The following is a 57293-nucleotide window of genomic DNA, read 5'->3' as shown; positions in this document are numbered from 1 at the left end:
ACTGCCAGTCACTACCTTTGTCGCGGCGGCGGTTCATGCACAGCAGGTACCCACTCCGGCTGATCGGGCGGCCGCCGCGCGCGCAAACGCGGAACAGGAGCGCCAGGCTCAACAGCAACGAGAGGCGCACCAGCGCGAGTCCGCGGTACAAGCGTTCCGTACGGTCGGAGGTTCTTCGCGCCGGCACTTACCCGACGCTACCCAGTGGAAAGCTCTGCTTTCGGATCGAGCGTTTCGCACTCGACATGCCCGACACGGTGCCCGCCTCCCGGTGATGAAGGACGCCGCCACGAACGGTGACCAGGCTGGCGTCGACGTGTGGAAGGAAGGCGGAGCGAACCGAGCGCTGATGCAAGGTGCGGGTGCGGCACTGGTGACGGGACTGGCGGGCGGCAATGCAGTAGGTGGCGCAACCGGTGCGGCGATTGCACCGATCGCGTCGGGTGAGTTGAACGAACTGCGAAGCACGATCGCGAGCAGTGATCCGACATTCATGAAAGAGAGGTGGGGCTTTGTTTGATGGTGGACCAAATCTACGAGATCCGATCAAAAGTCCGTTCCGTCAGACTTGGTTGCGCAGATCGGTGGAGCTTTTATGCGAGGGCATTGCAAAGGCTACGCTAGTGGTTGGGATACTTCTTGCGCTAGTGCTGGTCGTGCTCTCTGGTGGGGCGGACTGCGGCGTTGCTTGGCCAACCACAAGACGAGCACGATTTCGAGCATTCATGACTCTAATCGTAACTGCTGCAATATTGATCGGCGTCACTTATGTGATTCGTATGAAATTTAATTTAACAATGTAAGCCCATTGTCTCCATACACGGCACAGTTTTGATGAAGTGGGGCGATCCCAGACTCGGTCCGCTTTCGTCGGAGACGACGCCAGCGAGGATCGAGAACTGACGACCTTTCTGACCGCGCAGATCGCCGCGTTGTTGTCCGAGATTCACGAGCCGCGGTCCCGTTGTCGACCCTGTGGCGGCAGCCATATCGTGACGCGGGATTCAGAATACGCCCGATCGACCGATTGCCGTTGTTCGAATGCCAGTCGTGCCGGCGCTATTTCGGCCGCGCCGTCGACAGGCTGCTCGGCGAAAAACGCCTCAGCAGATCGACCTGTTCGTGTCTCTGCTGTCGCGACCGATCTATCGGAGTCCTCGAGTTGCCGTAGCTGAAGAGCAAGGAAAGGGTTCCCTGTCAGCCGCTCATCGCCTCCTTCGCACTGACCCAACCCTGCACCGCACCCGCGTGCGGATTGCGATACCGCACCTTCAGCCACTGAAAATCGTCGCTCGCGTCGATCACCTCCACCGTGTCGCCTGCGACGACATAGCGGCGCGTGGGCGCATCGGTCATCGCGTCGTGCAGCGGCAGGCGTGCCGGGCGCACCTTGAACGTGACGGCGCCGCCGCCATAGGCGTCGGGGCGGCGCGAGACGCGCTTGCCGTGCGCGTCGTAGGTCAGCAGCATCGACGACGGGCCGTTGTCGGCGTCGAGCAGGTCGCGCAGGTCGTCCGGTATCGCTTCGCTGGACTGGTACAGGTACATCTTGCCGCCGGCATCGAAGCGATATGCATCGGTGTACCAGATCGGCCCGCCGCGGCACGAACTGTACAGCGTGCGCTCCTTTGGCTTCGCTTCGACGTTGATCAGGTCGTCGCAACTGCCGTGCGGCATGTTCGTCGCAGGCATTTGCAAAGGCTCGAACTGCTGGCGCGCGGCGTCGTACAGGTAGATGCCGTAGCTTTCGTTGACCATGCCGAGCAACGCATGCGCCGCGAGATCGCGGTGGCCGTCGAAGTTGTAGTCGTCGGTCGCGAGGTGATAGTGGCCTTCCTCGTCGGTGGCCGTGACGTCGAGCGTCTGCGTTTTTCCGCTCGGCAGGAAGCGGACCGTGATGTGCGCACTGTCCGCGCGTTCGACGCGGGCCGTGACGGTGTCGTCGACCTTGAAGGTGAGCAGCGGTTTGGCCGCATGCGCGGCGGGGGCCAGCGTTGCGCACGCGGAGAGTAGCAGTGCAGCAACGCGCGGAAACGGTCGGAGTGGCGAGGTGCGCGTCATGAGCGGTTGTCGGCGTGAACGGGGGGAGTGCGTGGTCAATCGGTCAGCCGCGCGTGCTGTCGTCCTGAAAGCCGTCCTTGCCGACGAAGATCTCCTTCAGCGCGGCGCGCAGCGTGACCGGATCGTACTGGCCGGGCGCGAGATGGATCACGTAACGAGTCTGACCGTCGAGACGCGCGGCGATGCCCGGTTCGATCTCGACGTCGATCGTGTCGTCCGTCAGCCTCACCGACAGATCCTTGACGCGCCAGTTGATCTGGTCGCGCACCATCACTTCGATCAGCGCGTCGTCCGGAAAGCGCGACAGCGCGAAGCAATAGTCCTGCTCCCCATCGTGACAGTAGATGTTGGCGAAGCTTTCGTCGTCGTCGAGGTCGGACGTGGCCGCGCCGACGGTGGCGTGAAGTTCCATGAACGTAGGTTCCTGCGTATGGGTTATCTGGGGTTATCTCGGGTTACCGGAGCAAGCCGGTTGCGTTTCGATCGCCGCCTCGGGCGTCGCGCCGGTATCGCACGTCGCATCGACATCGCGTGCCTTCAGCCACAGCCCGAATTCGCGCATCACGTCGACCACGGGCCGCAGCCGGTCGCCATCCGCGGTCAGATCGTACTCGACCCGCACCGGCACTTCCGGATAGACGGTCCGTCGCACGAGCCCCGCATCCTCCAGCGCGCGCAGGTCGAGCGTCAGCATGCGCTGCGAGATGCCCGGCATGTCGCGGCGCAGGTCGCTGAAGCGTCGCGGCCCGTCGAGCAGATACGACACCAGCAGCAGCCGCCAGCGGCCGCCGAGCAGGCGCATCGCTTCTTCAACGGAACATCCTGTCGCACTCGTTTTCATCGTGCTGAACCCTGGTCGGTAAATTTTTTGTGACTACGGCACAAACGACTGCCGTCTTCTCAGTCCTGCGCCGATGCGAGATATTAGCGCCCGCGTCGCGGCGAATCGATACCTGGACAACCCACGAAGGAAACGCATGAAGCTCTATCACGCTCCCGGCAGCTGTTCGCAGGCAATCTGCATCGTGCTGCGCGAAGGCGACATCGACGCTGAAGTCATCAAGGTCGACGCGCGCAAACACGTCATTGAAGACGGGCGCAATTACTACGATGTGACCGAACTCGGCTACGTGCCGCTGCTCGAACTCGACGACGGCACGGTGCTGCGCGAAGGGCCGGTGATCGCGCAGTATCTCGCGGACCAGCGCCCGGAAGCAGCGCTCGCACCCGCTTACGGCACGCTCGCGCGCTACCGGCTGATGGAATGGCTCAACTTCCTCGGCACCGAGATCCACAAGGGGTTCATCCCGCTGCTTTACGCGGTACAGGCCGGAAAATACGTCGATCCGGCGAGAGCGAAACTCGACAGCCGCTTCGCCTGGATCGACCGCCAGCTCGAAGGCCGGACGTTCGTGACGGGCGATACGTTCACGGTCGCCGATGCGTACCTGTTCGCGCTTACCGGCTGGGGCAAGGCCGACTGGATGCGCTCGGTGTATCACGCGGATATCGACCTGAGCCGGCATGCGCATCTGCGCGCGTGGTACGAACGCGTGCGCGCGCGGCCGCCCGTGCAGGCCGTGCTGGCGGCGGACAACCTGCTGTGCTGATACGCGGCGGCGGTGCGTCATTCCGTCGTGTCGACGTGCCGCCACGCAGCAATCGGCCGCGCTATAATCGCGCCCATGAAATGGCTTCGGACCTTCATCCTGCTGCTGCTCTGCGCGGTGCTGCCCATCAGTGGGCTGGCAGCCAGTGGCCTGACCGGTGAATGTCCGATGCAGCACACGATGCCGATGGATTCGGACACCGGCATGAACATGGCCATGTCCGCCGACATGAGCGGCTGCGATTCGATGCAGCCGTCATCGGCCGGTCACGCGAAGGCCAAAGCCAAGGGCATGGCCTGCAAGGTGACGGCCCAATGCCAGTTCGGCAGTCTCTATCACCCGGCCGCCCGCGCCGACGTCAGCCGTCCCGCTGCATACGCCAGCACGATCGTCTTCCACTACACGCAGTCCGTCCCGGTCCGCGACCCGAGCGGGTTGTGGCGCCCTCCACGCATCAGCTGATCCCGATCTGACCGGTTCACCGCCCACGCGGTGAGGTTCGTCCTGTGCGCAGGACGTGGAATCCCTTTGGATTCCGACTTGGGGTTACACCATGTCATTCGATTTCAGCACGCCGCGCACGCGGCGTGCGTGTCGGCGCGCGCCCGTGCTGTGGGCCGCGCTGCTGGTGGCGGGCGCCGTTCACGCGCAGCAGTCGCCATTCACGCTGGACGCCGCGCTGCAGTCCGCCACCGATCATTCCGCTTCGATGCAGGCCGCGCAGGCGTCCGTGCTCGCGCGTTCCGAAGCGGCCGTGAGGGCCGGCCAGTTGCCGGACCCGATGCTCAAGGCCGGCATCGACAACCTGCCGGTCAACGGCGGTCAGCGCTTCACCGTCGGCCAGGACTTCATGACGATGCGCCGGATCGGCATCGAGCAGGAGTGGGTGTCCGGCGACAAGCGGCGGCTACGCACGGCACTCGCCAACGAGCAGGTTGGCCGCGAGCGCGCGGGTTATCTCGCGCAGCTCGCCACCGTGCGCCAGCAGACCGCGACGGCGTGGCTCGATGCCGTCTACGCGAAGCAGGCGCTTGCCCTCCAGCAGGCACTGCTCGCCCACATGCATCACGAACTCGAGGCGACGCAGGCGTCGTATCGCGGCGCGAAGGCGAGCGCGGGCGACGTCGTGCAAGCACGCGCGATGCTCGCGCAAACGCAGGATCAGGTGCTCAAGGCGCAGCAGGCGTATCGCACCGCGCTCGTCGCGCTCGCCCGCTGGACGGCCGTTCCGGTGGCCGACGTGACGGGGGCGCCGCCCGCGCCCGAATCCTTCGTGTCGTCGTTGCCGCCGGACGAACTGCGCCTGTCGCAGCCCGCGCTCGTCGCCGCGGCGGACGACATTGCCGTGGCCGAGGCCGACACGGCGGTCGCGAACAGCGAGCGCAGCCCGAACTGGACGTGGGAGATCGCGTACCAGCAGCGCGGCGGCGCGTATTCGAACATGGTGTCGGTCGGCGTCTCGATCCCGCTGCCGCTCAATCGCAAGAGCCGCCAGAACCGCGACGTCGCCGAGAAGGCCGCGCTCGAGACGAAGGCGCGCCTGATGTACGAGGACACGCTGCGTCAGGTACAGGCCGATATCCGCACGCAATCCGACACGCTGGCAAGCGGCCGCGAACGCATCGCGAACCTGAGCGCTGCGCTGCTGCCTGCCGCCGATCAGCGCGTGCAACTCGCGACGGCCGCGTACCGGGCCGGCACGGGGGCGCTCGCCGACACGTTCGCCGCGCGGCGCGCGCAACTCGACGCGCAGTTGCAGGTGCTCGATCTTAGGCGCGATGTGTCGCAGACCTGGGCGCAGCTCGAATATCAGGTCGTGCCGTCGACGATGGCCGCCGCGCAGTGAAGGAGATCACCATGACCAGGCAATCACTGGCGCGTGCGGCGCTGATAACGTTCGCCGGCGCGGCGCTCGTCGGCGCCGGCTATTTCGCGGGCGTCCGCCATGCGGCGGGCGGCGCGGTGGCGGGCACGCAGGATCAACAAGCGGCACGCAAGGTGCTGTACTGGCACGACCCGATGGTACCGAACCAGCACTTCGACCAACCGGGGAAATCGCCGTTCATGGACATGCAGCTGCAGCCCGTCTTTGCGGACGAAGGCGGCGACGCACCCGGCATCCGGATCGATCCGGGCCTGCAGCAAAACCTCGGCATACGCTATGCGACCGTGCGCCGGCAGCAGACGGCGGCTGGCTTCGACGCGGTGGGCACCACGCAGTTCGACGAATCGCGCGCGGACGTCGTGCAGTCGCGCGCCACCGGCTACATCGACCGGCTTTACGCACGCGCGCCGCTGCAGCGCATCGAGAAGGGCGCTCCGATCGCATCGCTGTTCGTGCCGGAGTGGCTCGCGCCGCAGGAGGAATATCTCGCGCTCAAGCGCGGCGGGATGGATGGCAGCCTGCTCGATGCGTCGCGCGCGCGGATGCGCGCGCTGTCGATTCCCGACGGGATGATCGCAACCCTCGATCGCACCGGCCGCGCCCAGGCGCACGTCGTGCTGAGCGCGCCGGAAAGCGGCGTGGTCAGCGAGCTGAACGTGCGCGACGGCGCGATGGTCGCACCCGGCCAGACGCTGGCGAAGATCGCCGGGCTGGCGACGCTCTGGCTCATCGTCGAGGTGCCGGAAGCGCTCGCGCTGAACGTGCAGCCGGGGATGTCGGTCGATGCGACGTTCGCGGGCGATCCGGCGCGGCACTTCACCGGGCGCATCCGCGAAGTACTGCCCGGCATCAGCACGGGCAGCCGCACGTTGCAGGCACGCGTGGAGATCGACAATGCGGCGCTCAAGCTCACGCCCGGCATGCTGATGCGCGTGCACGTCGCCGCGCAGAAAACCGTGTCGCGCCTGCTGGTGCCGGCCGAAGCGGTGATCGCGACCGGCAAGCGCTCGATCGTCGTCGTGAAGACCGGCGACGGCCGGCTCCAGCCGGTGTCGGTGACGGTGGGCAACGACGTCGGCAGCGATACGGAAGTGCTCGACGGGTTGAACGAAGGCGATACGGTCGTCGCATCGGGGCAGTTCCTGATCGATTCGGAAGCGAGCCTGAAAAGCGTGCTGCCGCGGCTGGAACGCGCGGCCGGCGCAAGCGCGGCGCAAGCGCCAGCCGCCGCGGCCGCGGCCGCGGCCGCGCCGGTGTATGAAACCACCGGCAAGGTCGAGAAGGTGACCGACGACGACATCACGTTCTCGCATCAACCGGTGCCGGCGCTCGGCTGGGGCGCGATGACGATGGCGTTCGGCAAGCCGTCGGCGCATGCGTTCCCGGACGTGAAGGCCGGCCAGACCGTGCGTTTCGCATTCGTGCAGGGCGACGACGGCTACCGGCTGACGAAGGTCGAGCCGCAGGGAGGCGCACGATGATCGCGCACGTGATTCGCTGGTCCGTCCGCAACCGCTTCCTGGTGCTGCTCGCCACCGTGCTGATCGCGGCGTGGGGCGTCCATTCGCTGCGACAGACGCCGCTCGACGCGTTGCCCGATCTGTCGGACACGCAGGTGATCGTGAAGGCGTCGTATCCGGGCAAGGCGCCGCAGGTCGTCGAGGATCAGGTGACCTATCCGCTGACGACCACGCTGCTCGGCGTGCCGGGCGCGAAAACCGTCCGCGCGTACTCGTCGTTCGGCGACGCGTTCGTCTACGTGCTGTTCGACGACCACACCGATCCGTACTGGGCGCGTTCGCGGGTGCTCGAATACCTGAGTCAGGTGCAGAGCAGGCTGCCGGCCGGCGCGGCCGTGTCGCTCGGGCCCGATGCGACCGGCGTCGGCTGGGTGTACGAGTATGCGCTCGTCGATCGCACCGGCCGCCACGACCTCGGGCAACTGCGCGCGCTCAACGACTGGTTCCTGAAGTTCGAGCTGAAGGCCGTGCCGGACGTGTCGGAAGTCGCGAGCATCGGCGGGATGGTGCGCCAGTACCAGGTCGTGCTCGATCCGGACAAGCTGCGCGCGTACGGCATCACGCAGGCGGCGGTCGCGGACGCGCTCGGCAAGGCCAACCAGGCATCCGGCGGCTCGGTCGTCGAGCTGGCCGAGTCGGAGTACATGGTGCGTTCGTCCGGCTACCTGCGCACGCTCGACGACTTCCGGCATGTCGTGCTGCGCACCGATGACGCAGGCACGCCGGTGCTGCTCGGCGACGTCGCGCGCATCCAGGTCGGCCCGGCGATGCGGCGCGGGATCGCGGAGCTGAACGGGCAGGGTGAAGTGACGGGTGGTGTCGTCGTGATGCGATCGGGCAAGAACGCGCTGACGACGATCGACGCGGTGAAGGCGAAGCTCGCCGACCTGAAGCGTTCGCTGCCACCCGGCGTCGACATCGTCACGACCTACGACCGCTCGCAATTGATCGAGCGCGCGGTGGACAACCTCCGGGACAAGCTGATCGAGGAATTCGTCATCGTCGGGATCGTCTGCGCGGTGTTCCTGTTCCATCTCCGCAGCGCGTTCGTCGCGATCCTGTCGCTGCCGCTCGGCGTGCTGGCCGCGTTCATCGTGATGCGCTACCAGGGCGTGAACGCGAACCTGATGTCGCTGGGCGGCATCGCGATCGCGATCGGCGCGATGATCGACGCGGCGATCGTGATGATCGAGAACGCACACAAGCATCTGGAAGCGTACGACCACGCGCATCCCGGCGAGCCGCTCACGGCCGCGCGCCGCTGGGAGCTCGTCGCGGCGTCGGCGGCGGAAGTCGGGCCCGCGCTGTTCTTCTCGCTGCTGATCATCACGCTGTCGTTCATCCCGGTGTTTTCGCTGGAAGGGCAGGAGGGCAAGCTGTTCGCGCCACTGGCGTTCACGAAGACCTACACGATCGCCGCGGCAGCCGGGTTGTCGGTGACGCTGGTGCCGGTGCTGATGGGCTATCTCGTGCGAGGGCGCATTCCGCACGAGCACGCGAACCCGATCAACCGCGTGCTGATCCGCGTGTACCGACCGCTGCTCGAAGCGACGCTGCGGCGCCCGTGGGTCGCGATCGGCGTTGCCGTCGCCGCGCTCGTGCTGACCGCCGTGCCGGTGTCGCGCCTCGGCGGCGAATTCATGCCGCCACTCGACGAAGGCGATCTGTTGTACATGCCGACTGCGCTGCCGGGTATTTCGGCCGACAAGGCGAGCGAGCTGCTGCAGCAGACCGACCGGCTGATCAAGTCCGTGCCCGAGGTCGACACGGTGTTCGGCAAGTCGGGGCGCGCGGATACGGCGACCGATCCCGCGCCGCTCGAGATGTTCGAAACGACGATCCGCTTCAAGCCGCGCAGCGCATGGCGGCCGGGGATGACGCCGGAGAAGCTCGTCGACGAACTCGATCGCACGGTGCGGGTGCCGGGCCTGTCGAACGTGTGGGTGCCGCCGATCCGCAACCGGCTCGACATGCTGTCCACCGGCATCAAGACGCCGGTCGGCGTGAAGATTTCCGGGCCGGACCTGGCAGGCATCGATGCGATCGCAACGCAGGTCGAGGCAGCCGTGAAGCATGTGCCGGGCGTGACGTCCGCGCTCGCGGAACGGCTGAACGGCGGACGCTATATCGACGTCGACATCGACCGGCTCGCGGCCGCGCGCTACGGCCTGTCGGTGGCCGATATCCAGTCGGTCGTATCGTCGGCGGTCGGCGGCGAGGACGTCGGCGAGGTGATCGCGGGGCGCGAGCGGTTCCCGATCAACATCCGCTATCCGCGCGAGATCCGCGATTCGCTCGAGAACCTGCGGCAACTGCCGGTCGTTACCGCGCGCGGCGCGCAGATCCGCCTCGGTGACGTCGCGCGCATCGCGATCGCCGACGGGCCGCCGATGATCCGTAGCGAGAACGCACGGCTGTCCGGCTATGTGTACGTCGACCTGCGCGGCACCGATCTGCGCACGGCGGTCCGTGCAATGCAGCAGGCCGTCGCGCAGCAGGTCGCGTTGCCGCCCGGCTATTCGATCGCGTGGTCGGGGCAGTTCGAGTATCTCGAACGCGCGGCGGCGCAGTTGCGCACCGTCGTGCCGGTGACGCTCGTCGTGATCTTCGTGCTGCTGTTCCTCACGTTCGGCTCGGCGGCCGATGCGCTGCTGCTGATGTCGACGGTGCCGTTCGCGCTGGTCGGCGGCTTCTGGCTCGTCTGGGCGCTCGGCCACGCGGTGTCGGTCGCGACGTCGGTGGGCTTCATCGCGCTGGCGGGCGTGGCGGCCGAGTTCGGCGTCGTGATGCTCCTGTACCTGAAGGGCGCGCTGCAGCGCCGCCTCGACGCCGGCGAACCGCTGACCGATGCGGTGCTGCTCGACGCGATCCGCGAAGGCGCGGTGCTGCGCGTGCGGCCAAAGGCGATGACGGTCGCCGTCGTGCTGGCCGGCCTCGTGCCGATCATGGTCGGACACGGCGCCGGCTCCGAAGTGATGCAGCGCATCGCCGCGCCGATGGTCGGCGGCATGGTCACCGCGCCGCTGCTGTCGATGTTCGTCATTCCCGCCGCATGGCTTCTGCTTCAGCGCCGTCGTGCGCGCAGCGCGAGCGGTCAGCGGCATTCCGATGCAGTTCCTCACGGCATCAACGTGCCGTCCACCCCAACTGGAGAATCCCAATGAAGATGAATCAACTGATTGCCACCGCCGCCGCCGTTTTCGCGACCGGCGCGTTTGCCGTGCCCGCGCTTGCCGCGGGCGAGATGTCGGGCATGGACATGTCCGGCATGAAGATGTCGTCAGGCGGCGCGGCCGAGTCGAACACGGCGCTGACCGATGCCGAAGTGAAGAAGGTCGATGCCGCGAGCGGCAAGATCACGATCAAGCACGGCGCGCTCGGGAACGTCGGGATGCCGCCGATGACGATGGCGTTCAAGGCGAAGGACGCGGCCATGCTCGCCGAGGTTCACGCAGGCGACAAGGTGAAGGTCCGGGTCGAGAACGTCAACGGCACGCTGACGATCGTCAAGCTCGTGAAGGCGTCGTAAGTGCGGGGATGCGGGCGGCGTGGCCGCCCGCGTCGAGCGCAGCGAAGCGCGCCGCGGCTGCCGCAGCCGCAGCCGCGTCCGGGCGCGTGCGTCTGTCAGACGACGCGCCCGATTGGCACACTCAGCGTGTCAGCGTCACGAACAGATAGCCGACGTAACAGGCTCCGTTTGCCAGCAACGCCCAGATCGCGAGCCCGTGCGCGCGGGCATTGACGCGCAGCCAGGCCGCCGCCGCGAGCGTGATGATCACGCCGGTCAGCACCTCGGGGCGCGGCTCCCACGGCGTCAGCATGATGCCGATCGCCGGCAGCAGCGTGCCCTGGAACACCATCGCGCCGGTGATGTTACCGAACGCGAGCGTGTCCTTCTGGCGGCGGATCCACAGCACGCTGTTGACCTTCTCCGGCAATTCGGTCGCGATCGGCACGATGATCAGCGACAGCAGCAGCGCGGAGATGCCGAGCAGGTGCGACACGCCTTCGACGCCATGAATGAAGCCCTTCGCCCCGCCGACGAGCAGCGCGACGCCGAGCGCGAGCTGCAGCGCGATGGTCGCCAGGTTGGTCGGCAGCCCGACGCGCGACAGGAACATCGCATGCGGCGCCTCGGTGCCGTGCCCGGCATCGACGAGCTGCGTCGACGCGCGGAACGTCATCACGACATACATCACGTAGATGCCGACCAGCATCGCGGCAAGCAGCGCACGGACCGCCCACACATGATGCGGAACGAACATCGCGATGGTGGCGAGCGCGAATGCGGCGAGGAAGTAGTTCAGGTCGCGCACGAAGCCGGTCCGCTCGGGCGTGATCGTGCCGCCCAGTCCGCGCGAGCGGATCACGGCGAGCGTCATCAGGAAGGTGGTCAGCGTCGCGAGCATCAGCGGCGCGCCGAGAATCGCGCCGACGCCGATTTCCTCGTTCACGGCCGCATTCGACGTGCCGCCCGCGAGTGCGAGCAGCGGCACCATCGTCTCGGGCAGTGCGGTGCCGACGGCCGCGAACAGCGAGCCCGTGACGCCTTCGGAAATCTTCAGACGTTCGCCGAGATGTTCGAGCGCGTTGGTGAAGAGTTCGGCGGCGACCAGGATGACGATCAGCATGAACGCCAGTTCGACGAGCATCAACGTCATGCGGCACCTCCGCAGGCAGGCATGCGGACAGTGGCGAAACGCGAGGGGGAAGCTGGGAGGAACATGGGGACTCCGTGGTCGGACGTTGACGAACCATGACGCATCTGCCGACGTCCGACCAGGAACGACGCGATGCGTCGATGGTCTCGCCAGACCGATTCGGCCGAACGCGCCACGGCCGCAGGCCGAGTGTGTTGACGCGTTCGCTTTCCGGGGATGGAAAGCAGGCTACTCCCCAAAGACGAAGGGCAGTCTAGCCGAGCCGGCAGCTTTCGGCAAGCTTGTGCGGTGATACCCGTTCATTCGGGAAAGTAAGCCGCCGTACCACGGATGCACGTGCAGCACCGGGAAGCAATCGGTGTGCACGAGCGTGTCATGCGCGTGTCACGAAGCGCGGACGGGGAAGTACAGCGCGAACGTCGTGCGTTCGTCGCGGCTCACGACCTCGACCTTGCCGCGGTGCAGTTCGACGATCGACTTGACGATCGCGAGCCCGAGCCCCGCGTTGCGCGCCGCGCCGTGCCGCGACGAATCGATCCGGTAGAAGCGCTCGAAGATCCGGTCGATCTGTTCGGGCGGAATCGCAACGCCGCGATTCGTGACCTCGACGACCGCGTAGCCTGCCTGGATCGATACGGCCAGCTCGATCGTCGATCCGGCTTCGGCGTGTTCGAGCGCGTTCGACGCGAGGTTGCTGACGGCGCGCCGGAACAGCGTCGCGTCCGCGACGACCGGGGCTTCGCCGTGCACGTCGAGGCGCACGCCGGCCTCGTCGGCCAGCGCCTGGAAATACGACGCGAGCCGGCGCAATTCGTTGCCGGCGTCGAGTTCGGCCGTCTTCAGGTGCTGCCGCGCATTGTCCGTGCGCGCGAGAAACAGCATGTTCTCGATCATCCGCTGCAGCCGTTCGCATTCCTCGATGTTCGAATCGATCAGCGCTTCGTATTCTTCGGTGGTGCGGGCGCGCGACAGCGTGACCTGCGACGAGCTGATCACGTTCGCGAGCGGCGTGCGCATGTCGTGCGCCAGATCGGACGAGAACTGCGACAGCCGCACGAACGCGCGCTCGAGCCGGTCGAGCATCCGGTTGACCGACGTGACGAGCTCGCGCAGCTCGACCGGACCGCCGCGCGCGTCGAGCCGCGCGTTCAGGTTGTGCGCCTCGATGCGCGACGTCTGCCGGCCGAGGCTTTCGACCGGACGCAGGCCGCGCGACGCGACCGCGTAGCCGAGCGCGCCGACCAACAGTGCGCCGAGCGCGGCCGCGAGCCAGATGTCGACGCGATAGCTCTCCAGCAGCGACTCGCGATCGGTCGCCGTGCGGGCCAGTGCGACCTGGATGCGTTCCCCCGACGGCAGCGTGGCGCGCGCACGGACGCAGCGCGACGTGCCGATACCCGGCGGCGCGCAGGTGAACGGGCTGGCGGCCGCACCCGATGCGCCGGCCGGCTGCGGCCGCGCGATCACCGACGCGAGCGTGTTGCCGGCTTCGTCGGTGTGTTCGACGAGCGGGCGGTTCGCGCCGTCGTAGATGCCGAGATAGACGCCGGGATGCGACAGCAGCACTTTATGGAACACGGCCGGATCGGCGCGCAATGCAGCCGTCGAGCCGCTCGCCTGCGCGAGCTGCAGGAACTGGTTGAGCTTGCCGGCGATCTCGATGTCGTCGCGCCGGGTCAGCTCGGCGGACAGCGAGCGATACAGGTACGCGCCGGTCAGCGCGAACACCAGCGCGGCGACGACGGCGAACGCGAGCGTCAGGCGCCGGAGCAGCGAATACGGCGCGGGGCCGCCGCTCACGAGCGATCCTCGAGCACGTAGCCCATCCCGCGAATCGTGTGGATCAGCTTCTTCTCATAGGCGTTGTCGATCTTCGCGCGCAGGCGCTTGATCGCCGCATCGACGACGTTCGTGTCGCTGTCGAAATTCATGTCCCAGATCTGCGACGTGATGAAGGTGCGCGTCAGCACCTCGCCCTCGCGTTCCGCGAGCAGTTGCAGCAGCGCGAACTCCTGCGCGGTCAGGTCGATGCGGTTGTCGGCACGCCGCACGCGACGCTTGATCAGGTCGACTTCGAGATCGGCGACCTGCAGGATCTCGCGCGCATTGCGCGGCGCGCGCCGCAACAGCGAGCGGATGCGGGCGAGGAATTCCGCATACGCGAACGGCTTGAGCAGGTAGTCGTCGGCGCCCAGTTCGAGCCCCGTGACCTTGTCTTCGATCGCCTCGCGGGCCGTGAGCAGCAGCACCGGCGTCTGCTTCTGCGCGCGCAGCCGCCGCAGCACCTCGAAGCCGTCCAGTTCCGGCAGCATCACGTCGAGCACGACGAGATCGAAATCCTCGTGCAGTGCGAGGAACAGCCCGTCCCGGCCGTTCTCGGCCACGTCGACCGTGTAGCTCGCCTCCGTCAGCCCCTTGCGGAGGTACGACGCCATCTTGGGTTCGTCTTCGACTATCAGTATCCGCATGGTGGAGCAGGCCGTTCGTGATTCCAGCCGGTCAGTGTAACGCGTGAGCTTACGGCGTCGCGCGTGCGCGAAAGATGACCCGCGGATGACGGAATTGTCATGAAGCCGGCTTGCGATGCAGCGCCCGCGTTTGATGAAAATCCGGTCATGTTTCGGCCATCTCGTCGTCACGGCGGCGGCGATAAGCTGCAGCCGTCTTGTGTCCGGAGCGCGCCGTCGCGGTGATGCTCCCGTTCATCCGCTCGTTGCCTGCCTGATTCCGCATCCATGTCGTACTGGCGCAAATTCATCCTCGTCGTGCTGCTGGCGCTGTGCCTGCCGATCCAGTCGTTCGCGACCGTGTCGATGCAGTGTGCGGGCGCGGTTGCTGCCGTGCCGCATGCGGCGGATGGGGCGAGCGCCGATGACTCGGCTGCATCGCATGCGAAGCAGCGCGCGCACGGCGAACAGCATGAGCACGACAACCACGCACGGCATGCGACGTCTTGTTCCGCCTGCGGCTCCTGCTGTTTCGGCACGGGCATGGCGGAGGTGCCCGCGGTGTCCGTTGCTTCGGACATCGGCATCGCGATCGTCTCTTTCGCGCCGTCGTCCGTCGTCGTGTCGTTCCTGACCGGCGGCATCGACCGGCCGCCGCGCCGGATTCCCGTCTAGTCCCTGCCCGCGGCCGACCGGCCGCGCTCCGCAAACCGTGCTGGCGACGCTCGATGTCCGCCGCACGACTCACGACGAGAAACATCCATGCGATTGATTACTGCGGCGCTGCTTGGCGCGGCGGCCCTCATGCCGTCGCTCGCGCCCGCGCAAACCGACTTTCCCGATCCGGCCGACGCGGCCGCGCCGGTGCCGGACGTCACCGTGACGTCCGCGTTCGACGGCTACGCGCCGTATCGCGACGACGCAGGACCGGGCTGGAAACAACTGAACCGGGACGTGATGGAGCGACCCGCGAAGGGGCACACGACCGGGCACCCGAAGCCGGTGAACCCGGCGGGCGGCGCAGCCCATTCGATGCACGGAGGGGCTGCGCAATGACGAGCCTGGCGATATCACCGCGCTTCGGCGCGACCGTACTCGTGCTGGCATTCCTCGCCGGCTGCACGACGTTCTCGAAGGACGGCGGTTTCGATGCCGTGTCGTCCGTCGCATCGGAACGGATCGGGAAAGACGCCGTCATCGTCAGGACCGGTGCCGATCGCGAAGCCGTCGACAAGCGGACGAAGGAATTGCTCGCGAAGCCGCTGTCGATGGACGACGCGGTGCAGCTCGCGCTGCTGAACAACCGCGGGCTGCAGGCGTCGTACGCAGAACTCGGGCTGTCGGAGGCCGACCTCGTGCAGGCCGGCCGGCTGCCGAATCCGCGCTTCTCGTTCAGCCGCACGCGGGCCGGCGACGGCGAACTGAGCCTCGGCCGCACGTTTTCGGCCAACGTGTTCGCGCTGCTGACGCTGCCGCTCGCGACGAACATCGAACGGCGTCGCTTCGAGCAGACCAGGCTCGAGACGGCCGACGCGATGCTGAAGGTCGCGGCCGACACGCGCCGTGCGTATGTCGAAGCCGTCGCCGCCGAGCAGGCCGCGAATTATGCGCAACAGGTGCGTGACGCCGCGAGCGCGGCGGCCGAACTCGCGCAGCGCATGCGGCAGGCCGGCAACTTCAGCCGGCTCGATTACGCCCGCGAACAGGCGTTTCATGCGGACGCGGTCGCGCAGCAGGCGAAGGCGCAGCAGCAGGCCGTGGCGGCGCGCGAGAAGCTCACGCGGGCGATGGGACTGTGGGGCGCACGCGCGCAGTACGCGCTGCCCGAGCGCTTGCCCGACCTGCCGAAGGCACGCCCCGATCTGCCCGATCTCGAACGCTATGGGATGAGCAACCGCCTCGACATCCAGGCCGCGAAGCTGCAGACGCAGGGCGTCGCAGCGTCGCTCGGGCTCAGCAAGGCCACGCGCTTCGTCAACGCGGTCGATCTCGGCTACGTGAACAACTACGAGACCGACAAGGGTCACGAGCACGGCTACGAGATCAGCGTCGAGATTCCGCTGTTCGACTGGGGCGGCGCGAAGGTCGCGCGGGCCGAGGCCGTCTACATGCAGTCGGCGAACCGGCTCGCGCAGACGGCCATCGACGCGCGCTCGGAAGTGCGCGAATCGTACGCGGCATACACGACGAGCTACGACGTCGCGAAGCACTATCGCGACGAAGTCGTGCCGCTGCGCAAGACGATCTCGGACGAGCTGCTGTTGCGCTACAACGGGATGCTCGCGAGCGTGTTCGAGCTGCTGGCCGATGCGCGCGAACAGGTCGGCGCGGTCAACGGCTACATCGATGCGCTGAAGGATTACTGGCTCGCGGAAACCGACTTGCAGATGGCGGTCGGCGGCCGGCTGCCGAGCTCGCAGCCGACGCAGCCGACGCAGCCGACGCAGCCGACGCAGCCGACGCAGCCGACGCCGCGTGCGGCCGCTCCCGCCGCCTCCACGCCCGCCGCTGCGCCGCAGCCGGCTTCCTCTCCCGTGGCGCAAGCGGCGCCCGCAACGCATCCTGAAGGTCATTGACATGGTGTCCCGTCGACAATTTCTCAGCGGCTCGGGCGCCGCGCTGCTCGGTGCGGCGATGGTCAGCAAGGCCGGCGCCGCGTCGCTGCCCGAAGCGCCCACGATGGCGAAAGCCGGCACGCAGCCGCCGCTCGTGCCGCCCAACGGCCGCCCGTACACGCCCGTCGCGACACTGAACGGCTGGACGCTGCCGTGGCGGATGAAGAACGGCTGGAAGGAGTTCCACCTGACGGCCGAGCCCGTCGTGCGCGAGATGGCGCCAGGCATGAACGCGAACCTGTGGGGCTACAACGGCCAGTCGCCGGGCCCGACGATCGAGGCCGTCGAAGGCGACAAGGTTCGCATCTTCGTGACCAACCGGCTGCCCGAGCACACGACGATCCACTGGCACGGGTTGCGGCTGCCCAACGGGATGGACGGCGTCGGCGGCCTCACCCAGCCGCATATCCCGCCCGGCAAGACCTTCGTCTACGAGTTCCAGCTGGAGGCACACGGCACGTTCATGTATCACCCGCACGGCGACGAGATGGTGCAGATGGCGATGGGGATGATGGGCATGTTCATCGTGCACCCGAAGGATCGCGCGACGATGCCGGTCGATCGCGACTTCGTGTTCCTGCTCGCCGCTTACGACATCGATCCGGGCAGCTACACGCCGCGCGTGAACGAGATGACGGACTTCAACATGTGGACGTTCAACTCGCGCGTGTTCCCGGGCATCGATCCGCTGCCGGTGCGCGCGGGCGATCGCGTGCGGATTCGTTTCGGCAACCTGACGATGACGAACCATCCGCTCCACCTGCACGGCTACAGCTTCGAGGTCGCCGGCACCGACGGCGGCTGGATTCCGCCGGCAGCGCGCTGGCCCGAGGTGACGGCCGACGTGGCGGTCGGCCAGATGCGCGCGATCGAGTTCACTGCCGATCGCCCCGGCGACTGGGCGTTCCATTGCCACAAGTCGCATCACACGATGAATGCGATGGGCCACCAGGTGCCGAACCTGATCGGTGTGCCGCAGCAGGATCTCGCGAAGCGCATCGGCAAGCTCGTGCCCGACTACATGGCGATGGGCAGCACCGGCGGTGCGATGGGCGGCATGGAGATGCCGCTGCCCGACAACACGCTGCCGATGATGACGGGCACCGGCCCGTTCGGGCCGCTGGAAATGGGCGGCATGTTCACGGTGCTGAAGGTCCGGCAGGGGCTCGGCCGCAACGACTATCGCGATCCGGGCTGGTTCCGGCATCCGAAGGGCACCGTCGCTTACGAATACACCGGCGAATTGCCGGACGGCTGAGCAGCAGCACGCGGCGGCCGTGCCGATGCGGCCGCCGGTTTCATTTCACTCACTCTGGATGGAGCAGGCACGATGAAGAAGGGACTGGTTTCGATTGCAACGGGTTGCGCGCTGGTGTTTTCCGGCGCGTCGTACGCGGCCGGCGACATGGCCGGCATGGACATGGGCGGCAACGCGAAGCAGGGCGCCGGCGCAACGCGCGGGATGTCGCACGGCGAGATCCGCAAGGTCGACACGGCCGCCGGCAAGCTGACGATCAAGCATGGCCCGCTGGACAACCTCGGGATGGATGCGATGACGATGGTGTTCAAGGTGAAGGATCCGGCGATGCTGTCGCAGGTCAAGGCGGGCGACAAGATCGATTTCGTCGCCGAGGACGTCGGCGGCGCGTTGACCGTCGTCGCGCTGCGCAAGCCGTGATGCGGGACATGAACATGCACACGACGATCGCGAAGATCACGCGGCTCGCCAGATTCGTCGCGGCCGGAGCGCTGATCGCCGCCGTGCCGGTGGCGGCATCGGCGCACGGCAAGCTGGAAAGCGCGACGCCCGCGACCGGCAGCACGGTCGACACCGCGCCCGACACGTTGCGGCTCGCCTTCAACGAAGCTCTCGAACCGACGTTCAGTTCGGTGAAGGTGTCGGACGCGAGCGGCAAGCCCGTCGCGCACGACAAGGCGAAGGTCGATCCTTCCGCGCCGCGCGTGATGACCGTCGCGCTGCCGAAGCTCGCGCCGGGCGCGTACACCGTGCAGTGGGCGGCGATGACGGCCGACGCGCATCGCACCAAGGGCACCTACACGTTCAAGGTGAAAGAGTGAACGAAGGCATCGTCGGCCTGCTGCGGCTGGTGGCGGTGGCGATCCAGAACGCCGGGTTCGCGGTGATCGTCGGCACGCTGCTCGGCAGCCACTGGCTCGCGTGCGGCGCATGCGGCGCGTCGGCGTGGCAGCGCGACACCGCACGGCGGCTCGTCGCGACGCTGCGCGCTGCGTCCGTCGTGTCGCTGCTCGCGAGCATCACGGCGTTCTGGGCGCACTGCGCGCTGATGAGTGACGTATCGCCGCTCGAAGCGGGGCCGGCCGTCCGCGCGATGCTCGCGGGCACCGGGTTCGGTCATGCGTGGCTGGCCGGCGCGGTGTTCACGGTCGTCATCGTGCTGCTGTCGTTCCTGCGGCGCGCGAGCGATGCGCGTGTTCCGTTTGCGATGTGGGGCGCGCTCGCGTGCGTCGCGCTGGCACGCAGCAACGGCGGACATCCGGTCGATGCGGGGCTGTTCAGCATGCCGGTGTGGGTCGACTGGCTGCATCTGCTCGCGATCAGCGCGTGGGTCGGCCTCGTATTCGTGACGGCGTTCGGCGTGATGCCGCGCCTCGCCGGCCTGCCCGCGAGCGAACGCACGACCGGCGCGTCGTTCGTGCAGTCGCTTTCCGATGCGTCGACGGTTGCGCTGGTCGTGCTGTTCGCAACCGGCACCTACAACGGGTGGCGCGGCGTCGCGACACCGGCCAACCTGCTCGCGTCGACCTACGGGCAGCTTCTGCTGCTCAAGCTCGCGCTCGTGCTGATCGCGGCGGCACTCGGCGGACACAACCGCTTCTTCGGGATGCCGACGCTGCTGGCCGCGCTGAAGGATCCGGGCGCCGCGATGCCGGTGAGCGCGTTGCGCGGGTTCGGCGCGGTGCTGCGAATCGAGGCGGTCGTGCTGGCCGGCGTGCTGATGGTGGCGGCGGTGCTCGTGTCGAGCGCGTTGCCGGGGACGGTTTAGCGTCACCGGTTGCCGGCCACGGCCGTAGCGGGAAATCGTCGCGAACAGCGTGGGTGTTTGTCAGACGATTTCCCGGTTTCGGACGCCGCAGCGAGATAACGAAAATTACAACACGCTGTCCGATCATTACCAAAAACTGTCACCAAGCGCCGCTAAGCTTTCGCCACCCTCACAACCGGGATTCCCCGTCATGCGCTCGACAATCCGCCTGTTTGCCCCGCTATTGCTGCTGCCCACGCTTGCTGCACCGGTCTTCGCCGCCACCGCCGCCCCCGTCAGCCCGAACTGCGGCGGCAGCACGACGCCGATCGCCGACATCCAGGGGCCGGGCGCGCCGTCGCCGCTGGCCGGCCAGAACGTGTCGATCGAAGCGGTCGTCACCGCTGATTTCGGCGGCACGGACGGCTTCGGCGGCTTCTTCGTCCAGCAGGCCGACGCGCAGCGCCGCAACCAGCCGGGTGTGTCGGAAGGGCTGTTCGTCTATGCACCGAAAGCGCGTGCGAAGGCCGGCGATCTCGTGCACGTGACGGGCAAGGTCGAGGAGAAATACGGCCAGACCCAGCTCACGCTGTCGGGCGCGATCGCGGTGTGCGCGAACGGCCAGACGGTCACGCCGGCGACGCTCACGCTGCCGGTCGACAACCCGGGCACGTTCGCCGCGTATGAAGGGATGCTGGTGCGCCTGCCGCAGACGCTGAACGTCACCGACAACTACGAGCTCGGCCGCTACGGCAGCGTGATGCTCAGCAACGGCCGCCTGCGCACGCCGACGAGCGTGGTGCCGCCGTCGCAGGCGCAGACGCAGATCGATGCGAACGCACGTAACCGGCTGGTCCTCGACGACGGCTCGAACAAGCAGAACCCGGCGACGGTGCCGTATCCGGCACCGCAACTCTCCGCCGCGAACACGCTGCGCGCGGGCTACACCGTGCGCGACGTCGAAGGCGTGCTCGAGGTGCGTTACGGCGCATGGCGCGTGCAGCCGCTGCCCGGCGCGGCCGCGCCGGCGTTCGACACGCGTTCGAACCCGCGCACCAACGCACCGGCACGCGATCCGAAATCGAACCTGCGCGTCGCGTCGTTCAACGTCCTCAACTACTTCAACGGCAATGGTCTCGGCGGCGGCTTCGACGACCCGAACAACCGCGGCGCGAAGACCTATCCGGAATTCCAGCGGCAGGAAGCGAAGATCGTCAGCGCGCTGAAGGCGCTGAACGCCGACGTGATCGGCCTGATGGAAATCCAGAACAACGGTTACGGCGAACTGAGCGCAGTGCGCCAGCTCGCGGCGAAGCTCGGCAGCAACTGGCGCGTCGTCGATCCGGGCACGTCGCGCCTGGGCGGCGACGCGATCACGGTCGCGATGATCTACGACAGCCGCGCGGTCGAACCCGTCGGCCGCGCGTCGACGCTCGCGATCGACGACAAGAACCGCCAGCCGCTCGCGCAATCGTTCCGTCGGATCGGCGGCAACCAGGCGCTGACGATCGCGGTCAACCATCTGAAGTCGAAGAACTGCCCTGATGCGGCGAACGACGATCTCGACCAGGGTGACGGCCAGGGCTGCTGGAACCCGACGCGCACGCGCGCGGCGGCGAAGCTGGCCGACTGGCTGGCCGGCACGCCGACGGGCGTCGCGGGGCAGGGCGTGCTGCTGATCGGCGACTTCAACAGCTACACGTATGAAGATCCGATCCGCCTGCTCGAATCGCGCGGCTACCGCAACCTCGTGTCGCGCTGGATCGGCGCCAACGCGTACAGCTACGTGTACAACGGCGAAGCCGGCTATCTCGATCACGCGCTCGCGTCGCTGCCGCTCGCGTCGCACGTGAAGGCCGTGCACGAATGGCACATCAACGCGGACGAGCCGCTCGCGCTGCAGTATACGCTCGCGTACAAGTCGGCCGAGCAGCAGAAGACCTTCTACGCGCCGGATGCGTATCGTTCGTCGGACCACGATCCGGTGCTGATCGATATCGCGCTGCCGGGCGGCGGGCACTGAGCGCCGGTCGACCGTCTGAAGCAACGCGTGCGGCGCTGCCGCACGTCGTCGCGTGAGCGGTGGCGCTGCCGCTCGCTCACGCGGCGTCTCTCCCCTCTGCATCACGTGCCCGATCCGCGATCGATTGCAGCGATGCGATCCGGAATGCGCGGCGCGAATGATCGCTTCTTCATTGCGAATACCCGCGTATTGCACATCAATGCCGCCGGAATGTCGGGCGGATTCATTTCGATGTCGGGTAAATAATTCCGTCGCCCGCTCGATGAATTAATGAAATCGGTATTTTGTGGGTGGCGCCGGCGTTTATTCAATAATTCGCGCCAATCGATTCGGCATAATTAAAATGAAAGAAAAATCATGTCGATTGGAAGGGCTTCCGTGCGCGGATCCAATACCCGGCGAGCGTTGCGGGGCATGCGCAAAAGGCGCGGCATTCCAGGAAAAGGTGATTCGTGCAGCGCGCTCAATTCGAACAATCGTTTTTCTTTCAAATTCCAGACACTGACCCCCGTTCGCATCATAAGAGATTTTTTAATATCAGAATGATCTTTGACAACGCGCCGCAGCACCGCCTATTTTTGTGATGTCGTAAATTTTGGTCATACAAAAGTCGTCACAACTGCAAGGGGGCGGCGTTCGCGCATCATTCTCCGCCAGCAGTTTGCTGTGTCTGTATCAAGTTCAGTCTCTCGAAGAAGTCCAATCCCGAAGCGCCGTCTGCCAACCGTGCAATGCGAGTGGCGGGTCCGCCTGCGCGTTTTTCGCCGGTGGTGGCGGCCTGTGTGAAGCGGTATCCGACCCAACACAAAGGACCGAGATGAAACCAGACAGGAGCAGTACCGGCAGCCGCCGCGACCGTCGCGGCCGGCTGGCCGGGCTTGGCGTATTGACCGTCGTGACGCTGGCGCTTGCCGGCTGCGGCGGCGACGATTCGTCGTCGGTCGGCGCGTCGAGCCTCGCGCAGGCCACCGCCAGCCAGCAGGCCAGCGCGCAACAGGCGGCCGGCAATCAGACGCCGGCGGCGAACCAGCCTTACGTCGACTCCGTTGCCTATTCGATGAACGCAACCGACGGCCTCGCGGCCACGCAGGTCTCGGAGAAGGCGGCGGTGATGCATTACCAGTGGAAGTCCGGCGGCACGACGGTCAACTACACGACGACCACCGGCCACCTGACCGCGCAGGACGCGAACGGCAACGCGGAAGCGTCGATGTCGTATGTCGCGTATACCGCGCCGAGCACGAACGGCAAGCCGCGCCCCGTCACGTTCGTCTATAACGGCGGCCCCGGCTCGTCGTCGATCTGGCTGCGGCTCGGCTCGTTCGCGCCGACGCGCGTCGCTACTCCCGACCCGCTGTTCGGCACCAACTGGCCGAACTATCCGCTCGTCGACAATGCCGAAAGCCTGATCGACACGACCGACCTCGTGTTCATCGACCCGCCGGGCACCGGGCTGTCGGAAGCCGTCCTGCCGAACACCAACCAGAAGTACTGGGGTTCCGATGCGGACGTGAACATCATGCGCGACTTCATCCAGCGCTACCTGAACGTGAACAGCCGCGGCACGTCGCCGATCTACCTGTACGGCGAATCGTACGGCACGCCGCGTACCGACATGCTCGCGCTGGCGCTCGAATCGGCCGGCGTGCACCTGACGGGGATCGTGCTGCAGTCGGCGATCCTGAACTACTTCGCGGATGCAGTGGAAGCGGTGGCGATCACGCAGTCGACCGAAGGGCTGCTGCTCGAAACCGATACCGTGGCCGGCTATCTGCCCGGCTATGCGGCAGTCGCGGCGTACTTCAACCAGGTGTCGCCGGCGCCGGTCAATCCCGATCTGTATGCACTGCAGACCGAGTTGTTCACGACGCTGATCTACAAGCAGCTGCAGCAGTACTCGCAGTCGTGGGTGCTGAGCCAGCTTGGCATTCCGGATGCGCTGGGCACGCCGGTGTTCCCGAGCGATGCGACGCTGAAGCTGTGGTCGCTGCCGTCAAGCCTGACGACGCAGGCCCTGCGCGGGTATTTCAACGCGAATCCGTTCGGCACGAGCCTGCTGCCGGGAACGACGATCGGCCGCTACGACGGACGCGTATCGCTGCCGAACGCCGATCCGCGCCTGCAGGCGGACGGCGACCCGTCGGACATCCTGATCTCGCAGCCGTTCACGAACGCACTCGCGACGCAGATGCCCGACTACCTTGGCTATACCGCGCCGAACGCGACCTACCTGCCGCTGAACGACAACATCATCCAGGTGTGGGACTTCTCGCACGACGGCCAGCCGATGCCCGACACGATCCCCGATCTGCTCGGCGCATTGCAGCTCAATCCGAAGCTCCACGTGCTCGCGGAAAACGGCCTGCACGATCTGGCGACGCCGTTCTTCAACACCGAAAAGCAGCTCGCGCGCCTGCAGACGGTGAAGGGCCTGAATCCGAAGCTGCAGGTGAACTTCTTCCAGGGCGGGCACATGACGTATCTGGATGACGTGGCCCGTCCGCAGATGAAGCGCGACCTGAAGATCTTCTACCAGGGCAAGCGGATTCCGACCGCGCTGACGCTGCGCACGCTGCCGCCGCCTTGGCCGGACGAAAACCCGGCCGGCACGCCGACCGGCAGCGTGCCGGGCGCGACGGCCGCGACGACGCTGGCGGCGGCACCGTAAACGACGGACTCCTTGTCAAAGGAACCCTCTGTTCATCCATTGAATGCGAGTGATCATGTCCCTAATCAATTCGATGCGACGCATATCTCCGTTGATCGTCCTCGGCGCCGTGATGAGCAGCGCCTACGCACTGCCGCCGCAGGCGGTGGCGCCGGTGAAGCTGCCGCATGGCGGGCACGGCGTCGACGGTCCGTTCTTTCCTTCGACCCGTGTGGCGCCGGTGCTGCCGTCGACCGGCGCGACGCTGCAGCAGCAGGCGCAGAAGCGCGTCGACGCGAGGCTCGGCGGCAATACGGTGCTGAGCGACGGCGCGGCCGTGACGAAGGCGCAGGCGCAGAGCAGCGGGCTCGGTTTTGTCGCGAAGCACTTCGACGAGATCGATGCGAAGCACACCGGTCGCGTGACGATGAGCGATGTGCGGCAGTTCATCCAGCAGCGGCAGGTGCAGGCGCAGCAGGAACAGCAGGAGTGATGGCGTAGCGAGGTCGTGTCCAGGCGGGCGGCCGGTGCCGGTTGGGTGCCGGCCGTCCGGCCTCGGCGACCTGCTTTCGATATGCCGCGGCGCGTGTTCTGCCGCGGTTTTCTTCATGGAAGCTCAGCACGCATGCGGGCAACACGTACGCATGCGAACCACGCTCAGTTTCCCCGATGGGCGTAGCGCCTCGCCGTCGCCGACGGCAACTCGCCGAACATCGTGCGGTAGTCCTGCGCAAAACTGCTCAGGTGCCAGAAGCCCCATTGCGTTGCGGCCGAGGTCACGGATTCGCCGAGCCGAAGCGCGCGGCGAACGTGATTCAGTCGAACGGCACGCAGGTAGGCGATCGGATTCAGATTGAGCGTGTCGTTGAACGCGTATTGCGCGGTCCGCCGGCTGATGCCGAGCTGCACGCACAGTTCGGCGATCGACAGCGGACAGGTCGACGCATCCTGCAGCCGCTCCTGCACCGCGTTGACCAGCGACCAGTACTTCGTCGGGCGCGTCGCGAGCGCGTCCGCGTCGGGCGCAGGCACCGTCATCGCTTCGGAAATCGCATACAGGACGGTCCGCTCCAGCAGTTCGATCCGGTCCTGCGTCGTCACGTCCTCGATCGGCGCGCATTTCGCGGCCGCGGCCATGGTGTTGCGCAACAGGACGCGAAGACGGTCCGCGACATGGGTTTCCATCGGAATCAGCGGCGCGAAGGTGCGGGCCCGAAGCGACGCGGCGAGCGTGCGCATCGCCTCCGTCGACAGCTTGTCCGGCTCGATCTCGACGTTCACGAGCACGTGCCGGTCGGGCGAGTAGAACTCGAATACGGGCTGGCTCGAAAACACGTGCAGGCTGTCGCGCCCGCTCTTGCCGCCGCACATGCGCGCCAGGCCTTCCAGCTCCAGCGGCACGGCCACCGCGATGCGATCCGCCGGCACCGCGCCTTGCTGCAGGATCACCTTGTCGAGATCTTCGACCAGCAGCCGGATGCCGCCCAGCGACACGATGGATGACGAGCCGTGAAACAGGCCACCCGAGATCTGCGTGTAGTTCAGGTCCCAGCCGTCGAAGATCCGCGCCTGCTCTTCCACATCGGTGAATGCGCAGAACGCCACCGTTCGCGCGAACAACGGGGTGCCAGAGAAATCGCTCGGATCGGCAGACGGCGTCATCGGGTCGGGAGGGGGCGGGTGGATCGATTCATTGTAGCTGCTGCACCACGCGGTCAAAAAACCCCGGCAGGCTTTTTCCCGGTGGAAACCCTCGCTTGCCGAAATCCGATAGTGAAACGCCGGCAGGCGCAATACCTTTGGCATGAATGCAACGCAACGCAACGCAACGCAACGCATCGCGCCGGCGCCGGGAGCCTCCCGCTTCGTTGCCGGTCGAACCGAACACGGCTGCCGGCGCAGGGCCGCAGGCGCACCTCTGGAGAGACATCGATGGAGCTTCCACGTGGCGGATTCTGGCGGAACTGGGTCGGGAATCAGTCGTGCGTCGCCGCGCACATGGCATCGCCGACCAGCGAGGCGGAGATTGCCGAACTCGTGCATGCGGCGACGAGCCAGGGCAAGCACGTCCGATGCTCGGGATCGGGACATTCGTTCACGCCGGTCGTCGCGACGAGTGGCCTGCTGCTGTCGCTGAAGGATTACCAGGGCATCGTCGCGGTCGACGAGCGGCAGAAGCGCGTGACGGTGAAGGCGGGCACCCGGATCAATGCGGTGACCGGCCATCTCAAGGAAATCGGCTTCTCGCTCGTCAACCAGGGCGACATCGATTCGCAGGCCATTGCCGGTGCACTGGCGACCGGCACGCATGGCACGGGGACGACGCTGAGCAACCTGTCGTCGCAGGTCGTCGGGATGCGGATCGTCCGCCCGGACGGCTCGATCATGGACGTGAGCGACCAGCGGGACCTCGACCTGCTGCACGCGACGCAGGTGAATATCGGCATGTTCGGCGTGGTCTCGGAGCTGACGCTGCAGGTAACCGACGCGTTCTGGCTGCACGACCGCGTGTGGCGCGAGGACTTCGAAGCGCTGATGGAAAAGTACGACGACCTCGCGGCGAAGCACCGGCATTTCGGTTTCTTCTGGTGCCCGACGTCGGAAAGCCGCGACCTGTACTGCCTGCCCGACACCACCAGGGTGTCGAACTCGAAGAAGGACTACGACGTGTGCGAGATCAAGGTGATGGACCTCACCGACGAGCGTACGTTCTACGAAGGCGAGCACGAGAAGATCGCGTACAGCTCCGAGGTCTACGCGATCCACTACGTCGCGAACTTCCACGAACTCGAGTATGCGGTGCCCGCGGAACACGGCAAGGAAGCGCTGCGCCGCGTGCGCGAACTGATCCTCACGAAGCATCGCGACTGCATTTTCCCGGTCGAATACCGGTTCACGAAGGCCGATCCGGCGTGGATCAGCCCGTTCAACCAGCAGGACAGCGTGACCATCTCGTGTTCGGGCGGTCCGAACGGCGTCGACTACTGGCCGTTCCTGAAAGATGTCGACGACATCCTGCGCGACTACGGCTCGCGTCCGCACTGGGGCAAGCTGCATTTCACGAACCGCGACGACGTGGATCGCTGGTTCCCGAAGGCCGAAGCGTTCCGCGAACTGCGCCGCAGCGTGGACCCCGAAGGCTATTTCCTCAACGATCATCTTCGGACGCTGTTCAGCTGAGTGGTCCGAACGAACCAGACTGGAGCACGACGTTATGAATGCCAAGATTGACGGACGACTGGCAGGCAAGGTCGCCATCGTGAGCGGCGGCGCCGGCGGATGCGGTGGCGCCGCGTCCGAACTGTTCGCCGCGCAAGGCGCGAAGGTCGCGATCATCGACCGCGACGGCGATGCGGCCGAAACGCTCGCGGCGCGGCTGCGCGATGCCGGCTTGCAGGCGATCGGCCTCGGCGCCGACGTGTCGAAGCAGGCGGACGTGCAGAACGCGGTCGATGCGGCCCGCAAGCAGTACGGCAATGCGGACATCCTGTTCAATCATGCGGGCACGCTGATCGTCAAACCGTTCCTCGACATCGAGGAGGCGGAATGGGACTGGCTGATGGGCGTGAACGTGAAGAGCATGTTCCTGATGACGAAGGCGGTACTGCCGCAGATGCTGGAGAAAGGGCGCGGCAGCATCGTCTGCACGTCGTCGATCTCGGCCGTCTGCGCGACGCCGGGCGAAGTGCTGTATGACGCGACCAAGGGTGCGTGCCACATGTTCGCGCGCGCGATCGCCGTCGAGTACCGCGACCGCGGCATCCGCTGCAACGCGCTGGCGCCCGGGTTCATCCGCACGCCGCACGGGATGCGCGAGCTGAAGGATCTGCAGGCGATGGGCGTGGACGCGACCGAAGCAGCCATCGCGGTGCAGCAAGGCCGGCTGTGCGAGCCTTCGGAGGTGGCCGCCGCCGCGCTGTTCCTCGCGTCCGACGAATCGAGCTTCGTCAACGGCACCCACCTGTTCGTCGACAACTGTTTTTCCGCTGTTTAGGCCCCGATATCCCGTCGATATCCGCAAGAAGCCGAAGGGCAGGCACGACCTCTCCAGGAACGGCAGTTCTGTCGAAGGTTCCGCAGCGATGCGGGCCTTCGATTTTTTTTGGCCGGTTCGCTGCGCGATGCGTCCTAGCGGATTGTCGTAATCCTTCTATCTGAACCCATTGGCGTCTGCTGGAATGGCGATGCCGAATAACCGTTCAGCCGGCATCGCGGGGCGGCGGGGTTGTCGACTTCGCGCGGGTCCGGGCCATTCCGGCATACCGGGGTCATTCCATCACTCTCTTTTGATCAATCATCATGTTCAATCGCACCACCAGCACCGTCGCCAACGTCGATCCGGAACTCTGGACTGCCATTCAGGACGAGAACCGCCGCCAGGAAGACCACATCGAGCTGATCGCGTCGGAAAACTACACGAGCCCGGCCGTGATGGCCGCGCAAGGCTCGCAGCTCACGAACAAGTATGCGGAAGGTTATCCGGGCAAGCGCTACTACGGCGGCTGTGAATATGTCGACGTGGTCGAGCAGCTGGCGATCGACCGCGTGAAGCAGCTGTTCGGTGCGGAAGCCGCGAACGTGCAGCCGAACTCGGGTTCGCAGGCGAACCAGGGCGTGTTCTTCGCGATGCTCAAGCCGGGCGACACGATCATGGGGCTGAGCCTCGCGCACGGCGGTCACCTGACGCACGGCTCGCCGGTCAACATGTCGGGCAAGTGGTTCAACGTCGTCAGCTACGGGCTGAACGAGCAGGAAGACATCGATTACGAAGCGGCCGAGAAGCTGGCTCAGGAACACAAGCCGAAGCTGATCGTCGCGGGCGCGTCGGCGTTCGCGCTGAAGATCGACTTCGAGCGTCTCGCGACGATCGCGAAGTCGGTCGGCGCGTACCTGATGGTCGACATGGCGCACTACGCGGGCCTGATCGCAGCGGGCGTGTATCCGAACCCGGTGCCGCACGCGGACTTCGTGACGACGACGACGCACAAGAGCCTGCGCGGCCCGCGCGGCGGCGTGATCCTGATGAAGGCCGAATACGAGAAGCAAATCAACTCGGCGATCTTCCCGGGCATCCAGGGCGGCCCGCTGATGCACGTGATCGCGGCGAAGGCCGTGGCGTTCAAGGAAGCGCTGTCGCCGGAATTCAAGGCGTATCAGGAGAAGGTGGTCGAGAACGCACGCGTGCTGGCTGAAACGCTGGTCAAGCGCGGCCTGCGGATCGTGTCGGGCCATACGGAAAGCCACGTGATGCTGGTCGACCTGCGCGCGAAGAAGATCACGGGCAAGGCAGCGGAAGCGGCTCTCGGTGCAGCGCACATCACCGTGAACAAGAACGCGATCCCGAACGATCCGGAGAAGCCGTTCGTGACGAGCGGCATCCGTCTGGGTTCGCCGGCGATGACGACGCGCGGTTTCGGTCCGGCGGAAGCGGAGAAGGTCGGCAACCTGATCGCCGACGTGCTGGAAGCGCCGGAAGATGCGGCGACGATCGAGCGCGTGCGCGGGCTGGTCGCGGAGTTGACCAAGCGTTTCCCGGTTTACGGCTAAGACACTGCATTCGGGTTCAACTGCCGACGCGGTTGAACCTCGTCTGGTTCGAAGCGATGCAAAAAAATCCGGCTCGCAAACCGCGAGCCGGATTTTTTGCGCTGTGTGCGAGCAGGTGTCGCTTCACACCGTCGGATCGACGTTCGCCTCGAGTTCGCGAATCCGCTCGTCGTTGCGCGTGTCCTTGAGCACCGGCGGTCCGGCGAAGGAGTGGCGCACGCCGAAGCCGTACCAGATCACCATCAGCACCGCCACGAACGCGACGAGCACGTAGAGCACCTTCTCGTTCGGCGGCTGGATGCCGACGTACGCGAGCACGCAGGCGCCGATCAGTGCGAGCAACGCGCACGGTTTCGACCAGATGCCCAGCTGGAACGGGCCCTTTTCGGTCCACGTGCGTCCTTCGGCGAACATCCCCGAGCCGATCGGCATCGCATACGAGATGAACAGGAACACGGCGCTGCCCGCGCTCAGTACCGAGAACGCGTCGCCGTACAACGTGACGACGATCGCGAGCACCGCACACGTCCAGATCGCGGGGCCGGGCGTCCGGTGATGCTGATTCACGCTGCGCAACAGCTTCGACGCCGGCAGCCCGCCGTCGCGCGCAAACGCATACATCATGCGCGACGTCGACATGATCGCGGCGAGGCCGCACACGTAGTTGATGAAGAACATCGCGAGCTCGAGGCAGACGCGCAAGGTCTTCGGGATCGGTGCGAGGATGGCTTCGAAGAAGCCGGTGCCCTGTTTCATCGCGGCGGTCAGGTCCGGCATGACCAGCACGAACGCGCACACCATCACGTAGCCGAACACCGCGGACCAGAACACCGACCCGATGATGCCGCGCGGTACGTTCTTCGCCGCGTCGTGCGTCTCTTCCGACGTGTGGGCGGATGCGTCGAAGCCCGTGATCGTGTAGGTCACCAGCAGCAGGCCGGACAGGAATGCGAGCGGTGTGCTCTGTTTCGGCCATGCGCCGCCGTCGACGCCCGTGAAGTTGGTGACGGTGACCAGCCGATGCAGGTCGAACGCGACCGGCGAGTAGACCAGCAGCGACACGACCAGCGCGATCGTCACGACGAAGATCAGATAGCCCGACAGGTCGGTGATCTTGCTGGCGATCTTGATGCCGCGTGCGTTCAGGATCGCCTGCGAGAGGGTGATGATCGTGATGAACGCCGTCTGATGCCACCAGGTCAGGCTGTCGGGACTGACGCCGAACATCGGTGCGATCAGGGTTTTGAAGAATGGATCGTAGGTACCGAAATTGATCGCGGCGATCACGAAGATCAGGCCGATCAGATTGAGCCACGCCGTCATCCACCCCCATTTCTTTCCGCCGAGGATCGCGCCCCAGTGGTAGAGGCCGCCCGCCGTCGGAAACGCGGACGCGATTTGCGACATCGACACCGCGACGATCAGCGCGAACAGCGAGCCGAGCGGCCAGCCCAGGCCGATCGATGCGCCGCCGGCGGCGGAAAACGCCAGTTGAAACGCCGTGATGCCGCCCGACAGAATGCAGATCACCGAAAACGACACGGCGAAGTTCGAGAAACCGCTCATGCGTCTCGACAGTTCCTGCGCGTAGCCCATCTTGTGGAGGAGGCTTACGTCACTGTCGGTGCCTGAATCAGGCTGGATTTTTGCATCCATATTCGCTCCGTCACGTATGTCCTGCATGGCAGGACCGTCATCGCTGCCCGGGCCATGTGATGCGGCCCGCTCCTGGAAGTCGTCGGTGGCACGCGATGACATGCGTCGATGGCAGTCGCGTTCCGGTCCGATACGAGAACGGTATGAAGCCAAATCTCGCGGCGATATCGGATTTCGGCAATCCAGTGAAACTCCGGAGGCGTGCACCGTTCGGGGGCATCGCATGCCGGCTTGTATTTTTGTAAGAAATCCCGATGAGTCAGGGATGACCCGTGCTTGCCGAAATGCGATAGCCGGCGAAAGGGCCTACTCCGGCTGCTGCTTGCCGTGCCTCTGCCCGAAGCGCGCGCGATAGTCGCGCGGCGATATCCCGACCCGCTTCGCGAATGCGCGCTGCAACGCATCCACGCTGCCGAATCCCGACCGTTCCGCGACCCGTTCGAGCGGCCAGTCGGCCCGCTCCAGCAGCGCCTTCGCGCGCTCGACGCGTGCTGCCAGCACGAATTGCGCAGGTGAGAGCCCGGTCTCCTTGACGAAGTTGCGCGCGAACGTCCGCTCGCTCATGTGCAGGCGTGCGGCCAGCGCGGCGACGCCGAGTTCGCCGGTCGGATCGCCGGCGATCTCGGTGAGCAGCGCGCGCATGCGCGGCGTCGCGCTTGCCTGGATGCCGAGTCCGACGCTGAACTGCGTTTGTCCGCCGGGACGGTGCATGAAGAGCACGAGTTCGCGTGCGACCGCGACCGCGGTCGGCGCGCCGCAGTCTGCCTCGACGAGTGCGAGACACAGGTCGATACCCGCCGTCACGCCGGCCGACGTATGGAATGGCGGGTCGCTCACGTAGATCGCATCCGGCTCGACGTGCACGTCAGGGCACAGCGCTTGCAGCATCGCGCATTGGTTCCAGTGCGTGGTCGCGCGTTTGCCGTTCAACCATCCGCCTGCGGCGAGGACGAACGCGCCCGTGCAGATGCTGGCGATGCGCCGCGTGTCGGCGATTCGCGTGTGCAGCCATGGCAGCACGCCGGCATCGGATGCCGCGTTGCGCAGCGCCGCTTCGCTGCCGCCGGCGACGATGATCGTGTCGATGGACTCGGGCAACGCGGCGAGTGCGGTCGGACCGGCGAGGCGCAGGCCCGCATGCGTGACGATGTCGTGTCCGTGTTGCGACGCGAGCGTGAGCCGATAGGGAACGACGTGCTCGGGCAGGTGGCGGTTCGCGACCGCGAACACTTCCATCGGGCCCGTGATGTCGAGTGACTGGACGCCTTCGAAGCCGACGACGACGACGTCGCGCGCCGAACCGGTTGACTGGGACATGGCAGAAAGTGCGGTGGAGTTGTCCTTGTGACCGCGAGCATGATCCTTGTAATTTTCCGGACGTGCAATCGATTGACGCGGGTGAGCGATGCGGGAACGGAACAGAAACGGCGTGACGCGCGCGATGGTGGCGCTGGTCGTGTGCGCGGTGTTGGGCGTGTGCGGATCGGGGTGGTCGGGGCCGGCGGTCGCGGACGATACACGAACGGTCACGCAAACGCTGACCGTGAACGCCCCGAAAGCGGGCCGCACGCGGCCGCTCGTCGCGATCGTCGCGGACAACGCGGGAACGGAGACGACCGATTTCATCGTCCCGTATGCGATCCTGAAGACATCCGGCGTGGTCGACGTCGTGGCCGTATCGGCCGACGCCGGCGCGGTCGAACTGATGCCCGCGCTGCGGATGCTGGCCGATACCACGTTCGACCGGTTCGACGCCACCGTGCCGTCGGGAGCCGACGTTGTGATCGTGCCGGCACTGCATCGTGCCGACCGGCCGGCGGTGCTGGCGTGGTTGCGCAAGCAGGTTGCGGCCGGCGCAACGATGGTGGCGATCTGCGATGGCGCGGAGGTGCTCGCGAACGCCGGGTTGTTGCGGCATCGCACCGTGACCGCGCATTGGTATTCGCGTGACGGCTTGCGTCGCCGATTTACCGATACGGCGTGGGTCGACGATCGCCGCTACGTGATGGACGGCAACGTGATGACGACGACCGGCGTGTCGGCGTCGATTCCCGCGTCGCTTGCCTTGGTGAATGCGCTTGCCGGGCCGGTGGCGGCGCGCGAAACGGCGCGGAACATCGGTGCGGAGGGATGGAGCGATGTTCACGACGGTAGCCGGTTCGCGTTGAGCGCAAGTGCCGTGGCGACCGCGCTGGCGAATCGCGTTGCGTTCTGGCGGCATCGGACCTTCGATCTGCCGGTGGCGAGCGGGTTCGACGAACTCCCGGTTGCACTCACCGCCGATGCGTGGGCGCGGACGTGGCGCAGCGATGTCGTCGCAACGGCGGATGCGCACGTGATCGAGTCGAAGCACGGGCTGCGGTTGCTGACGCAGCCGGCCGATGCGCGGCATGCGCGCGTGACGATTCCCGACGGGCGGCGTGGCGAAGCGGTGCTTCCCGGTGTGCTTGCAGACGTCGCGGCACGCTACGGCGACGCGACGTCAGACTGGGTGGCGCTGCAACTGGAGTATGCAAAGTAGCGGCTGCAGGGCTTACGCGTCGCGCGACGCCGATTGCAACCGGTGCTGCCCGGATTGCTGGCCCGGTATCCCGGATTGTCCGTGGAGGCCGATTTCGACGACCGGATCGTCGACCTCGTGCGCGATGGCTACGATATCGTCATCCGCGGCGGCAACATTCACGACTCGGCGCTGGTGTCGCGCCCGATCTTCCGCATGAATACCGTGCTGGTTGCATCGCCGGGCTATCTGGCCGCACACGGCGTACCGCGCACGCCTGACGCACTCGGCGCGCATCGGCTGATCGCGCGCCGGTTTCTCGGCGGAGAGATCGCAACGTGGGGATTCAGGGCACGCGGCGACAGTATCGTCACGCTCGATCCGGGCGAGGCGGCGCCGCTGACGTTCTCGGCACCGGAGGCGGTGCTTCAGGCTGCATGCGACGGTCTGGGCATCGCACAAGTCGGCGTGCATCTCGCGTGGACGCATCTGCGTGCCGGCGCGTTGAAGGTGGTGCTACGTCGCCAGCATTTGCCGGGCGACTACGAGATGGCGATGCAGTATCCGCATCGTGCGCTGAAGGCGCCGCGCGTCCAGGCGACGGTCGACTATCTGCTCGACGCGTTTGCTGCGAACGAGAGCCTGCATATGCCGTTGAAGGCGCTGGATGCGTACGGCGCGTGATGACTGCGGAGGGGGGCGCTTGAGGGGGCGCCACCCGCGCGGCTTCGTGTCGAGACGTCGACTTCAGGAGCGAACGCGGGTGGTACGTTGTGACGTGCGGCTTGCGCTCAGACCGTCGCGGTGCGCCGCGTCGTCAGCCGATTCCACAGCATGCCGGCACGGCTCCCGCTTCGACAATACGCGAGCACCGGCTTCGGCAGCGCATCGACCAGTGCGCCGAACGCATCGACTTCCGCATCGCCGATCCGATCGCGCTCGACCGGCAGGTAGTGTGCGTCGAGGCCGAGTTCGCGCGCAGCGGCAGCAATGGCCTCGAACGCCGGTTGATCGGCGCTTTCGCCGTCCGGCCGGTTGCAGATCACCGCGCGAAAGCCTGCGTTGCGGATCGCCTTCAGGTCCGCCGGCGTGATCTGGCGCGACGCGGTGAACCCGGTCGCCGCCGCGGCCCGGCATTGCTCGAGCGCGCGCGCAAAACACGCGATCGCGAAATCGACGTCCTGCTCCGTCGTGAAGCGGCCGAAGCTGATGCGCACCGTGCGGCCCGCGGCTTCCGCATCGAGGCCGATCGCGGTCAGCACGTGCGACGGCGCGCCGCTGGTCGAGTTGCACGCGGAGGTCGACGACACGGCGAGCGCATCGCCGAGCATGAACGGGAAGAAGCCCGGCGCGTTCACCGTGAGACTCAACGTGTGCGGGATGCGGCGTGCCGCTGCCGCGTTGTGCGTGATGTCGCCGAGCGCGAGCAGCGCGTCCTTCAGGCGTGCGCTGAGTGCCGCGATCCGCACGGCTTCGCGCTCGAGTTTTTCGGCGGCGAGTTCGCAGGCAGTGCCCATCCCGACGATCTGATGCGTCGCGAGCGTGCCCGAACGCAGGCCGCGTTCGTGTCCGCCGCCGTGAATCTGCGGCGCGATGCGGTCGGCGATGTCGCGGCGGACGAACAGTGCGCCGATGCCTTTCGGACCATAGACCTTGTGCGCGGACATCGACAGCAGGTCGATGCCGAGCGCGCGCACGTCGATCGGCGTCTTGCCGAGCGCCTGCGCGGCGTCGACGTGCAGTAGCGCGCCGGCCGCGTGCACGATGCGCGAGATCGCGCCGATGTCGGTCAGCGTGCCGAGTTCGTTGTTGACGAGCATCAGCGACACGAGGCCCGTATCGGGGCCGATCGCCGCGGCGACCGCGTCGACGGTGATTTCGCCGTCTGCGGTGGGTGACAGGTAGGTCGCCGTCATCCCGCGCTTCGACAGGTTCGCCATCGTGTCGAGGATGGCCTTGTGTTCGAGGCGGCTCGTGATCAGGTGGCGCTTGTCGGTCGCGGTCTCCGCATAGCCCTTCAGTGCGAGATTGTTCGATTCGGTGGCGCCCGACGTCCAGACGATCTCGTCAGCGTCCGCGCCGATTAGCGCGGCGACCTGCTCGCGTGCGTGCTCGACTTTTTCCTTCGCCAGCCGGCCGGCGGCATGCGAACTCGACGCGGGATTGCCGAAGATGCCGTCGGCACCGAGGCAGGCAGTCATCGCTTCGATCACGCGGGGGTCCGCCGGGGTGGTGGCTGCGTAGTCGAGGTAGTGCAGCGGAGTGGTATCGCTCATGTCCGTCTCTGGCTCTTTCGCTTCGGAATGGGAGAAATGATACGTGGGCGGGAGGGGAAAAAGGATCCAAAGTTGGCTGGGAATGTAGCTTGATGTGGAATAACGTTTTATCTATTTGTGCTATTAGGGAAAGTATTTCCACTTGTTCTGGCCCGGCATGGCGGTGGATTGGTCATACGGATGCCCGCATGGCCGGGGGCACGCACGCCAGCGCAACATTCAGGGCAGCGCGGTGGGCACCTTGGGTGGAACGCGCTCGGCTTCGATGTGCTTGGTCCATTCCGCCAAGGCGCGGTTCCACGTCGTCGTACTCGCCTGCGATTCGCTTGCGTCAGGATTGATCGGGAACGTCATGCAGCACCAAGACCGTCATGACCTAGTGATCTCGCCTTGATCGGGCTGATTCGATAAACGATGCGCGTCCTCCACCCAAGCGTGCAGCGCTTGCTCGTATTTCGCCGGGATCGTAATCGTCACCGTGGTGAGGTGCGTTTCGTTGCCCGGTAGCTCCAGATACCGCTGCCATGCCTTGCGAACGAGCTGCGACATTGCCGAGCGGTTGATACTTAGCTTCGCGGCCAGTTCGCGCTGTGAGCGGCCCTTCACGAAGATCTCGTGCAGGGCCCACTGGTTCAACGGCTTGATCCGGGTATCGTGAAGCCGCAACAGTCGGAACTGTTCGGCGGTCATGCGTCGTATCTTCTGCATTCAAGTTCGCCCAGAGTTCGGAAGTGAAGACATCAGCGTCGCGCCGCATGACGTCTCGTGACCGTCGAACGCGGCGGCTTCGCCTTCAACGTTGAAGGCAGGGTCACCTGCGGCAATCGTGCAGGCGCCGTGGATCGGACACGAACAAGCGTCGCCGAAGCGGGCGACCGCGCGCCCCATGACCGTGCTGATTTCGGCTCCGGACTCGACCCGGCCGCCGTGGGTATGTCTGTCGCCTACCCGGATAATTCCTCGCATAGGACTCGTCCTCTGAATGATTCACGCGGTGGTCGCGTCTTGCACGCAACATGCCGCAGCGCCGGTTTGCATCACCACGAAAGGCCCTGCATGCCGTAGTCGGTATCGTGTCGACGTCCCCACCACGGCAGGTAGGCGTTGTTCCCGCCGCGTGCGCGGAACCAGTCCTTGGTTGGATCGATCGGCGTGAGCTTGGACGGCGGCATGATGACAACCGCGACGGGGTGGTCTGGATCGGTCGTGCCGGCGACCAAGGCGTTACCGCCGAAGTGATTGATCCGGCCGATTGCGAGTGCAACGTCGGTCAACGCGCTGCCGGTTCCCATGTCGCCGAGTAGGGCGGCCGTGTTGAACGTCTGTTTCCGGTGGTTGTATTCCGGCAGGGTTTCTGTCAACGCTTGCGCAAGCGAGACGAGACGTGACGACGAGGCGTCGCTGGGCGCACCTGCATCGTGGACGATGTAACTCAGATCCGTAACCGCGACACCGGCGTTGCGTGTTGCTTCGTCGATGGTCGCCTTCCATGCCTGCACGGCGCGCGTCGTACCGACCTTCGGCGAAAAATCGAGCGTGTTGCCGGTTGCGGCCTTGCCGATCCACGCGAGCGGTTCGCGCTCGGTGGTGAAGTTCGGGCCGGCGAGGAACAGCGCGACGAGGTTCTCGTTGATCTGCGCGTCGGTGGGCGGGAAGCTCGGTGCGTCCCAGTTGATCACCCACACGGTCTTGTCGGGGTTTTCCTGCAAGTAGTTCAACGCGTTGTTCAGCGACGTGAAGCCGGCGTTCGCACCACCTTGGGTGATTTGCACATCGGGAGGCGTGTCGCGACTCCAAAGAGACTTCGGGGATGGCGGGCCGATCTCGAAGAAATTCATCATCCGATCGACCATGCGCGACTTGGCAAACGCTGGATCAAGTCTGGGCGGAACGGCAGCTTCGACCCGTATGCCCGCGAGTTCGCGCCAATCCCTTTGGTTTTCGGACTTTACGGTGTAGAAGTATCCCGAGTTGCTAAAGTAGCGGGACCGCAGGAGGAGAATGAATTTGTCGATGTACTTGGCGTAGAAGCCCTTGAACGTTTCCTCGCCTTCGTTACCGTATGCGATACCCGCTACCGATTGAAGGGTAGTAAAGGACTTCGGGTCGGTCCGAACCATATCGTCATTCTTGTTTGGCGATGTCAGTCCTTGCGTCCACAACAATTGCCATTCGGTCGGGTAATCCATACGTTGCAATGGATTCAACCAAGCTAGGCCGACAACCTGTGCGACGAACGGCTTCACCGGCTCTTCGGCTGCTAGGGTTGCATTCCCTGCAGCCTCCCCGGCAGGCGCGGCTTGTGTCGGACGCGTCATGGCCGTGGTGAAGAGAAACACCATGAGTGTAGGCAAGCCGGGTAATACAACGAATCGCTTCATTCAATCTCCTGTTGGTCGTTGTCGCGATCACGTTGACACGCAACGTGTCGACGTGCCGGCTTGCATCACCACGAATAGCCCTGCATGCCGTAGTCGGTATGGTGTCGACGTCCCCACCACGGCAGGTAGGCGTTGTTCCCGCCGCGTGCGCGGAACCAGTCCTTGGTCGGATCGATCGGCGTGAGCTTCGATGGCGGTATGACGACAACCGCCACGGGGTGGTCTGGATCGGTCGTGCCAGCGACCAATGCGTTACCGCCGAAGTGATTGATCCGGCCGATTGCGAGTGCAACGTCGGTCAATGCGCTGCCGGTTCCCATGTCGCCGAGTAGGGCGGCGGTGTTGAACGTCTGTTTCCGGTGGTCGTATTCCGGGAGGGTTTCGGTCAACGTTTGCGCGAGCGAAACGAGACGTGAGGACGAGGCGTCGCTGGGTGCACCTGCATCGTGGACGATGTAACTCAGGTCGGTGACCGCGACGCCGGCGTCGCGGGCCGCTTGGTCGATAGTTGCCTTCCATGCCTGCACGGCACGCGTCGTACCGACCTTCGGCGAAAAATCGAGCGTGTTGCCGGTTGCGGCCTTGCCGATCCACGCGAGCGGTTCGCGCTCGGTGGTGAAGTTCGGGCCGGCGAGGAACAGGACGACAAGGTTTTCGTTGATCTGCGCGTCGGTGGGCGGGAAGCTCGGTGCGTCCCAGTTCATCGCCCACACGGTCTTATTGGGGTTGGCTTGCAAGTAGTTCAACGCGTTGTTCAGCGACGTGAAGCCGGCGTTCGCACCACCTTGGGTGATTTGCACATCGGGAGGCGTGTCGCGACTCCAAAGTGTCTTGGGTGACGGCGGACCGATTTCGAAGTATTCGATGATCTCACCGGTCAAGTACTTCTTGGCTTCAATCGGATCAAGCTTTGAAGGTAGCGCGAACTCGATACGTATCCCGGCAAGTTCGCGCCAATCCGTGGAGTTTTCTGGCTTTACGGTGTAGAAGTATTTCGCATTTGCGAAATAGCGTGAGCGCAGCAACAGGAGAAATTTGTTGACGTACTTGTGATAGAAGCCCTTGAACGTCTCCGTTCCGCGGTTGCCGTATGCGATACCCGCTACCGATTGCAGGGTAGTGAATGACTTCGGATCGGTGCGAACCATATCGTCATTCTTGTTCGGTGCTGCAAGTCCTTGCGTCCACAACAATTGCCATTCTGTCGGATAGTCCATGCGTTGCAATGGATTCAACCAAATCATGCCGACGACCTGCGCGACGAATGGTTTCGCCGGCTGGTCGGCCGCTAGTTGTGCAATTCCCGTAGGCTCTCGAACAGGGGCGGCTTGTGCTGGACGCATCATGGCCGTGGTGAAGAGAAACACCATGAGCGCAGCTAGGCCAGGTACAACAACGAATCGTTTCATCCAATCTCCTATTTCCAAGTGGGCTGGGTCGGGTTGTTCTATGTGTGCCATCAGTGAGGCCATCAGAACGTTGGTGATTAGCCATACCGAAACAGCAATGGCGACACGTCGTGGCCATGTAGCAATCAGCGGCTTCATACGAAACCCCCGACCTTGAGATAGAACTCATCTTCACGTTCGTCTGTGATCGCGTCGGGAATCTTGCCTTCGCTGTCGTTGGCATGTACCCATTCGTGCATCGCTATGCGATCAAGATTTCCGCAGTCAAAGTACTTGGTGTATTTCTTGTTCGGGTTGGTATCGGGAATGCCGTCTCCCATCCTCCAATCCGCCTCAATCCGCAAGTCGTAGAGTTGATCGGGCGTCAAATAGCACAGGCCGATCGCCATGTCATACGCAAGCGCCTTTTCGGCGTGTTCGGGATTAGTCATCGTCGTCGAGTGGTTGGTCGGGCTATTGGTCGCGCCGCGATCGAGCCAATCGACAATCTGCTTGTCGCGCCATTCCTTGTAGCCGTCCGGCATCGCGCTTTTGCCATCCTCGCCAATCACATGGCCGTCGCCGTCGAGCCATTCGGTATTCAGCGTTCGACGCGCCTCCATCCGCATCAACGCGCGGTCCTCGTAACGCTGTCCGGCTTCGGTTTCTACCGTACCTTGCGCGACACTGTCCGCGTTCCTTGCCTTGTATTGGTCGTAGGGATCATCGGCTCGCTTGTCGGCATCGGCCTTGTTCGCGTCACGCCACGCGGCCGGCGGATCGTTGCCTTCGTTGAAGTCGCTTACGGCGCCACCGTCCTTCGTTTCGACGGGCTTGCCGAATCGCAATGCCTTCGGCGGGAATGGATCATCAAGTGCCGGCGCATCTGCCACCACCGTCCAGCCCTTCGGCGGATCGGCGTTCACGCGGAGCATGTTCAACGCCGAGCTGATCCCGGTCACGACGAACATGAACGGCGCGGTTGCCAGCGTCGCCGCCATCCCCAAAACACTTTCATTCCCTTTGAGCGCGCCAATGAGATTGAACTTGGCCGGCAGCGACGGCGGATACCAGAACCCCGGCTTCGTTCCTTGCTTGCCATGCCGCCAATCGTCCTCCCAGTATCGATATGGTTTCTGCACACCGACCGGAAAACCGGATGCGAACACGCGCTGCGTCAGGATGCCGGCCGCGCCGATATCGTCGAGTTCGTGCTTGCTGATCCCGCGCCAGCCGATGCCCTGAACTGTTACCGCCGAAATCACCTGATCGTGCGGACAGCAATACGCGGTGACGCGGCCATACGTCGATTCATTCAGGCCGTGCCGAGTGCGATCCTCTTGCGCCGCATAAGATCGGTTGCTCGTCGGCGATACCCGCTTGTTTTCCATGTCTTCATCGATCTTGTCAGCGGGCAGTTCGTTTGCTTTTCGGCTGCCGATGATCGATAGGAATTTGCCGAATGTCTTCGTGCGCGCCGCATAGGTCTGCCGTCCGCGCTGGCCGCTCGCGTCTTTCGTCGCGCGTTGCGACCACGTGTCCATGAACGTGTCGGATTTGTGCGGCCCGTCTGCGTTCGCGAGGCTAAATGGCGCATTGGCCAGCACGTAGGCGTCTGCCACGCAGTGGCCCTGGCGTCCCCACGGATCTTCGACATCAGCGAATGCGTCGCCGAAGAACGCCGCCGTGAGGCCCACGATGTTGCCTTGGCTGTGACACACGACGGTAATCGGTACGTCGGCCTGCATGCGTCGGATCGACTCGATCAACTTGGCAAGGCGCAAGGCCGCGAGCACGCCATACGCGCGCGGCGGCGCGCGATACAGCGGCCGATTGGTTGGATTGATGCCTTGCACCGTCATCCACCCCATGGTTCGATCATCCAGACCGCCGTGCCAGAGATCGGGCAGGCTTGCACAGCCGTTCGTGAACGGGCCTCCGCCCCAATAGTCCTTTTCGTTCAGAAAGATCTTGTCGCCATACTCCTTCAGTTCCGCCGCAGTCGCGCGATAGCCCCACCGGAAATGAATGACGGGCGAGAACGACGGATCAGGCTTGACGTAGTCGCCGGACCAAAGCTTCGGGTTGAGAAACCCATCCGGCGTCACACTCTCCGTGTACTTCGCCGGTGTCAACTGTCCAGCGTCGACGCCGTGATACATCATCTGGTCGTCCAGCCGCCCGAGCCGGCGATTAAGCCCTTTGCACAGCCCTTCCTCCGAGGCTTCGAACCATTCGCCTTCGGAATTCACCCCATGCACGAAGATCACGATACCGGGCAAGGGCATCTGCTTGACGCAGATAAGGCGTATGCCTTTCGTGAACCTCGTCACGCCTTCGCCCCGGCCGACCACGATCGGTGGCGGCTCAGGACGCGGTGCAACCGCGCCGGGCGCATCGTTTTTCACAGCGGGTTCGCCGATGGGCGAGTCCACTGTCGGTCGCGGATCGAGAATCGAATCGGTCATCCAGACTCCTGCACGTGCCTTAGACATTCTTCTTGATGAACTGCACCGCCAGCCTCTCGAACTGGTCGGTATCGACCGCCGGGAGTTCGCCCGCCGCGTCCGCCGTCAAGTCCGACAGCGCACCGGATGTCTTGTGAATCTGTCCGTCGAATCCCGGCGCTGCAATGCCGTCCGAAGCGCGAACCAGCTTAGGCACGCGATCAAGCGTGTCCTGACCAAACGCCGGCATGTCCGCGCTCATGCTTGCGGGCCCATCCCATGCATGACCCGCCGACTTCACCGTGAAGGTGCCGGGGCATCCCAACTCGATATCACCGCCGCGCAGCTTGAGATATGCACCGCCGGACGTAACGAGCACGACTTCATCACTCGCCGTGCCGACCAGCCTTCCGCCCGCCGCGGTCAATTGAATGTTCTTCGCCGATTCGACTTGCGTATCGTCGTTCTGCGATTGAATCGTGACCTTCCCCTGGTTCGCGATCGCGGACACGCCGTCGCTGTGCGCGAACATCGCGACGCCGCGGCCGGCATGCAGATTGATGCGCTCGCCGCTGGCGACCTGCACGTGTTGCTGCGCGATCTGGTCGATGAAGACGCAGCGTACTGGTCGGTGCCGCTCTCAGCCGATGCGGGTCATCGCAAAATGTGAGGGTGTGAATCGGCCGCTCGTCGGTCATGCTGCGCACGGCTCCGACCGGCTCGGCCTTCGCGAAGACCGTGATGCCTTCCCGACGCAGCAGACGCCGGATGAAGCAAGCGTCGGACTCGTTGACCTGCCGCGTGAGCTCGCGTATCGGATAGCGATCGGCCTGCAATGCGGACACGTCGAAATCGAATGCGCGCGCGAGTGCATAGCTGCGCATCTTCCACTCGTTCATCAGCGTCACCAGAATTTCGGTCACGCGGCGCGATCGGAACACGCGGGAGTTCGTGCGGCCGTCCATCAACGACAGGGCGTCGCACACGCGCAATTGATAGACGGTCAGCTCGCCGTCGGATTGACCGGTCTGCACTTCGCGCACGATTGCATTGATTGCTCGCGTGCCGCCGCGATCGGTCGTCAGCCGGACCGACACGGGCAAGCCGAGAAACAGCGCAGGCGACAGATGGTCGTGCGTGGACACGCAGGTCAGTATCCCGTCGATTCCCGTCATCAGCCCTTCGCGGATATCGGCGTGATGGAGTGCCAGCAGGTGACCGACCGCGCGTTGCGCCTGGCCGAAATGGAGATCGACTGGCCGCATGTTCCCGTCAATCACGCTAGACACAAATTCCCGGAATGTTTGTGCTATTGACATCGCCATAATCTCATTGTTGTTGTTATGAATTCGGACTTGTTCGAAATGGAATCTCGTTGCAATTAAGCGAATCGACTTGAAAATGCGGGGTGGAGAATATCAAGTCCATCCGTCTCAATAAATGAATTTTTATATCGAGATGGTATGGTGTGATGTTGGAAACAGTATTTTGCTTTCTCGATGATATTTTTGTTTTTGAAAGATATTGTATCGAAGGGCGGTGGTGGTCATCGTGGGCATGATCTGGCGGGCCATAGGGGTGTAGTGGCGGGAATTTCGCCAAATTTAATTAAATGAGGATGGTTCGGAATGGGATCTGTCTTATATCGAAACGAATGGCTGCACATTGCATTTTCGGAAAAGACGTGAATGGGATCGCGCTCGTGCTAGCCCCAGCCTTAGGCACATTGGCTTGTCTCCGATTTTGTCACTCGCCGCCTGCTGCTCCGTGAGTGGTTCTTTTCCGGCTGGATTCGCGATAAATAAACGGTTGGGGACAGAACGCTATTCGCGAATCGGCACGGGAGGCGTGATGCGTTCGAAAGAGAAACAAGGGGCAGATGCGTTGCCGCTCGCCAACGTCGGGCAGTACGACGAGGCGGTGGGTCGCTGCGATGCGGCAATGCGCATCAGTTGGCCCGCATTGAGTACCGCTGACGTTGCCGAGTCATCTGCATGAAGCGCGCAAATGGCGCCCTGCACCCGCGCCCATGATGTCTATGAGGGATTCCCCCGTCACCCGCGAATGAGTGCCACTTCGACGCTGCACCCGCTAGCGCAGCGCTTCTCCATCGACACTTCCCGCCTTTCACGCCCGATTATTTGCGTTTCGCGAATGGCGCGTTCGCCGGTTGTTCCATACCCGATCCGCAGCCGCGCACCTATCTTTCGGGCGTCGGCTGATTGAATTCGACGCCTGCAACCGCAAAGGCGGCCGCCACTTCCTCGCGACTCAGGTCGCGTCGCACACAAAGACATCGGATCTGGCGCATGCACGGACGCTCCGGCGCGTGCAGGCGGACCAATCCACGGAGACGGAAATGAAAGCAAACGAGTGGGATACCTCCTATGAGTGGAAGGCGGTGACGCTGCTGGCGCTCGGCTTCGGGCTGGTCGGCCTCGACCGCTGGCTCATCGCACCGCTGTTCCCTTCGATCATGAAGGACTTGCACCTGACCGCGCAGGACGTCGGCAACTGCATCGGCGTGCTCGGCCTGTCGTGGGGCATCTTCGCGGCGCTGATGGGCGGCATCTCCGACAAGGTCGGCCGCCGCAAGGTGCTGATCCCGGCCATCGTCGCGTTTTCGCTGCTGTCGGGCTTCTCGGGGCTCGCGGGCGGCCTGCTCGGCCTGATCGCGATCCGCGGGCTGATGGGCGTCGCGGAGGGCTCGTTCTGCCCGACGAGCTTCGCAGCGACCGCCGACGCGTCGCATCCGCGGCGGCGCGGCCTGAACCTCGGGCTGCAGCAAAGCGGCTTCGCGCTGTTCGGGCTGGCGCTGTCGCCGATCATCGCGACCCAGCTGCTCAGCTTCGTGTCGTGGCGCTGGGTGTTTGCGCTCGTGGCGATTCCCGGGCTGATCCTCGGCGCGATCATGTTCTTCGTGATTCGCGAACCGAAGCGCACGCAGGAGGTCGTGTCGGAACACGCGCCGGCTTCGCTCGGCCATGTGCTCAAGAGCCGCAACATCCTCGTCGCGATGGCCGCGCTGTGCTGCGCGATGACCGGCGTATTCGTGCTCGGCGCGCTGCTGCCGCTGTACCTGACGGATTACCTGGCGCTCGGCACGCAGAAGATGGGCCTGGTGGTGTCGGCAATCGGCTTCGGCGGCTTTCTCGGGCAGTTCGGCTTGCCAGGCCTGTCCGACCTGGTGGGGCGCCGCATCGCGAGTATCGTGGGCTTCGTCGGCACGGCGGTAATGCTCTACATTTTCCGCGGCCTCGGCCCGCAGCCGATCGCACTGTTCGTTGTCCTGTTCGTCGCGTCGTTCTTCACGCTCGGCCTGGTGTCGCTGCTGTCGGGCCCGGTGGCGACCGAAGCCGCACCCGTCGGCCTCGTGTCGACCTCGATCGGCGTGGTGGTCGGCGTCGGCGAGATCTTCGGCGGCGGCATCGCGCCGGCGATGGGCGGCTATGTCGCCGCGCACTTCGGGATCCAGAACATCCTGTGGCTGCCGATGGGTGCGGTCATGCTGGGCATCGTGGTCAGCATGCTGCTGCGGGAAACCGCACCGGCCGTGCTGCAGCGCCGGGTGGGCATGCAGCCGGAGCTCACGGCGGGCAAGCAGCAGTAACGTGCCGCCCGGTCGTACCCGCGCCCGGCGGCCGGTGAGATTGACACCTGTCAGGTGACAGTGTGACGCTTTCGGCGTGACCCAACCGACCGGCAGGTGCGGTTAGACTGCCAGTTTCGCATTCAGGATGGGCGCGGTATGGACCGGTTTCTGAGCATCGAGGCATTCGTCAGAGTCGCCGAGGCGAGCAGTTTCGCGGAAGCCGCGCGGCAGCTTGGCGTGACCAGTTCGGTCGTGACGAACCGCATCCAGCAACTGGAGAAGTTCGTCAACGCGCCCTTGTTCCATCGCAGCACGCGCCACGTGCGCTTGTCGGAAGTCGGCGAGACGTTCTACCGCGAGTGCGCCGAAGTGGTCGGGCGGGTCAACGAGCTGACCGACCAGATGCGCGAGCTGCGCGCGACACCGACCGGGCGGCTGCGGATCCAGATGCTGCCCGGTTTCGCGCTCGATCACTTCGGCGTGCCGCTCGCCGAATTCAATCGCCGCTATCCGGGCATCCAGCTCGACATCATCGTCAATGACCGTGTCGTGGACCCTGTCGAAGAAGGGTTCGACATCGCGTTCCAGATCTTCCCGCCGATTTCCGAGTCGCTGATCGAGCGGCGACTGTTCGTGGTGCGGCGCCTCTTCTGCGCGTCGCCCGCGTACCTCGACGCGCATGGTGCGCCACAACATCCACGCGAATTGCTGCAGCACACCACGGCGTTGTATTCGGGCTATCCGTCGCGTAACCGCTGGACCATGACGCGCGGCGACGAAGTCGTCGAAATGGAGCTGCCGGGCATGATCCGCTCGAACTCCGTGCACCTGCTGCGCGAGTACGCGCTGACCGGCGGCGGCGTCGTGTGCCTGCCCACGCTGGTCGCGAGCGAAGCGCTCGTCGCGGGCCGGCTGGTGCCGATCCTGACCGAGTTCCAGCTTGCGCCGCTGAGCTTTGCAGCGGTGTATCCCGCAACGCAGCGACAGGCGTTGAAAGTAAAGGCCCTGGTCGAATTCCTCGTCGAATACATCGGTGAAGAGTCGCCGTGGGACCTTCCGCTGCTGGAGCGCGGCTGGGTCCGTTGAGCGGGGCGATTATTCGCGAAACGCAAATGCCGTAGTCGCGGTCCGTTGCCTTGTTGAGGGGCCCCCGTGCCCCTAAAGTTGAATCCAACAAGCGGTTCAACTCAGGAGACAGCAATGACCGACACGGCATTCCACACCGTCTTTGGCTCGCTCGACGGCTACACGAAGGGCGAGATCGAAATCACCAGCGGCAGCGCGCAGCACTACGCCTTCTCGAACGTTTTCGAGGTGGCAGCGAAGTCGGCCCCCTACGAAAAAGTCGTCGCCGGCAAGAACCTCGAATACGTGATCGAAGTGCTGCGGACCGACGGCCAGTCGCCGTGGTTCGCGTGCGCACACGACGAGTTCGCGATCCAGATGGACGGCGAAGTCCGCATCGAATTCATCAAGCTCGACAACCCGCCGACCACCGGTCGCGGCACCGTGAGCGCCGGCCTGGAGCCGGCGGGCCGCGAGATGGGTTACGTCGTCCTGCGCAAGGGGCACCAGGCGCTGTTGCCGGCCGGCTGCGCGTATCGCTTCGCCGCCAGCAAGCCGGGCGTCGCGCTCGTGCAGACCGTGCTCGGCGAACTGTCCGTCGAGAAGTGGGCCGACATCTGCCTGCACTGATCCATCCGACCGCCCCCATTCGAATATTCCAGGAGACACGTTATGGCCACCCTCGAGACCCTCGATCTTTCCGCAGGCTTTGCCGCCGATCTGGTGCAAGCCACGGAAGCCGATGCCGTCACCGGTTACCGCCGCTTCCAGCTCGGCGAGTTCGCGTTCCAGCGCGACGAGTACTTCGTGAAAATCAGCTGGCCGGCAAAAGGCCAGACGCGCACGCATGCGATGCCCGCGGACGCCTTCCTGCGCGCGATGATGCGCGACGTGGCGTGGGGCTTCTTCTACGGCTGGGTGAATTTCGATCACGTGTTCGGCACGCGCAATCACTACGGCAAGGTCGACATGTATGCGGGCACCTTCAACGGCATCCTGAAGGAAGCCGGCGTCGACTACACCGAGACCTTTGAAACGCCGCTCATCATGGCGACCTTCAAGGCGATGCTGCATGACTGGACCAACGAAGGATTCGATCCGTTCGCGGCGCCCGAGGAAACCGGCACGGCGTTCGGCCGCAAGCACGGCGAGAACGGCTCGGCGATCGAACGCACGCGCATCGCGACGCGCCGCATGCCGGGCCTCGAAGGCGACTCGCCGCTGCGCGACGAGCTGCCGGTCAACCGCGCGTTCCTCGACGTCGGCCAGGACGAGCCGGAAGTGCATGTGAAGCCGGGCTTCGAAGGCGAACTGCACGCGTTCAACCTGTTCAAGTACCTGTCCCGCTCGGACGTCACGTGGAATCCGTCCGTCACCTCCGTGTGCGGGCGCAGCCTGTTCTGCCCGACCACCGAGGAATTCATCCTGCCGGTGTTTCACGGCAACGACCGCGTCGAATGGTTCCTGCAGCTGTCCGACGAAATCGTGTGGGACATCGGCGACAAGAACACCGGTGCGCCGCGCGCGCGCATCACGATGCGGGCCGGCGACATTTGCGCGATGCCCGCCGACATCCGGCATCAGGGCTACTCGACGAAGCGTTCGATGCTGCTGGTCTGGGAAAACGCGACGCCGAACCTTCCGCAACGATACGAGAGCGGCGAGCTTGCGCCGTATCCGATCGCGTTCTAAGCAGCGCTTCCGCAAAAATTCGAGGACGATTCATGCAAACCCAACTCTTCATCGACGGGCGCTTCGTTGACGCCGTCGACCGCGGCACGATCGACGTGCTCAATCCGCACGACGGCTCCCTGATCACCAAAATTGCCGCCGCCACCGCGGCGGATGTGGATCTCGCCGTCGAAGCCGCCGCCCGCGCGTTCCCGACATGGTCGGCCATGCCGGCGGCCGAGCGCGGCCGGCTGCTGCTGCGCCTCGCCGATGCCATCGAGGCCAACGCGGAGGAACTCGCGCAGCTCGAATCGCTGGACACCGGTCACCCGATCCGCGATTCGCGTGCGCTCGACGTGCCGCGCACGGCAGGCTGCTTCCGCTACTTCGGCGGCATGGCCGACAAGCTGCAGGGCTCGGTGATTCCCGTCGAAACCGGCTTCCTGAACTATGTGCAGCGCGCGCCGATCGGCGTCGTCGGCCAGATCGTGCCGTGGAATTTCCCGCTGATGTTCACGAGCTGGAAGATGGGCCCGGCGCTGGCCGCGGGCAACACGGTCGTGCTCAAGCCGTCGGAAATCACGCCGCTGTCGACGTTGCGCATCGTCGAGCTGATGGCCGAGGTCGGGTTCCCGGCGGGCGTCGTCAATATCGTCCCCGGTTACGGGCATACGGCCGGCCAGCGGCTCGCCGAACACCCCGGCGTCGGCAAAATTGCGTTCACCGGTTCGACGGCGACGGGCCGCCGGATCGTCGAGGCCTCGCAGGGCAACCTGAAGCGCGTGCAGCTGGAACTGGGCGGCAAGGGCGCGAACATCGTCTTCGACGATGCGAACCTCGATGCGGCCATCAACGGTGCCGCATGGGCGATCTTTCACAACCAGGGGCAGGCGTGCATCGCGGGTTCGCGTCTCGTGCTGCACGAACGCATCGCGGATGAGTTCCTCGAGCGCTTCGTGTCGCTGGCTTCGTCGATTCGCGTCGGCAATCCGCTGGACCCGGACACCGAGATGGGCCCGCTGACGTCGAAGCAGCACCTCGATCGCGTGCTGTCGTTCGTCGACGTCGCGCGCGAGCAGGGTGGCCGCGTGCTCGCGGGCGGCAGCGCGCCGCAGGAGCCGGCGCTGGCCAACGGCTACTACGTGCGCCCGACCATCATCGAAGCGAAGAGCGCGGCCGACCGGGTTGCGCAGGAGGAAGTGTTCGGGCCGTTCGTCACCGTGCTGCGCTTCGGCAGCGACGAGGAAGCGCTGGCGATCGCCAACGCGACCGAATACGGGCTCGGCAGCGGCCTTTGGACCAACGACCTGTCCCGCGCGCACAGGATGGCGTCTAAAATCGACGCAGGCATGTGCTGGATCAACTGCTACAAGCGCGTCAATCCGGGCAGCCCGTTCGGCGGCATCGGGAAGTCAGGCTACGGCCGCGAGATGGGTTTCGAGGCGATGCACGACTACACGGAAGCGCGCTCGGTGTGGGTCAACGTCGACGGCAAGGTGCCGCCGCATTTCAAGCGCTGAGGCCGCAATGGAGCGCTTCGTCTATCAGGGAACCCCTTCCCGCGTGGTGTTCGAATGGGGGGCGCTCGAACGCTTGCCGGACGAGCTGTCCACGCTCGGCGCGCAGCGGGCGCTGATTCTGTCGACGCCCGAGCAGCAGTCGCTCGCCGAACGCGTCAGAAGCGTGCTCGGCGAGCGTGCGGCCGGCGTGTGCGCGCAGGCCGTGATGCACGTGCCGATCGAGGTTGCACGTGCCGCACGCGAGATGGCCGCCGAGCTGGGCGCGGACTGCTGCGTCGCGATCGGCGGCGGCTCGACGATCGGGCTCGGCAAGGCGATTGCGCTCGAGTCGTCGCTGCCGATCCTCGCCGTGCCGACCACTTACGCAGGCTCGGAGATGACGCCGATTTTCGGCCTCACGGAAGGCCGGCTGAAGCGCACCGGGCGCGATGCTCGCGTGCTGCCGCGCACGGTGCTCTATGACCCGTCCCTGACGCTGTCGCTGCCGCCGGGGATTTCGGCGGCTTCCGGCGTCAATGCGATGGCGCACGCCGTCGAAGCGCTCTATGCGGAAGATGCGAACCCGGTGATCAGCCTGATGGCGGAAGAATCGATTCGTGCGCTCGGCGAGGCGCTGCCCGCCATCGTCCGCACGCCAGACGATCGCGAGATGCGCAGCCGCGCGCTGTATGGCGCATGGCTCGCCGGCACTTGTCTGGGCGCGGTCGGCATGGCGTTGCACCACAAGCTCTGTCATACCCTGGGCGGCACCTTCAACCTGCCGCACGCGCAGACGCACGCCGCGATGTTGCCGCATACCGCACACTACAACCATGCCGCGGCGCCCGACGCGCTGCGACGGGTTGCGCGGGCGCTGGGTGGTACCGACGCGGCCGATGCCGGCCCGTTGTTGTTCCGGTTGAATCAGCAGCTCGGCTTGTCGGTGGCGCTCGCCGACATCGGGATGCCGGAAGCGGGCCTCGACGAGGCCGCCGACCTCGCATGCCGGAACCCTTACGCGAATCCGCGCCCGATCGAGCGCACGGCCATTCGTGAACTGTTGCAGCATGCGTGGGAAGGGCGCGAGCCGCATTGAGCGGCCGAATGCATCAAAGGAGACGAACGTGACGAATGTTCATCATGACGGTGACGCCCGGCTGACCGAGCAGGTCGTTGCCAGCTTCGACGGTACGCCGGATCCGCGCTTGCGCGTGCTGATGCAGAGCCTCGTGCGGCATCTGCATGCGTTTGTCCGTGAAACGGAGCTGACCGAGGCCGAGTGGATGGCGGCGATTCGCTTCCTGACCGAAACCGGGCAGATGTGCGACAACGTGGTGCGGCAGGAATTCATCCTGTTGTCGGACACGCTGGGCGTGTCGATGCTGGTCGATGCGATCAATCATCGCTTCGCCACCGGCGCGACGGAAACGACCGTATTCGGCCCGTTCTACATCGAGGGCATGCCCGACCGCGCGTATGGCGAGAACATGGCGTTCACGCCCGGCACGCCGGTCGTCGTGCATGGTCGCGTGCTCACCACCGACGGCGCGCCGGTGCAGGGCGCCGTGCTCGACGTGTGGCAGACCGCGGACAACGGCATGTATTCCGGGCAGGACCAGGAACAGCCGCATGGCAATCTGCGCGGCCGCTACCGGACCGATGCCGAAGGCCGCTATGCGATCACGACGATTCTGCCGGTCAGCTATCCGATTCCGACCGACGGCCCGGTCGGGACGATGCTCGATGCTACCGGCCGCCATCCGTGGCGGCCCGCGCATCTGCACTTCATGATCGACGCGCCGGGCTACCGCAAGCTCGTCACGCATCTGTTCGACGAGGAGGACGCGTATCTGAAATCGGATGCCGTCTTCGGCGTGAAGCCGTCGCTGATGGTCGCCTATCGCCCGCGCGCGGCAGATGACGAACTCGCGCGTCGGGTCGGACTGAGCGGCCCGTATCGCGAAGCGACGTATGACTTCGTGCTCGACCGGAGTTGATCGACATGCCTCAATTTTTCGCGGTGTTTGCTACGGACCAGCCCGGGATGCGCGACGTGCGCGACCGCGTGCGGTCGACTCATCGGAACTACCTGCGTTCCGCCGCGCAGCACGGCGTGTATGTGCGGCTCGGCGGGCCGACGCTCGACCCGCAGGGCGATGCGATGAACGGCACCCTGCTCGTCATCGAGGCCGACGATATCGATGCCGTGATGCAGTTCGTCGGAAACGATCCGTATGTGAAGGAAGGATTGTTCTCACGGGTGGAAGTTCGTCCGTGGGACTGGAGCCTCGGCAACCCCGAGCGGAGAGTGTGAGTCATGGGTGCCACGCAACTCTGTCGCTTCTCGGATGTGCCCGACGGCGGGGCATGGGTCGTCGATGAAGCGTGTATCGGACGGCCCGTCATCGTCGTGCGGCGTGGCGAGCAGGTGTGGGCGTATGTCAATCGTTGCCCGCATTTCTCGGTTCCGCTCGATTTCGTGCCGGGCAATGTGTCCTGCTATCGGTCCCAGGTGCTGATGTGTGCGCATCACAGCGCGCTGTTCCGGTTCGACGATGGTGTGTGTATCGACGGGCCGTGTTCGGGTGCCGGACTGGAAGCCGTCGCGGTCGAGGTGGATTCGGCGGATTGGGTGATTTGTCGAGGTGCTTGATCCGGACGGTGCGGTTGACCACGGGTATTCGGGTCATGCGGTAATCGCTTCAGGTTGGATGCAATCGAGAATGAGCGGCGTTTAATCCGTTCCATTCAATCAGTAAAACTAATTAAGTTATCGTTTTTCAAACCCGGATAAAAACGAAGCCGGGCTGGGGAAGTTGTTGTTTTACGCAGCATAGGGCGAGTACCTGCGAGACAGTGGGCGCCCGGTTCGCATTGACGGAAAAAAGACGGAGACACAATGAAACTCAGGTTTGGAGTTGTCGCGATGCTTGCCATCGCGCAGGGTGCGTACGCACAGAGCAGCGTGACCATGTTCGGTCTGATCGACAGCGGTATCTCGTATGTCAGCAACGAGGGCGGAGGGAAGAACGTCAAGTTCGACGACGGCATCTTCACCCCGAACCTGTTCGGCTTCCGCGGCACGGAAGACCTCGGCGGCGGATATCACGCGACGTTCGCGCTCGTGAACCAGTTCTCGATGGCGAACGGCGCCATCATCGGGACCGGAATCTTCGGGCGCAATGCATACGTGGGCATCGAGAGCGACCGGTTCGGCAGCGTCAGGCTGGGGAATCAATACGACTTCATGGTGGATTCCCTGTTTGCGAAGGGGAATGCGATTTCGATGGATCTCTCGGGGCTGTACGGGTTCCGGAATGGTCCGTTTCAGCGGCTTGCGCTTCCGGGTAATCCGACCGGCGCGTTCGACTGGGATCGCACGGCAGGCAGCAAGCCGGTTGCGAATTCGGTCAAATACAGTTCGCCGACGATCGCGGGGTTTTCCGGCGGTGTGATGTATGCGTTCGGCGGCGTGGCCGGTTCCGTCGGCGCGGACAATACCGTGAGTGCCGGGTTGAACTATGACGTCGGCGCGTTCGGGATCGGCGCGGCCTATACGAACGAGAAGTACGGTCCGGCGCCCGGTACGCCGTCGACCAGTGTGCGCAACTGGGGCGTCGGGATGCACTATGACTTCGGTGCGGTGACTGCGAAGGCGTTGCTGACTACCGTGCGCAATTCGTTCAACGACGCCGCCGTGTGGATGGCCGAAGCCGGTGGCGTGTGGCGGATCAGGCCGGACGTCTTTCTCGGCGCGAAGTACATGTACATGAAGGGCAACGAGGCCGTGAACGACAACCATGCGCATCAGGTCAGCGTCGCGCTGCAATACCTGTTGACGAAGCGGACGATGGTTTATGTGTCCGCGGATTATCAACGTGCGAACAGCGGCGCGAACGCGCAGATCAACGGTGTGCTCGATCCGAATGGGGCGTCGAGTTCAGCGAGCCAGGCGGTGGCGCGGGTCGGGGTGCATACGATGTTTTGACCGGGAGGCGGGCGGAACTTGCGTCGAGGTCCGCCCTGCACCGGACTACCTGGCAGCTGCGGCTGCCGCTTTGGCCTTGTCCTGTTCCGCCGCCAGCGCCGCATCTGCCGCCTGCGCGCGCTGGATGGCCGGGCGAGCAAGCACGCGGTCGATATAGGCGCGAATGCGCGGCGTCTCGGGTACCAGCTTGAACATCGTGGTCCAGTTCAGCGCCGAGCCCCACAGCACATCGACCGCCGTAAAGCGCTCGCCCAGCAGGTAGGGCCCCTTCGCCAGTTGTGCATCGATCGCGCTGATGACGGCATCGAAGTCGCCGTAGGGCGATGTGGAATAGGCGGCGGGCGGGCGATTCATCGAGCGGTCGACGATGGCCGGCTCCAGGCACGAACCATAGAACGTCATCCAGCGCAGATACGGTCCACGCAGCGAATCGCCCGGCGCCGGCGACAGGCCGGCCTCCGGATACAGTTCCGCCGCGTACATGTAGACGGCAGCCTGCTCGGTGACGATCACGTCGCCGTGGCGCAGTGCGGGAACCTTGCCCATCGGGTTGATGGCGAGGTAGTCGGGTTCATGGTGTTTCCCGGCGGAGAGATCGAACGCGTGCAGTTCATAGTCGGCGCTCAGTTCCTCGAGCAGCATCCGCGCGCCGGCCGATCGGCTGCGCGGAGAGTGGTACAGGGTCAGGTGACGGTCTTGCGGCATCGCGGGCTCCGGAGTGCGTGCGGGACAGGTATGCCAATGTAGGACGGTCGCGGGGCGCCGTCTTGGAAAAATCCGCTGCGGCGGTGCATCATTACGCAGTCACCTCAACGGTTTGTCCTATGGCCGATTTGCGTAACGTGACCGACACGCCCAAAGGCGTCGTCGGCCCGAAAGCCATCAATCAGCGCTTCCGCCTGAATCGCTATCACCCGTGTGCCGAACTGGCCGGGGTGCTGGATCACCACTGGATCGTCGAATGGGATCTGCGCGACCAGCCGCCATATGTGCAGCGCACGCTGCCGTATCCGTGCGTGAATCTGGTGTTCGATCGGCGGCAGACGGGGATCTTCGGTGTGGTGTCGGGCGCGTTCGAGACGACGTTGGCTGGGGCGGGGCGGGTGATCGGTTTGCGGTTCCGGCCGGGGGCGTTTCGCGCGTTCTTCGGCAAGCCGGTGCATTTGTCGACGGACAAGGTGCTGCCGGTGTCTACGCTGCTCGACTGTGGCGATTCTGAAGCCGAAGACGCGGTGCTCGGTGCCGCGGATGACGCCGGGATGGTGGCGGCGGCGGAGGCGCTGCTGTTGCGGGTGCGGCCGCCGGCCGATCCGCAGGTCGAGCGCATTCATGTCATCTTGCAGATGCTGCAGCAGGACATCGGGCTCACGCAGGTGCGTGATCTGGCCGAACGTGCGGGGTTGAGCGAGCGCACGCTGCAGCAGCTCTTTTCCGACTATGTGGGGGTGACGCCGAAGTGGGTGATTTGTCGCTACCGCCTGCATGAGGCTGCCGACAAGCTCGCCGGCGGCGAGCCGGTCGATCTCGCGGAACTGGCTCAGGCGCTCGGGTATTTCGATCAGGCGCATTTCACGCGCGATTTTCGCAAGCTGGTGGGGAAGGCGCCGGCGGAGTACCGGCGGGAGGATCGGCAGGGCTGAGGTTGCGGGTTAGTCTGCCCGTTGACCTGCTGCCGGGCGGACCACGAACCTACGATGGGGCGCGCCGGCCATCGGTGAATTTCAAACAGCGGGTGCGTTGCCGATCATTCCGCCCTATAGTGCTTGTCGTTGACCGATCTGCAAGCAAATCAGGAGTTCGTCGTGTTTCACCGGAAATCCAAGTTGGCTCGTTCGAACTTCGTGCGCGTCGTCGCCCTGACGATGATGCTGGCGCCAGTCGCGACGCATGCAGAGGCGGAGGCTGCCGACGGCACGACGCGCGTCGCGCCCGCTGTCACTCACGACACGTCACCCGCACGACCGATTGCCGGCGACGACCCGGTTGCCATTCGGGATGTCCTGAAGAAGCAGCACTTCAGCATCGTCCCGCCGTCCTTGAGCGACCGGGTTCGCGGCCTGGTCTCGAACGCGGCCGACCGGCATGTGCCGAATCCCGACCTGGCGGCCGTCGATCTGGATCGTGACGTGACGTTCGTGGTGCCGGTGCGGTACGGGCTGAGGTACCGATCACAGCGGCACCTGTTGACGCTGGACGTCGACCTGTTCGACGCAGAGCGCGACGACCGGACGGGCATCCTGCTCAGAAAGGTCATCACGGGGCCACGAGGGCGAGGGCTCGTGATCGCCCCCGAAGCGAAGGCGAAGGGGTACATCCAGCAGGTCGACATCATCGAACTCGAACCCGGGCAAGGCAAAAAGACCACGGTTCGTAGCCGCATGCGGGTTTCGCCCGCCGTGTACGCCCAAACGCATGGCGACTTCGCACTCGTTTTTTCCGGGCGCCTGGTTCGGCCTTACCTGACCGAACAAAACGAGCATGTCGATCCGAGCATTGACGAGCCGACGGACATTACGACCCGAATCTCTACTTTGCACATGGATATTCATGCCATCTCGCTGGTAAGTCCGTCGAGCGGTGTCGTGCTGTCGAAGAAGCTGCGGTTGTCGAAGTAGGGTTTTTCTTTTACGAGGCGATGGTCGGATTTTCTCCTCGAAAACGGGCGATCTTAAGTCGCAGGATTAGATGCATTTAAGTGCAAATGCCCCTAATGGAAACGCTAAGACATTCGCCTCGCCTTCGGACAGCGTTGCGTGCAGCACCTCAAGCTTTTGCCAAGCGCTGGAAAATCTCGGCCGTTACCTTGATA

The 57293-nt window shown here is 65.0% G+C and carries 51 protein-coding genes, 2 pseudogenes and 1 riboswitch; of the genes and pseudogenes, 34 read left to right on the top strand and 19 right to left on the bottom strand.

Annotated elements, in window-relative coordinates:
- Positions 1–271 precede the first annotated feature (271 nt).
- A complete protein-coding gene (locus tag PI86_RS16975; RefSeq protein WP_235362708.1) occupies positions 272–520 on the top strand; it encodes a hypothetical protein in 249 nt (82 codons plus the stop codon).
- 677 nt (positions 521–1197) lie between these two features.
- Here the strand turns inward: PI86_RS16975 and PI86_RS07875 are convergent.
- Genes PI86_RS07875 through PI86_RS07865 form a run of 3 tightly spaced genes read right to left on the bottom strand, consistent with a single transcriptional unit; the run spans position 1198 to position 2902 of the window.
- Positions 1198–2061: an XAC2610-related protein gene (locus PI86_RS07875; RefSeq protein ID WP_039320640.1), complete on the bottom strand. Its 864-nt coding sequence runs from the start codon at positions 2059–2061 to the stop codon at positions 1198–1200.
- Positions 2062–2104: 43 nt separating this feature from the next.
- Complete coding sequence (locus PI86_RS07870) at positions 2105–2473, bottom strand: hypothetical protein (protein ID WP_039320633.1); 369 nt, start codon at positions 2471–2473, stop codon at positions 2105–2107.
- Between the two features lie 33 nt (positions 2474–2506).
- The gene (locus PI86_RS07865) at positions 2507–2902 is read right to left on the bottom strand and encodes a winged helix-turn-helix transcriptional regulator (RefSeq protein WP_039320628.1); all 396 of its coding nucleotides are present in this window, start codon (positions 2900–2902) and stop codon (positions 2507–2509) included.
- 136 nt (positions 2903–3038) lie between these two features.
- Between PI86_RS07865 and PI86_RS07860 the strand changes: the two genes are divergently transcribed.
- The 6 genes from PI86_RS07860 (at position 3039) to PI86_RS07835 (ending at position 10605) form a co-directional block, all read left to right on the top strand.
- Positions 3039–3671, top strand: coding sequence for a glutathione S-transferase C-terminal domain-containing protein (locus tag PI86_RS07860; RefSeq protein ID WP_039320626.1), 633 nt, complete (start codon positions 3039–3041; stop codon positions 3669–3671).
- A gap of 75 nt (positions 3672–3746) precedes the next feature.
- Positions 3747–4133, top strand: coding sequence for a hypothetical protein (locus PI86_RS07855; protein WP_039320621.1), 387 nt, complete (start codon positions 3747–3749; stop codon positions 4131–4133).
- Positions 4134–4224: 91 nt separating this feature from the next.
- The gene (locus PI86_RS07850) at positions 4225–5517 is read left to right on the top strand and encodes a TolC family protein (protein WP_039320619.1); all 1293 of its coding nucleotides are present in this window, start codon (positions 4225–4227) and stop codon (positions 5515–5517) included.
- An 11-nt stretch (positions 5518–5528) separates the two neighbouring features.
- A complete protein-coding gene (locus tag PI86_RS07845) occupies positions 5529–7037 on the top strand; it encodes an efflux RND transporter periplasmic adaptor subunit (protein ID WP_039320616.1) in 1509 nt (502 codons plus the stop codon).
- A complete protein-coding gene (locus tag PI86_RS07840) occupies positions 7034–10240 on the top strand; it encodes an efflux RND transporter permease subunit (RefSeq protein ID WP_039320613.1) in 3207 nt (1068 codons plus the stop codon). Before PI86_RS07845 ends, PI86_RS07840 begins: the two co-directional genes overlap by 4 nt.
- A complete protein-coding gene (locus PI86_RS07835; RefSeq protein WP_039320610.1) occupies positions 10237–10605 on the top strand; it encodes a copper-binding protein in 369 nt (122 codons plus the stop codon). Before PI86_RS07840 ends, PI86_RS07835 begins: the two co-directional genes overlap by 4 nt.
- Positions 10606–10726: 121 nt before the next feature.
- Here the strand turns inward: PI86_RS07835 and PI86_RS07830 are convergent, their stop codons facing one another.
- The 3 genes from PI86_RS07830 to PI86_RS07820 all read right to left on the bottom strand — a co-directional run bounded on the left by PI86_RS07830 (position 10727) and on the right by PI86_RS07820 (position 14205).
- Entirely contained in the window at positions 10727–11737 is a 1011-nt protein-coding gene (locus tag PI86_RS07830; protein WP_039320608.1) for a sodium:calcium antiporter, read from the bottom strand.
- A gap of 112 nt (positions 11738–11849) precedes the next feature.
- A riboswitch (yybP-ykoY riboswitch) is annotated at positions 11850–11986 on the bottom strand.
- Positions 11987–12121: 135 nt separating this feature from the next.
- Positions 12122–13537 (bottom strand): heavy metal sensor histidine kinase, encoded by a 1416-nt coding sequence (locus tag PI86_RS07825; protein WP_039320605.1) that lies wholly within the window; start codon positions 13535–13537, stop codon positions 12122–12124.
- A complete protein-coding gene (locus PI86_RS07820) occupies positions 13534–14205 on the bottom strand; it encodes a heavy metal response regulator transcription factor (protein WP_039320603.1) in 672 nt (223 codons plus the stop codon). The genes PI86_RS07825 and PI86_RS07820 overlap by 4 nt, the downstream gene beginning before the upstream one ends.
- A gap of 267 nt (positions 14206–14472) precedes the next feature.
- On the opposite strand from PI86_RS07820, the gene PI86_RS07815 reads away from it, so the two are divergent.
- The 10 genes from PI86_RS07815 (at position 14473) to PI86_RS07770 (ending at position 24967) form a co-directional block, all read left to right on the top strand.
- Positions 14473–14859, top strand: coding sequence for a hypothetical protein (locus tag PI86_RS07815; RefSeq protein WP_039320601.1), 387 nt, complete (start codon positions 14473–14475; stop codon positions 14857–14859).
- Between the two features lie 87 nt (positions 14860–14946).
- Positions 14947–15240, top strand: coding sequence for a hypothetical protein (locus PI86_RS07810; RefSeq protein ID WP_039320599.1), 294 nt, complete (start codon positions 14947–14949; stop codon positions 15238–15240).
- Positions 15237–16760, top strand: a complete 1524-nt coding sequence (locus PI86_RS07805; RefSeq protein WP_039320595.1) for a TolC family protein — start codon at positions 15237–15239, stop codon at positions 16758–16760. The genes PI86_RS07810 and PI86_RS07805 overlap by 4 nt, the downstream gene beginning before the upstream one ends.
- A gap of 1 nt (position 16761) precedes the next feature.
- The gene (locus tag PI86_RS07800; RefSeq protein WP_039320593.1) at positions 16762–18057 is read left to right on the top strand and encodes a multicopper oxidase family protein; all 1296 of its coding nucleotides are present in this window, start codon (positions 16762–16764) and stop codon (positions 18055–18057) included.
- 72 nt (positions 18058–18129) lie between these two features.
- A complete protein-coding gene (locus PI86_RS07795) occupies positions 18130–18477 on the top strand; it encodes a copper-binding protein (RefSeq protein WP_039320591.1) in 348 nt (115 codons plus the stop codon).
- Between the two features lie 14 nt (positions 18478–18491).
- Positions 18492–18878, top strand: a complete 387-nt coding sequence (copC, locus tag PI86_RS07790; RefSeq protein WP_235362707.1) for a copper homeostasis periplasmic binding protein CopC — start codon at positions 18492–18494, stop codon at positions 18876–18878.
- Positions 18875–19825, top strand: a complete 951-nt coding sequence (locus PI86_RS07785; RefSeq protein WP_039320585.1) for a CopD family protein — start codon at positions 18875–18877, stop codon at positions 19823–19825. The genes copC and PI86_RS07785 overlap by 4 nt, the downstream gene beginning before the upstream one ends.
- 190 nt (positions 19826–20015) lie before the next feature.
- Positions 20016–21827: an ExeM/NucH family extracellular endonuclease gene (locus PI86_RS07780; RefSeq protein WP_014900411.1), complete on the top strand. Its 1812-nt coding sequence runs from the start codon at positions 20016–20018 to the stop codon at positions 21825–21827.
- A gap of 817 nt (positions 21828–22644) precedes the next feature.
- A complete protein-coding gene (locus tag PI86_RS07775; RefSeq protein WP_014900410.1) occupies positions 22645–24495 on the top strand; it encodes a S10 family serine carboxypeptidase-like protein in 1851 nt (616 codons plus the stop codon).
- A gap of 43 nt (positions 24496–24538) precedes the next feature.
- Positions 24539–24967: a hypothetical protein gene (locus tag PI86_RS07770; RefSeq protein WP_039320582.1), complete on the top strand. Its 429-nt coding sequence runs from the start codon at positions 24539–24541 to the stop codon at positions 24965–24967.
- Positions 24968–25131: 164 nt separating this feature from the next.
- Here PI86_RS07770 and PI86_RS07765 read toward each other — a convergent pair whose 3' ends face one another.
- The gene (locus PI86_RS07765; RefSeq protein ID WP_039320580.1) at positions 25132–26136 is read right to left on the bottom strand and encodes a helix-turn-helix domain-containing protein; all 1005 of its coding nucleotides are present in this window, start codon (positions 26134–26136) and stop codon (positions 25132–25134) included.
- 270 nt (positions 26137–26406) lie between these two features.
- Here PI86_RS07765 and PI86_RS07760 point away from each other — a divergent pair, with 270 nt between their 5' ends.
- The 3 genes from PI86_RS07760 to glyA all read left to right on the top strand — a co-directional run bounded on the left by PI86_RS07760 (position 26407) and on the right by glyA (position 30021).
- The gene (locus PI86_RS07760) at positions 26407–27654 is read left to right on the top strand and encodes a D-arabinono-1,4-lactone oxidase (protein WP_039320569.1); all 1248 of its coding nucleotides are present in this window, start codon (positions 26407–26409) and stop codon (positions 27652–27654) included.
- Between the two features lie 34 nt (positions 27655–27688).
- Positions 27689–28468: an SDR family NAD(P)-dependent oxidoreductase gene (locus PI86_RS07755; RefSeq protein ID WP_014900406.1), complete on the top strand. Its 780-nt coding sequence runs from the start codon at positions 27689–27691 to the stop codon at positions 28466–28468.
- A gap of 305 nt (positions 28469–28773) precedes the next feature.
- Positions 28774–30021, top strand: a complete 1248-nt coding sequence (glyA, locus tag PI86_RS07750) for a serine hydroxymethyltransferase (protein WP_039320564.1) — start codon at positions 28774–28776, stop codon at positions 30019–30021.
- 123 nt (positions 30022–30144) lie between these two features.
- On the opposite strand, the gene PI86_RS07745 is transcribed toward glyA, so the two are convergent.
- Together PI86_RS07745 and PI86_RS07740 are read right to left on the bottom strand one after the other, a co-directional pair.
- Positions 30145–31677 (bottom strand): amino acid permease, encoded by a 1533-nt coding sequence (locus PI86_RS07745; protein ID WP_014900404.1) that lies wholly within the window; start codon positions 31675–31677, stop codon positions 30145–30147.
- Between the two features lie 306 nt (positions 31678–31983).
- Positions 31984–32994, bottom strand: coding sequence for a GlxA family transcriptional regulator (locus PI86_RS07740; protein ID WP_039320561.1), 1011 nt, complete (start codon positions 32992–32994; stop codon positions 31984–31986).
- An 88-nt stretch (positions 32995–33082) separates the two neighbouring features.
- On the opposite strand from PI86_RS07740, the gene PI86_RS07735 reads away from it, so the two are divergent.
- Together PI86_RS07735 and PI86_RS07730 are read left to right on the top strand one after the other, a co-directional pair.
- Positions 33083–34198 carry a DJ-1/PfpI family protein gene (locus PI86_RS07735; protein ID WP_052319393.1) on the top strand — a complete coding sequence of 372 codons (1116 nt, stop codon included), beginning with the start codon at positions 33083–33085 and terminating at the stop codon, positions 34196–34198.
- Between the two features lie 24 nt (positions 34199–34222).
- A pseudogene (locus tag PI86_RS07730) lies at positions 34223–34861 on the top strand (substrate binding domain-containing protein); the annotation flags it as partial.
- Between the two features lie 107 nt (positions 34862–34968).
- Here the strand turns inward: PI86_RS07730 and PI86_RS07725 are convergent.
- From PI86_RS07725 to PI86_RS17685, 9 genes and pseudogenes are all read right to left on the bottom strand, one after another.
- Positions 34969–36453: an aminotransferase class V-fold PLP-dependent enzyme gene (locus tag PI86_RS07725; RefSeq protein WP_039320556.1), complete on the bottom strand. Its 1485-nt coding sequence runs from the start codon at positions 36451–36453 to the stop codon at positions 34969–34971.
- 219 nt (positions 36454–36672) lie between these two features.
- On the bottom strand, positions 36673–36807 hold the full coding sequence (locus tag PI86_RS17845; protein WP_268745894.1) for a hypothetical protein: 135 nt from the start codon (positions 36805–36807) through the stop codon (positions 36673–36675).
- Positions 36808–36822: 15 nt separating this feature from the next.
- Positions 36823–37143, bottom strand: a complete 321-nt coding sequence (locus tag PI86_RS07720) for a TrfB-related DNA-binding protein (protein ID WP_039320745.1) — start codon at positions 37141–37143, stop codon at positions 36823–36825.
- Positions 37144–37161: 18 nt separating this feature from the next.
- Complete coding sequence (locus tag PI86_RS16250) at positions 37162–37419, bottom strand: PAAR domain-containing protein (protein ID WP_082012171.1); 258 nt, start codon at positions 37417–37419, stop codon at positions 37162–37164.
- A 71-nt stretch (positions 37420–37490) separates the two neighbouring features.
- Complete coding sequence (locus tag PI86_RS07715) at positions 37491–38834, bottom strand: virulence factor (protein ID WP_039320553.1); 1344 nt, start codon at positions 38832–38834, stop codon at positions 37491–37493.
- 65 nt (positions 38835–38899) lie between these two features.
- Positions 38900–40243 (bottom strand): virulence factor, encoded by a 1344-nt coding sequence (locus PI86_RS07710; protein WP_082012170.1) that lies wholly within the window; start codon positions 40241–40243, stop codon positions 38900–38902.
- Positions 40244–40377: 134 nt separating this feature from the next.
- Entirely contained in the window at positions 40378–42690 is a 2313-nt protein-coding gene (locus tag PI86_RS07705; protein WP_082012169.1) for a T6SS effector phospholipase Tle3 domain-containing protein, read from the bottom strand.
- Positions 42691–42709: 19 nt separating this feature from the next.
- On the bottom strand, positions 42710–43255 hold the full coding sequence (locus PI86_RS17690; RefSeq protein WP_039320550.1) for a DUF2345 domain-containing protein: 546 nt from the start codon (positions 43253–43255) through the stop codon (positions 42710–42712).
- Positions 43230–43988 (bottom strand): annotated as a pseudogene (locus tag PI86_RS17685) (contractile injection system protein, VgrG/Pvc8 family); the annotation flags it as partial. The pseudogene PI86_RS17685 and the gene PI86_RS17690, both read right to left, overlap by 26 nt.
- Positions 43989–45028: 1040 nt before the next feature.
- On the opposite strand from PI86_RS17685, the gene PI86_RS07690 reads away from it, so the two are divergent.
- From PI86_RS07690 to PI86_RS07645, 10 genes are all read left to right on the top strand, one after another.
- Entirely contained in the window at positions 45029–46279 is a 1251-nt protein-coding gene (locus PI86_RS07690) for an MFS transporter (protein WP_039320546.1), read from the top strand.
- A gap of 138 nt (positions 46280–46417) precedes the next feature.
- The gene (locus PI86_RS07685) at positions 46418–47347 is read left to right on the top strand and encodes a LysR family transcriptional regulator (RefSeq protein ID WP_039320544.1); all 930 of its coding nucleotides are present in this window, start codon (positions 46418–46420) and stop codon (positions 47345–47347) included.
- A 114-nt stretch (positions 47348–47461) separates the two neighbouring features.
- Positions 47462–47956 (top strand): hypothetical protein, encoded by a 495-nt coding sequence (locus PI86_RS07680; protein WP_039320532.1) that lies wholly within the window; start codon positions 47462–47464, stop codon positions 47954–47956.
- Between the two features lie 42 nt (positions 47957–47998).
- Positions 47999–49018, top strand: coding sequence for a hypothetical protein (locus PI86_RS07675; RefSeq protein WP_014900395.1), 1020 nt, complete (start codon positions 47999–48001; stop codon positions 49016–49018).
- Positions 49019–49050: 32 nt separating this feature from the next.
- Positions 49051–50517 carry an aldehyde dehydrogenase family protein gene (locus PI86_RS07670; protein ID WP_039320530.1) on the top strand — a complete coding sequence of 489 codons (1467 nt, stop codon included), beginning with the start codon at positions 49051–49053 and terminating at the stop codon, positions 50515–50517.
- Between the two features lie 7 nt (positions 50518–50524).
- Positions 50525–51592: a maleylacetate reductase gene (locus PI86_RS07665; RefSeq protein WP_039320528.1), complete on the top strand. Its 1068-nt coding sequence runs from the start codon at positions 50525–50527 to the stop codon at positions 51590–51592.
- A gap of 28 nt (positions 51593–51620) precedes the next feature.
- Entirely contained in the window at positions 51621–52493 is an 873-nt protein-coding gene (locus PI86_RS07660; protein ID WP_039320741.1) for an intradiol ring-cleavage dioxygenase, read from the top strand.
- A gap of 5 nt (positions 52494–52498) precedes the next feature.
- On the top strand, positions 52499–52810 hold the full coding sequence (locus PI86_RS07655) for a YciI family protein (RefSeq protein ID WP_039320740.1): 312 nt from the start codon (positions 52499–52501) through the stop codon (positions 52808–52810).
- 3 nt (positions 52811–52813) lie between these two features.
- Positions 52814–53149, top strand: a complete 336-nt coding sequence (locus PI86_RS07650) for a Rieske (2Fe-2S) protein (protein WP_039320526.1) — start codon at positions 52814–52816, stop codon at positions 53147–53149.
- 246 nt (positions 53150–53395) lie between these two features.
- On the top strand, positions 53396–54484 hold the full coding sequence (locus PI86_RS07645; protein WP_039320524.1) for a porin: 1089 nt from the start codon (positions 53396–53398) through the stop codon (positions 54482–54484).
- 45 nt (positions 54485–54529) lie between these two features.
- Here PI86_RS07645 and PI86_RS07640 read toward each other — a convergent pair whose 3' ends face one another.
- Entirely contained in the window at positions 54530–55189 is a 660-nt protein-coding gene (locus PI86_RS07640; protein WP_039320521.1) for a glutathione S-transferase family protein, read from the bottom strand.
- Positions 55190–55308: 119 nt separating this feature from the next.
- Here PI86_RS07640 and PI86_RS07635 point away from each other — a divergent pair, with 119 nt between their 5' ends.
- Together PI86_RS07635 and PI86_RS07630 are read left to right on the top strand one after the other, a co-directional pair.
- On the top strand, positions 55309–56124 hold the full coding sequence (locus tag PI86_RS07635; protein ID WP_039320518.1) for an AraC family transcriptional regulator: 816 nt from the start codon (positions 55309–55311) through the stop codon (positions 56122–56124).
- A gap of 162 nt (positions 56125–56286) precedes the next feature.
- Positions 56287–57099 (top strand): hypothetical protein, encoded by an 813-nt coding sequence (locus PI86_RS07630; RefSeq protein WP_039320739.1) that lies wholly within the window; start codon positions 56287–56289, stop codon positions 57097–57099.
- Positions 57100–57293 lie beyond the last annotated feature (194 nt).

The organism is Burkholderia sp. A9 (genome assembly GCF_000801975.1).
The sequence above is the reverse complement of the archived record's forward strand: the minus strand, read 5'-3'. Positions and strand labels throughout refer to the sequence as shown.

Coding starts and splice junctions, on each gene's coding strand:
- PI86_RS07875 (WP_039320640.1), bottom strand. CDS start 2,061: ATGACGCGCACCTCGCCACTCCGACCGTTTCCGCGCGTTGCTGCACTG.
- PI86_RS07870 (WP_039320633.1), bottom strand. CDS start 2,473: ATGGAACTTCACGCCACCGTCGGCGCGGCCACGTCCGACCTCGACGAC.
- PI86_RS07865 (WP_039320628.1), bottom strand. CDS start 2,902: ATGAAAACGAGTGCGACAGGATGTTCCGTTGAAGAAGCGATGCGCCTG.
- PI86_RS07860 (WP_039320626.1), top strand. CDS start 3,039: ATGAAGCTCTATCACGCTCCCGGCAGCTGTTCGCAGGCAATCTGCATC.
- PI86_RS07855 (WP_039320621.1), top strand. CDS start 3,747: ATGAAATGGCTTCGGACCTTCATCCTGCTGCTGCTCTGCGCGGTGCTG.
- PI86_RS07850 (WP_039320619.1), top strand. CDS start 4,225: ATGTCATTCGATTTCAGCACGCCGCGCACGCGGCGTGCGTGTCGGCGC.
- PI86_RS07845 (WP_039320616.1), top strand. CDS start 5,529: ATGACCAGGCAATCACTGGCGCGTGCGGCGCTGATAACGTTCGCCGGC.
- PI86_RS07840 (WP_039320613.1), top strand. CDS start 7,034: ATGATCGCGCACGTGATTCGCTGGTCCGTCCGCAACCGCTTCCTGGTG.
- PI86_RS07835 (WP_039320610.1), top strand. CDS start 10,237: ATGAAGATGAATCAACTGATTGCCACCGCCGCCGCCGTTTTCGCGACC.
- PI86_RS07830 (WP_039320608.1), bottom strand. CDS start 11,737: ATGACGTTGATGCTCGTCGAACTGGCGTTCATGCTGATCGTCATCCTG.
- PI86_RS07820 (WP_039320603.1), bottom strand. CDS start 14,205: ATGCGGATACTGATAGTCGAAGACGAACCCAAGATGGCGTCGTACCTC.
- PI86_RS07815 (WP_039320601.1), top strand. CDS start 14,473: ATGTCGTACTGGCGCAAATTCATCCTCGTCGTGCTGCTGGCGCTGTGC.
- PI86_RS07810 (WP_039320599.1), top strand. CDS start 14,947: ATGCGATTGATTACTGCGGCGCTGCTTGGCGCGGCGGCCCTCATGCCG.
- PI86_RS07805 (WP_039320595.1), top strand. CDS start 15,237: ATGACGAGCCTGGCGATATCACCGCGCTTCGGCGCGACCGTACTCGTG.
- PI86_RS07800 (WP_039320593.1), top strand. CDS start 16,762: ATGGTGTCCCGTCGACAATTTCTCAGCGGCTCGGGCGCCGCGCTGCTC.
- PI86_RS07795 (WP_039320591.1), top strand. CDS start 18,130: ATGAAGAAGGGACTGGTTTCGATTGCAACGGGTTGCGCGCTGGTGTTT.
- copC (WP_235362707.1), top strand. CDS start 18,492: ATGCACACGACGATCGCGAAGATCACGCGGCTCGCCAGATTCGTCGCG.
- PI86_RS07780 (WP_014900411.1), top strand. CDS start 20,016: ATGCGCTCGACAATCCGCCTGTTTGCCCCGCTATTGCTGCTGCCCACG.
- PI86_RS07775 (WP_014900410.1), top strand. CDS start 22,645: ATGAAACCAGACAGGAGCAGTACCGGCAGCCGCCGCGACCGTCGCGGC.
- PI86_RS07770 (WP_039320582.1), top strand. CDS start 24,539: ATGCGAGTGATCATGTCCCTAATCAATTCGATGCGACGCATATCTCCG.
- PI86_RS07765 (WP_039320580.1), bottom strand. CDS start 26,136: ATGACGCCGTCTGCCGATCCGAGCGATTTCTCTGGCACCCCGTTGTTC.
- PI86_RS07760 (WP_039320569.1), top strand. CDS start 26,407: ATGGAGCTTCCACGTGGCGGATTCTGGCGGAACTGGGTCGGGAATCAG.
- PI86_RS07755 (WP_014900406.1), top strand. CDS start 27,689: ATGAATGCCAAGATTGACGGACGACTGGCAGGCAAGGTCGCCATCGTG.
- glyA (WP_039320564.1), top strand. CDS start 28,774: ATGTTCAATCGCACCACCAGCACCGTCGCCAACGTCGATCCGGAACTC.
- PI86_RS07745 (WP_014900404.1), bottom strand. CDS start 31,677: ATGGATGCAAAAATCCAGCCTGATTCAGGCACCGACAGTGACGTAAGC.
- PI86_RS07740 (WP_039320561.1), bottom strand. CDS start 32,994: ATGTCCCAGTCAACCGGTTCGGCGCGCGACGTCGTCGTCGTCGGCTTC.
- PI86_RS07735 (WP_052319393.1), top strand. CDS start 33,083: ATGCGGGAACGGAACAGAAACGGCGTGACGCGCGCGATGGTGGCGCTG.
- PI86_RS07725 (WP_039320556.1), bottom strand. CDS start 36,453: ATGAGCGATACCACTCCGCTGCACTACCTCGACTACGCAGCCACCACC.
- PI86_RS17845 (WP_268745894.1), bottom strand. CDS start 36,807: ATGACGTTCCCGATCAATCCTGACGCAAGCGAATCGCAGGCGAGTACG.
- PI86_RS07720 (WP_039320745.1), bottom strand. CDS start 37,143: ATGACCGCCGAACAGTTCCGACTGTTGCGGCTTCACGATACCCGGATC.
- PI86_RS16250 (WP_082012171.1), bottom strand. CDS start 37,419: ATGCGAGGAATTATCCGGGTAGGCGACAGACATACCCACGGCGGCCGG.
- PI86_RS07715 (WP_039320553.1), bottom strand. CDS start 38,834: ATGAAGCGATTCGTTGTATTACCCGGCTTGCCTACACTCATGGTGTTT.
- PI86_RS07710 (WP_082012170.1), bottom strand. CDS start 40,243: ATGAAACGATTCGTTGTTGTACCTGGCCTAGCTGCGCTCATGGTGTTT.
- PI86_RS07705 (WP_082012169.1), bottom strand. CDS start 42,690: ATGACCGATTCGATTCTCGATCCGCGACCGACAGTGGACTCGCCCATC.
- PI86_RS07690 (WP_039320546.1), top strand. CDS start 45,029: ATGAAAGCAAACGAGTGGGATACCTCCTATGAGTGGAAGGCGGTGACG.
- PI86_RS07685 (WP_039320544.1), top strand. CDS start 46,418: ATGGACCGGTTTCTGAGCATCGAGGCATTCGTCAGAGTCGCCGAGGCG.
- PI86_RS07680 (WP_039320532.1), top strand. CDS start 47,462: ATGACCGACACGGCATTCCACACCGTCTTTGGCTCGCTCGACGGCTAC.
- PI86_RS07675 (WP_014900395.1), top strand. CDS start 47,999: ATGGCCACCCTCGAGACCCTCGATCTTTCCGCAGGCTTTGCCGCCGAT.
- PI86_RS07670 (WP_039320530.1), top strand. CDS start 49,051: ATGCAAACCCAACTCTTCATCGACGGGCGCTTCGTTGACGCCGTCGAC.
- PI86_RS07665 (WP_039320528.1), top strand. CDS start 50,525: ATGGAGCGCTTCGTCTATCAGGGAACCCCTTCCCGCGTGGTGTTCGAA.
- PI86_RS07655 (WP_039320740.1), top strand. CDS start 52,499: ATGCCTCAATTTTTCGCGGTGTTTGCTACGGACCAGCCCGGGATGCGC.
- PI86_RS07650 (WP_039320526.1), top strand. CDS start 52,814: ATGGGTGCCACGCAACTCTGTCGCTTCTCGGATGTGCCCGACGGCGGG.
- PI86_RS07645 (WP_039320524.1), top strand. CDS start 53,396: ATGAAACTCAGGTTTGGAGTTGTCGCGATGCTTGCCATCGCGCAGGGT.
- PI86_RS07640 (WP_039320521.1), bottom strand. CDS start 55,189: ATGCCGCAAGACCGTCACCTGACCCTGTACCACTCTCCGCGCAGCCGA.
- PI86_RS07635 (WP_039320518.1), top strand. CDS start 55,309: ATGGCCGATTTGCGTAACGTGACCGACACGCCCAAAGGCGTCGTCGGC.